This window comes from Pseudomonas sp. SDI (assembly GCF_003105155.1).
GTDB lineage: Bacteria > Pseudomonadota > Gammaproteobacteria > Pseudomonadales > Pseudomonadaceae > Aquipseudomonas.
The window spans coordinates 1-57,671 of sequence record NZ_QETK01000021.1 but is presented as its reverse complement, the minus strand read 5'-3'; the positions used below and the strand labels follow the sequence as shown (position 1 = coordinate 57,671).

Here is a 57,671-nt window from a genome sequence, read left to right as displayed (position 1 = left end):
TACCAGCTGAAATCGAAAAGTCAGGCGACTACCCAGACCAATCAGAAGATTGCCGGTGAAGCGAAGAAAACCGCTTCGCGCCAGACCGAAGTCGAGCAGTTGGAGCAGAAGAAGGTCGAGCAGCAGAAGCAGGAAGCGGTGAAGGCTGCGGAACAAAAGAAAGAAGAGGCGGCTCAAAAGGCCGAAGAGGCCCGTGAGGCGGCCGAGGCGAAGAAAGCCGAGGAAGCGAAGAAGGCTGACGAGTCGAAGAAAGCCGACGCAGCCAAGAAAGCCGAAGAAGCGAAAAAGGCTGAAGAGAAACAGCTGGCCGATATCGCCAAGAAAAAAGCTGAAGACGAAGCCAAGAAAAAGGCCGAGGAAGAGGCCAAGAAGCAGGCCGCGGAAGAGGCGAAGAAAAAAGCAGCCGAGGACGCCAAGAAAAAGGCTGCCGAGGACGCGAAGAAGGTTGCCGCCGAAGAGGCGAAGAAAAAAGCGGCTGAAGAAGCCAAGAAGAAAGCCGCAGCCGATGCGGCCAAGAAGAAGGCAGTGGAAGCAGCGCGTAAGGCGGCGGAAGACAAGAAGGCACAGGCGCTGGCCGAGCTGTTGTCCGACACCACCGAGCGGCAGCAGGCCCTGGCCGACGAGCAAGGTGACCAGGTAGCCGGTAGTTTCGACGACCTGATCCGTGTCCGTGCGGCTGAAGGCTGGGCGCGACCACCTTCTGCGCGCAAGAACATGACGGTGGTCCTGCAGATTGGCATGTTGCCAGACGGCACCATTACCTCGGTGAGCGTAGCCCGCTCCAGTGGTGACGGTCCGTTCGACAGCTCCGCCGTGGCGGCGGTCAAGAACATTGGCCGTCTAACCGAAATGCAGGGCTTGAAACCGAGCGAATTCAATCCCTATCGTTCATTCAAGATGACATTCACACCTGAGGATCTAGCCTTGTGATTAACCTTCTTAGAGGACTGCTTGTCGTTCTCTGCTGCGCAGCAGGGATGGCCGTAGCAGAAGAAAAGAACATTCTGGTCACCAGCGGTAGCGATCGGGCGACCCCGATCGCCGTCGTGCCGTTCGGCCTGCAGGGTGGTAGCGTGTTGCCTGAGGACATGGCCGACATCATCGGCAATGACCTGCGTAACTCCGGCTACTACTCGCCGATCCCGCGTCAGAACATGATCAGCCAGCCGTCCCAGGCCAGCGAAGTCATCTTCCGCGACTGGAAAGCCTTGGGCGCCCAGTACGTTATGGTCGGTAGTATTGTTCCGGCCGGCGGTCGCCTGCAGGTGCAATATGCCCTGTTCAACGTCGCCACCGAGCAGCAAGTGCTGACCGGTAGCGTCTCGGGCGGCGTCGATCAACTGCGTGACATGTCGCACTACATTGCCGATCAGTCGTTCGAGAAGCTCACCGGCATCAAGGGGGCGTTTTCCACGCGCATGCTGTACGTGACTGCCGAGCGCTTCTCGGCCAACAACACGCGTTACACCCTGCAACGTTCGGACTACGACGGTGCCCGGGCCGTGACCCTGTTGCAATCGCGCGAGCCGATCCTGTCGCCGCGCTTTGCGCCGGATGGCAAACGTATTGCCTACGTGTCGTTCGAGCAGAAGCGTCCACGTATCTTTGTGCAGCATATCGATACTGGCCGCCGTGAGCAGATCACCAACTTCGAAGGCCTGAACGGTGCGCCAGCCTGGTCGCCAGATGGTTCGCGCCTGGCGTTCGTGCTGTCCAAGGACGGTAACCCGGACATCTATGTGATGAACATGGGCTCCCGTCAGTTGCAGCGTGTTACCGCTGGCCCTGGCATCAACACCGAGCCGTTCTGGGGTAAAGATGGTTCGACCATCTACTTCACTTCCGACCGCGGTGGCAAGCCACAGATCTACAAAACCAATGTTTCCGGCGGTGGCGCCGAACGCGTAACTTTCGTGGGCAACTACAACGCCAACCCGAAACTGTCGGCGGACGAAAAGACCCTGGTGATGATTCATCGTCAACAAGGCTTCACCAACTTCAAGGTGGCGGCTCAGGATTTGCAGCGAGGTAGTGTAAAGATCCTCTCTGAAACAAGTCTTGATGAGTCTCCTACTGTTGCGCCCAACGGCACCATGCTAATCTACGCCACCCGCCAGCAGGGCCGGGGAGTCTTGATGCTCGTATCCCTTAATGGACGCGTTAGGCTCCCACTTCCTACCGCTCAAGGCGAAGTCAGAGAACCGTCCTGGTCCCCTTACCTGAACTGACGCGGCGCTTTACGTTGTACTTAACACACTGGGGTTCATTAGGAGTTTCACGATGGAAATGCTGAAGTTTGGTAAGTTTGCTGCGCTGGCTCTGGCCATGGCTGTAGCTGTAGGTTGCTCCTCGAAAGGCGGCGACAACGCTGGCGAAGGCGCTGTTGATCCTAACGCTGGTTACGGTGCCAACACTGGCGCTGTTGACGGCAGCCTGAGCGAAGAAGCTGCTCTGCGCGCAATCACCACCTTCTACTTCGAATACGACAGCTCGGACCTGAAGCCAGAAGCCATGCGCGCTCTGGACGTTCATGCCAAGGACCTGAAAGGCAACGGCGCTCGCGTCGTCCTGGAAGGTAACACCGACGAGCGTGGTACTCGCGAATACAACATGGCTCTGGGCGAGCGTCGTGCGAAAGCCGTTCAGCGCTACCTGGTACTGCAAGGCGTTTCCCCAGCCCAACTGGAACTGGTTTCCTACGGCGAAGAGCGTCCAGTTGCTACCGGTAACGACGAGCAATCCTGGGCTCAAAACCGTCGCGTCGAACTGCGTAAGTAATTCGATATGCGAACGTGCCGTCGTGCTGTAACTGTCCTGGCTCTCACCCTGCCCCTCGTGGCTTGGGCTGAGGTTCCTGTTGTTGAAGACAACGCTGGCTATAACGGCGCAAGCAGTTATCCGCCTGCGGGTTACGGTACGAACGGCGCCTATGCCGGGGGAGGGGTTACGGCCCCTGCCTCGGCACAGGGCCAGCTGTTCATGCAACTGCAGCAGATGCAGGAGCAGATAGCTCGCCAACAAGGCGTCATCGAAGAGTTGCAAAACGATGTCGCGCGCATGAAACAGGAAGGCCTGGAGCGTTACCAGGACCTGGATCGGCGCATTGGAACCGGTGGCGCACCTGCCACGGCTCCCGAGAATTCTTCCACGGGTGGCGATACCAACGCCGCCGGTGCTGCTGCCGGTGCGGCCGCAGGCGCAGGTACCGCTGCCGCGCAACAACCCGCAGCCAGTAGCGAACCTGGTGATCCAGCGAAAGAGAAGCTCTACTACGATGCTGCTTTCGACTTGATCAAAGCCAAGGATTTCGACAAGGCCAGTCAGGCGTTCAATGCCTTCCTGCGCAAATACCCGAACAGCCAGTACGCCGGCAACGCGCAGTACTGGTTGGGTGAAGTGAACCTGGCCAAGGGCGATTTGCAAGCTGCCGGTCAGGCGTTTGCCAAGGTCAGCCAGCTGTATCCCAAGCACAACAAGGTGCCTGACTCGCTGTACAAGCTGGCCGACGTCGAGCGTCGCCTGGGGCATGTCGACCGGGTCAAGGGTATACTGCAACAAGTTGTGACCCAGTATCCGGGCACTTCTGCGGCGCAATTGGCCCAGCGTGATCTGCAGCGTCTCTGACCACTGAGTCAATTTTTTCAAGAAACCCGCGCTTGTCGCGGGTTTTTTCGTTAGAATTTGCGCCCTTTATTTGACTACGCTGCTGCGAATGACGCGATGCCGGGTTCGCAGCGGTGCCTAACGGAGGCGGACAGCCTGTTTAGCTGTTACGCCCGTGGCGACTATGCAAGACACATTACGCATTACCGAAGTTTTTTACTCGTTGCAGGGTGAAACGCGTACCGCTGGGCTGCCCACGGTATTTGTACGCCTCACTGGCTGCCCTTTGCGCTGCCAGTACTGTGACAGCGCCTACGCCTTCAGCGGCGGCACCGTTCGCACGCTCGACTCGATCCTCGAACAAGTGGCTGGCTTCAAACCGCGCTACGTGTGTGTGACCGGTGGCGAGCCGTTGGCCCAGCCCAACGCCATCCCATTGCTCAAGCAGCTCTGCGACGCCGGTTACGAGGTGTCACTGGAAACCAGCGGCGCGCTGGATATTGCCCAGGTCGACACGCGGGTTAGCCGGGTGGTCGACTTGAAGACGCCAGGCTCGGCCGAGATGCACCGCAATCGTTACGAAAACATTGAACTGCTGACCCGCAACGACCAGGTCAAGTTCGTCATCTGCTCGCGCGAAGACTATGACTGGGCGGTATCCAAGCTGATCCAGTATGGTCTGGAGCAGCGTGCCGGCGACGTGTTGTTTTCGCCGAGCCATCATCAAGTGAGTGCGACTGCCCTGGCCGATTGGATCGTGGCTGATAATTTGCCGGTACGTTTTCAGATGCAGTTGCACAAGCTGCTGTGGAACGACGAGCCGGGACGCTGACAGGAGAGCAATGCAATGACTGAGAAACGTGCGGTAATTCTGTTGTCCGGTGGCCTGGACTCGGCCACCGTGGTTGCCATGGCCAAGGCTGAAGGCTACAGCTGCTACACCATGAGCTTCGACTATGGGCAGCGCCATCGTGCCGAGCTCGACGCGGCAGCGCGGGTGGCCCGTGACCTGGGCGTGGTCGAGCACAAGGTGATCGGCCTGAACCTGGATGGCATTGGTGGTTCGGCCCTGACCGACAGCAGCATCGATGTGCCGGAAGCGCCGAGCGAAGGAATCCCGGTAACCTACGTGCCGGCGCGCAACACAGTGTTCCTGTCGCTGGCATTGGGTTGGGCCGAGGTGCTGAACGCGCGTGATATTTTCATCGGGGTCAACGCGGTGGACTATTCCGGCTACCCGGATTGCCGTTCGGAGTTCGTCGAGGCCTTCGAGCGCATGGCTAACCTGGCGACCAAGGCTGGGGTCGAAGGGCAGGGCTTCCGTATTCAGGCGCCGCTGCAGAACCTCAGCAAGGCGCAGATCGTCCAGGCCGGTATGGCCCGCGGCGTCGACTACAGCCTCACGGTTTCCTGCTATCAGGCCGACGACCACGGCCGTGCCTGTGGCAAGTGCGACAGCTGTCGGCTGCGCGCCGACGGCTTCAAATCGGCCGGTGTAGCGGACCCAACACGATATTTTTAAATTATTTTGCGATGGGGTGTTGATTTCCTGTTAGAAATCAGTATTATACGCGCCATCCAACGGGTCGTTAGCTCAGTTGGTAGAGCAGTTGGCTTTTAACCAATTGGTCGTAGGTTCGAATCCTACACGACCCACCATATGCAGTAAGAAAAAACCCGCCTCTGAAAAGAGGCGGGTTTTTTCGTTTTCGGCTTCGGTAAATACGCAAACCTCCCCTCGTGTATTTCGCTCGTCTCTGGCTGTTCGTCGGTTGCTCGCGCCAGGCCATGAAAATTTCTTCACAGCCCCGGCCTGACGCTGTCGGAACCCGGTTCTGGGGTGATATGTTCCCCTGCAGAATTGAAGACGAAAAACTGGAATGATCATGTCTAGAGCCTCCCACCAAGATTTGCGCCGTGCCTTTCGTAAACTCCTCGCGTCCCCTGTCTGCTACCACACGGCGTCCGTGTTCGACCCCATGTCGGCGCGTATTGCTGCCGACCTCGGTTTCGAAGTCGGTATTCTCGGTGGTTCGGTCGCGTCGCTACAGGTACTGGCAGCTCCGGACTTTGCCCTGATCACCCTCAGCGAATTCGCTGAACAAGCCACGCGTATCGGCCGGGTGGCGCAGTTGCCGGTCATTGCCGACGCCGACCATGGCTACGGCAACGCGCTGAACGTGATGCGCACGATCACCGAGCTGGAGCGCGCCGGGGTTGCCGCGCTGACCATCGAAGACACTCTGCTGCCCGCCCAGTTCGGGCGTAAGTCCACCGACCTGATCAGCATTGCCGAAGGTGTCGGCAAGGTCCGTGCGGCGCTCGAAGCCCGTGTCGATCCCGAGCTGTGCATCATCGCCCGGACCAACGCCGCGGTGATCCCGACCGCGGAAGTCATTGAGCGTGCCGTGGCCTATCAGAACGCTGGCGCTGACGGTGTGTGCATCGTCGGTATTCGTGATTTCGAGCATCTGGAGCAGATCGCCCGGCATGTCTCCATTCCGTTGATGCTGGTGACCTACGGCAATCCGCAACTGCACGACGACAACCGCCTCGCCGAACTGGGGGTGCGGATCGCGGTGGACGGTCACGGCGCGTACTTCGCTGCGATCAAGGCCACCTATGATTGCCTGCGCGAACAGCGTCGTATCACCAGTCGTGCCTCCGACCTGAGTGCCACCGAGCTGACCCATACCTATACCTTGCCGGGCGATTACATCGACTGGGCAAGCCAGTTCATGGACGTCAACGAATAACCGGCACGTCGCGTGCGCAGCGCCTTACCTCACACAATGGACAGTCAGCGGATCAATTCATGAAGAGAACAGTAGGAGTGCTGTCGGGCTTGGCCCTGGCCGTGGCGGCCTTGTGCACGGCCGGCGCCTGGTACACCGGCAAGCAGTTGCCGGCGGTGCTCGATACGTCTATCGCGCAATCCAATCAGCAGCTGCTGCAAGCGCTGGCCGGTGCCGGTGGCAGTGCGCAGATTGAGCTGCTGGGGCTGGAGCGGCATCTTTACAGCAGCGATGCGCGCTACCGGCTGAAGGTCGAGAACGTGCAGCTTGGCGACGAGCCGGTGAGCTTCGAGCTGACTTTTGCCGATCGCCTTGAGCACGGACCGTTGCCGTGGTCGCGGCTCAAGGCCTTCAAGCTGATGCCGGTGATGGCGGCCAGCAATTATTCGCTGGAAAAGGATGCCGGAACGGCGGACTGGTTCGCCGCGAGCAAAGAGGTTGCCCCGGTGCAGGGCCACCTGAGCCTGGGTTACGACCGTTCGGTGGAAGGCCGGGTGCAACTGATGTCGGCGGCGTTCAGTCAGCCCGAGGGCTCAAGCGTTGCCTTCTCCGGGCTGACGTTGAATGTTTCCGCTAGCCAGGACGGGCAGGCGGTGAAAATGGCCGGCGACATGGGCAGCCTGGCGATGACCCTGGTCAGCGCCGAGCAGCCACCGGTCAAGATCGCGCTGCAAGGCTTGACGCTGGCGGCCAACCTCACGCTCAGCGACTTTGGCTTCTACGTCGGCCAGGTCGACACGGCCCTGGCCGATGGTGCCTTCACCTTTGGCGAGCGTCAGGCCGCATTGGCGCTCAAGGGGCTGGAACAGCGCAACGATTACCAGATCAATAGCCAGCAACTGGCGGTCAAGCAGCTGTATAAGGCGGCCGGTATCAGCTACGACGGCAAACCGGTTGGCAGCGGTCAGGTGGCCTGGAGCATCCAGCGTCTGGATGTGCCGGCCTTGCAGGCGCTCATGGCGTTCTATGCGGCCAACCTGCCGGCTTTTGAGCGTGCGGCGCAGGCGGATGTACGGCCGGCGCAGGCGCTGACGGCCGAGCAGCAGGCAGCGTTCCAGCAGTACCTGCTGGCGGTGCTGGCTGGCAAGCCGCAGGTGGCCCTGGACGACGTGTCGTTCAAGACTGCCAACGGTGAGAGCCGCTTCAAACTGAGCGTCGATCTGGCGCGCCCGGACTCGTTCGAGCAACCGCTGGAGCAGGTCGCTCTGCAACTGATTGAACAGCTGCAGAGCGACCTGTCGCTGTCCAAGGCGATGATCGGCGACCTGGCGGCACTGCAGGCGAGCGTGCAGGGGCTGGATGCCGAGCAGGTCAAGCAAGCGTCGTACTCGGGCGAGATGGCCGGGCAGATGGCGCTGTACAGCCAGTTGGCAACGGTCAAGGACGATGCCATCGTCAGCAACCTGCATTACACCAAGGGACAGGTGGTGCTTAACGGCCAGAGTATGAGCGTTGAGCAGTTCGTCGGCCTGCTGATGGCCAATCTGGGCGGTTTGAGCGGCGCGGCGCACTGATCGGCGTGCCCGGCAGGCGGCGCTCACGGCGCTGCCTGCCTGCCGTTTCAGGCAAAAAAGCCTTTAGAATTCATTCGATTATCTGTAGCCTTCGACACCCTATAGAGCCCGATAAACAGCGGGTCTGGCTACGGCCGCAAAGGCTGAGCCGCTATCCGAATTGCCATAGCCTGGTGATACACTCGACTTTCGCGCTACAGCGCCTGCAGGTCTTGCGAACATGACGCAGATTTCCGAACGCCTTCTGGTTCAAGCCCACCTGGATGCCAAGCAACCCAAGCCCCTGACGCCCGCGCAGGAGGCTGAATACCGTGCCCTGATTGCCGCCGAGCTCAAGGCACAGGATGCAGTGCTTGTCGCTCATTACTACTGCGATCCGGTGATCCAGGCCCTGGCCGAGGAAACCGGCGGCTGCGTGTCCGACTCGCTGGAAATGGCCCGCTTCGGCAACAAGCATCCGGCCAAGACCGTGCTGGTGGCGGGTGTGCGTTTTATGGGCGAGACCGCGAAGATCCTCAACCCGGAAAAGCGCGTGCTGATGCCAACCCTCGAAGCGACCTGCTCGCTTGACTTGGGTTGCCCGGTGGAGGACTTCTCGGCGTTCTGCGACAAGCACCCCGAGCGCACGGTGGTGGTGTATGCCAACACCTCGGCGGCGGTCAAGGCGCGCGCCGACTGGGTAGTGACCTCCAGCTGTGCGCTGGAAATCGTCGAAAGCCTGATGGATAACGGCGAGACCATCATCTGGGGGCCGGACCAGCACCTGGGGCGCTACATTCAGAAGCAAACCGGTGCCGACATGCTGCTGTGGGACGGTGCTTGCATCGTTCACGAAGAGTTCAAGTCGCGCCAGCTGGCAGACATGAAAGCGTTGTACCCGGACGCGGCCATTCTGGTGCACCCGGAGTCGCCCGAGTCGGTGATCGATCTGGCCGATGCGGTGGGTTCTACCAGCCAGCTGATTGCGGCGGCGCAGACCTTGCCGAACAGGACCTTTATCGTCGCCACCGACCGCGGCATCTTCTACAAGATGCAGCAGTTGTGCCCGGACAAGGTCTTTATCGAAGCGCCAACCGCCGGCAACGGGGCCGCGTGCCGAAGCTGTGCACACTGCCCATGGATGGCGATGAACACCCTGGAGCGCACCCTGCAGTGCCTGCGCGAGGGCAGCAACGAGATCTTCGTCGAGCCGGCGTTGATTCCGCAGGCGATCAAGCCGCTGCAGCGCATGCTCGATTTCACCCAGGCGGCACGGATGAAGTTGTCCGGTAACGCTTGAGGGCCTCATTGCCGGTCCAGCCCACTCCCTGCGGTGTGTGAACCCTTTGGGAGAGGGCTGCAACGCAGCCCTCTGACTTAGCGCCCCATCATGTCCTTGACCATCCGCTGTTGCTCAAGAATCTCCCGCTGCCGCGCATCCAGCTTCGACGCCAGCACGAAGTTGTTGCCGGCGCGGCTCTTCGCGTAGTCCAGTTGCTGCAATGCCTGGTTGAAATCGCCGACCAGGGTGAAGTACTCCGCCCGTGCCTGATGCAGGCCGATGGTATTGCCCGCCAGCCCGCGCGCCTCGGCCACTTCGTACCAGACGTCCGGATCGTCCGAACGGTTCTTCAGTAACGCTTCCAGCACCTTTACCGCTTCCGCCGGTCGATTCTGCTTGAGCAGCAGGTCGGCGCTGACCTGTTGCAGCGGATAGTTGCCCGGGTACAGCGTGCGCATCTTCGCTACCCGTTGCTGGGCTGCGTCCAGGCGGTTGTTGGTGATATCCAGATCGATCTGCGCCAGGTTGTAGGTAATGTCGTTCGGCGCCTTGGCCAGCAACGGCTTGAGCATCTCGCGTGCTTCGTTGAGCTGGCCGCCCTTGATCTGTGCCAGGGCCAGGCCATAGCGTGCGGCATCCATGTTCGGGTTCTCGTCCAGCAAGGCCCGGAAGCGCTTGGCACCAAGGCCCGGCGTGCCTTCGTAGGTCAGTTGCAGGCGAGCACGAATCAGCTGATAGCGCAGGCTGTCTTCCACGCCGCCCTTGGGGGCCTGCTCGGCGCGGTTGCGGGTGTCGGCGACCCGCGATTCGGTTACCGGGTGAGTCAGCAGGAATTCGGGCGGCTTGGCGCTGTACTGGTACTGGCGCATCAAGCGCTCGAACATGGTCGGCATGTTACGCGGGTCGTAGCCGGCCTTTTCCAGGTTGAGAATACCGATCCGGTCGGCTTCCTGTTCGTTCTGCCGTGAGAAACGCCGTTGCTCCTGAATCGCCGCCGCCTGGCTGCCGGCAATCGCGGCAATACCGGCATCGCCGGCGCCCGCAGCGGCGGCCACGATCCCCACCAGCAAGGCCGCCATCATCGGCATTTGCATGCGTTGCTGGGCTTCCACGCCGCGGGCGAAGTGGCGTTGCGACAAGTGCGCCAGTTCGTGGGCCAGTACCGAAGCGTATTCACCCTCGGTCTGGGCATTGAGGAACAGGCCGCCGTTGACCCCGACAATCCCGCCGGGGGCGGCAAAGGCGTTGAGCTCCTTGCTGTCGATCAGGATGAACTCCAGGCGTCGGTCCTGGAGTTGGCTGGTTTCGGCGAGGCGGTAGACGCTGGTTTCGACGTAATCCTTGAGCTGGGGGTCGTTCAGTTGATTGACATTGCTGCGCAGCAGGCTCAGCCAGGCACGGCCGAGCTGGAACTCCTGTTGCGGCGAAACAATGGCAGAACTGGCGTCGCCCAGTGACGGCAGGTCGTCCGCCTGGCTTGGAAGCGCCATCAGACAGGCCAGTGTCAGCAGGGTAGGGCGCAGTAAATTCATGCACGAAGCTCTGGTCGACAAAGAACCTTACTGTAGCCGGCTCGCACGTTGGCGACCAGTGGCGGTATTCTACGAGGCCTTTGCAGCCCGCCACGCCACCCTGGCGTGGGCGCCCGTCTGGAGAAACCCGATGTCCGACGTTCCACCCTGCGATGCCGAACTGGATGCCAGTGGCCTGAATTGCCCGTTGCCGCTGCTCAAGGCCAAGCTTGAGCTCAACCGGCTGGCCAGCGGTGCGGTGCTCAAGGTGATTGCCACCGATGGCGGATCGCAGCGGGATTTCCGCACGTTTGCCCAATTGGCAGGTCATACGTTGCTGCTCGAACAGGTTGAGGCCGGGGTGTATAGCTACTGGTTGAAAAAGGCCTGAATTTTTTCGCGGCTTAAGGAACGTTGATGTTCAAAGTGCTTCGCAACTGGCTGCATCGCTACTTCTCCGATGAGGAGGCCGTGGTGCTGGCGGTTCTGCTGTTTCTCGGTTTTACCGCGATCCTTACCCTGGGCGGGATGCTTGCGCCGGTGCTGGCCGGTATGGTGCTGGCGTTCCTGATGCAGGGGCTGGTCAACGCGCTGGAGCGCTGGCGGGTGCCGAGCAAGGTTGCCGTAGGGTTGGTATTTACCCTGTTCCTCGGGGCGCTGGCGGTGTTTCTGCTGGTGCTGGTGCCGCTGCTCTGGCATCAGTTGATCACCTTGTTCAACGAATTGCCGGGCATGCTCGGCAAATGGCAGTCGCTCCTGCTGCTGTTGCCGGAGCGTTATCCGCATCTGGTCTCCGACGAGCAGGTGTTGCAGGCAATCGAGGCGATGCGCGGCGAGATCGGCAAGTTCGGTCAGTGGGCGCTGAGTTTCTCGTTGTCGAGCTTGCCCTTGCTGGTGAATATCATGATCTACCTGGTGCTGGTGCCGATCCTGGTGTTCTTCTTTCTCAAGGATCGCGAACTGATTGCGCACTGGGCCGGAGGCTACCTGCCGCGGGAGCGCGCGTTGATGACGCGGGTTGCGCAAGAGATGAATCGGCAGATCGCCAACTACATCCGCGGCAAGGGTATCGAGATCCTGATCTGCGGCGTGACCACCTACATCGCCTTCGTCTGGCTTGGGCTTAACTATGCGGCCCTGCTGGCGCTGTTGGTGGGCTTGTCGGTAGTGGTGCCGTATGTGGGGGCCGTGGTGGTGACCGTGCCGGTCACCTTGATCGCGCTGTTCCAGTGGGGCTGGGGCGACCAGTTCATCTACCTGATGGCGGTGTACGCGATCATTCAGGCACTGGATGGCAACGTGCTGGTGCCGTTGCTGTTCTCCGAAGCGGTGAGCCTGCACCCTGTGGCGATCATTTGCGCGGTACTGCTGTTTGGTGGGCTCTGGGGGTTCTGGGGGATTTTCTTTGCAATCCCGCTGGCAACGCTGTTCAAGGCGGTGCTGGATGCCTGGCCGCGACGTGAGCCGCTGGTGGCGCCGTTGCTCTAACGGCATTGCGGGACGAGCCCGCTGCCACAGAAAAGCAGCCGGTGTTGCGCTTCTGTGGTAACGGGCTCGTCCCGCGACGGGCTGCAAGGCAGCTCGAAAAACTTAGGCCTTGCTCAGCGCCTGTGCTTCAGCCAGCACTGCATCTACGTGCCCCGGCACCTTCACACCACGCCATTCCTTGCGCAGCACACCGTTGCGGTCGATCAGGAAGGTGCTGCGGTCTACGCCCAGGTATTCCTTGCCGTACAGTTTCTTCAGCTTGATTACATCGAACAGTTGGCACAGCGCCTCGTCCTTGTCGCTGATCAGCTCGAACGGGAAACCCTGCTTGGCCTTGAAGTTTTCATGCGACTTCAAGCCGTCGCGCGACACCCCGAACACCTCGGTGTCGGCCGCTTGAAACGCCGCGTACTGGTCGCGAAAACCCTGGCCTTCGGTGGTGCAGCCGGGGGTGCTGTCCTTCGGATAGAAGTAGATCACCACTTGTTTGCCCTTCAGCGCCGCCAGGCTGACGGTTTGGCCACTGGTGGCCTGGGCCTGGAAGTCGGCGACGGTCTGGTCGAGTTCAACAGCCATGAAAAGCCTCCTTACATCGGGTTTTGTGGGCGCCACGGTTCGATCAGCGCATCAAGGTTCAGCGCGTCGGCAAAGTCGAGGAACTGGTCACGCAGCCAACTGATCTGGGTGCCGGCCGGCAGGGTCACGGTAAAGGTGGCATTGAGCATGGTGCCGCCGGTTTGTGGTGCCTGATAGGTGTCGCAGGTGAGGTTCTCCAGTTCGACATGGTGGTCGATGAAGAACTGGCACAGCTCATTGACGATATCGGCCCGGTACGCAGCGCTGACATAAGCGACGTACGGCAGCGATTGCGGGCGTACTTCCAGCTCGGCACTGCGCACCACGTTGACGGTGAAGGTGTGCTTCTTGGCCAGGCCGGGCAGCGCCGCCTCGAACCGCGCCAGCGCGTCCCAGTTGCCGGCGACCTGCAATACCAGTGCGCTGCATTCGCCGTGGCGGGTCAGGCGCGAGGTCACCACCGAGCAGCGGTTGTCGTTGCTGGCCCGGCACAGGATATTGGTCAGCTCCATGGGATTGGGGCCCAGGGCGCTGATGACAAGGAATTGTTCGCGAACGGTGGGGGTGGACATGCAGCATTCCTAAAGCGATGAGCGGTCGGTACGTGACGGGGCAAATAGGCTTGTCGGCGTGGTCCCGAGGCTCAGGATCGAGGGTTCGGGCACTGTCGGGGCGCGTTGTCGGCGGCCCGGCGGGCCACTGTGTACCGATCAAAGAGAGAAGGGTAGCGAAAATGCTCGCCGAGGGGAATGCTCCGCCCGCCTGCTTCGCTTGTGCAAGCCCGATGGCGCCAGTACCATTACCGCTCTCTTTTTCCGGCAGGAGCAGTTTCATGATTGCGGGCAGTATGGTGGCATTGGTCACACCCATGGATGCACAAGGGCGTCTTGATTGGGACAGCCTCGGCAAACTCGTGGACTTCCACCTGGAAAAAGGCACCCATGCCATCGTCGCCGTCGGTACTACCGGCGAGTCGGCTACCCTCGATGTAAATGAACACATCAAGGTCATCGAATTCGTCGTCAAGCGCGTTGCTGGCCGTATTCCGGTCATCGCCGGCACCGGTGCCAACTCCACCAGCGAAGCCGTGCACCTGACCCAGAATGCCAAAGCGGCTGGCGCCGACGCCTGCCTGCTGGTGGTGCCGTACTACAACAAGCCGACCCAGGAAGGCCTGTACCAGCACTTCAAGCACATTGCCGAAGCCGTCGATATCCCGCAGATCCTCTACAACGTTCCCGGCCGCACCTCCTGCGACATGCAGGCCGAGACCGTGATTCGCCTGTCCAGCGTGCCGAACATCATCGGCATCAAGGAAGCCACTGGCGATCTGAAGCGCGCCAAGGCCATCCTTGATGGTGTGAGCAGCGACTTCATCGTGCTGTCGGGCGACGATCCGACTGCGGTCGAACTGATCCTGCTTGGCGGCAAGGGCAATATTTCCGTGACTGCCAACGTCGCCCCACGGGAGATGGCCGACCTCTGTAATGCCGCACTCGCAGGCGACGCCGAGACAGCCCGCGCCATCAACGAAAAATTGATGCCCCTGCACAAAGACCTGTTCGTCGAAGCCAACCCGATTCCGGTGAAGTGGGCTTTGGTCGAAATGGGCCTGATGCACAAGGGTATCCGCCTGCCGCTGACCTGGCTGAGCGACTCCTGTCACGATACGGTACGCCAGGCAATGCGCCAGTGCGGCCTGAAGTTTTAATTGAGGACGTACACCGCATGAAGCGATTGGCTGGTCTTTCTGCCCTTGCCTTGATCATCTCGAGCACCAGCGGTTGTGGTTGGCTCTGGGGGGAAGAGGGTTACTTCCGCGACCGTGGTAGCGATTATCTGGAGGCGACTCAGACCGCCCCGATGCAGCTGCCGCCAGATGCGAGCAACATCAAGCGACTTGACCCGCTGTTGCCGATTCCACTCAATGTCGCCGACGACAACGTCAAGGGCGAGTACGAAGTGCCGCGTCCACAGCCGCTGTCGGCGAGCGCCGATATCAGCGATTTCAGCTTGCAGAAGAGCGGTGCCTCGCGTTGGGTGCTGGCTCAGCGCGCACCGGCCGAAGTCTGGCCGGTAGCCCGTCAGTTCTTCGAGGATAACGGTTTCCGCATCGCTGAAGAGCGGCCGCAAACCGGCGAATTCAACACCACCTGGCAGCGTTTCGACGAGCTCTCCACGTCCATGGCCAAGCGCCTCGGCAGTGCCGCGAGCAGCAGCGACAGTGAAATCCGTGCGCGCGTGCGGATTGAGCCAGGCGTGCAGCGCAATACCAGTGAAGTGTACGTGGTCACCGTCGAGCGTCCGGCCGGCAGCACCGCCGAACAGGATTTCCCGGCACGTTCGCAGAACACCGGTATCGACGCCTTGCTGGTCGACGAAATGCTTGCCAGCATGACCCGCAGCGCCGAGAAGGGCGGTTCGGTGTCGTTGCTCGCCGCGCGCGATTTCGATGCGCCCAGCCGTGTCACCCTCAGCGAAGACGGCAGCGGCAACCCGGTGCTGAACCTGGGCGCCGACCTCGATCGTGCCTGGTCCAGCGTTGGTCGTGCGCTTGAGCAGGGCGAATGGCGGGTGGAAGACATCAACCGTAGCCTGGGCCTGTACTACATCAACCTCGCCGAAAAGGCCGAGGCCAAGGATCAGGAGCCTGGCTTCTTTGGCAAGCTGTTCGGCAGCGCGCCGAGCAAGGAAGAGCGTGAAGCTCGTGCCGAGCGCTATCAGGTTCGCCTGAGCAAGGTGGGCGACAACGTGCAGGTTACCGTCGAGAAGAACATCAACACCGTAGCGCCGGCCGATGTCGCACGCCGGGTGCTGAGTGTCATTCAGGACAACCTGGGTTAAGTGCGCTTCGCCGTACTCGGGAGTGGTAGCCAGGGAAATGGCACGCTGATCGCCAGTGGTGACAGCTGCGTGCTGGTCGATTGTGGCTTTTCCCTGCGCGAAACCGAGCGGCGCCTGGCGCTGCTCGGGGTCAGCGCAGCCGATTTGAGTGCGGTACTGGTGACCCATGAGCATGCCGACCACGTGCATGGCGTGGGCTTGCTGGCGCGGCGCTACAATGTACCGGTGTACCTGAGCCGGGGTACCTTGCGCGGCATGCGCAAGCCGGTGGAGGCCGCAGGTTTTCTGGCCGACGGCGAGACCCTGCAGGTCGGCAGCCTGAGCGCCAAGGCCGTGCGGGTGACCCACGATGCGCTGGAACCTCTGCAATACGTGTTTAGCGATGGCCGGCGCCGCTTTGGTGTGTTGACCGACCTCGGCTCATACGATGCTGAGCTGCTGGCCAGTTATCAGGGCCTGGATGCCTTGTTGATCGAGGCCAACCACTGCCGCGACCTGCTGGCGCGTGGACACTACCCGATGTTTCTCAAGCAGCGGGTGGGCGGTCACTACGGACATTTGAACAATCACCAGGCCGCAAGCCTGGTGAACGAGCTGGGTTGGCGCAACCTGCAGCATCTGGTGCTGGCCCATCTCAGTAGCAAGAACAACCTGCCACAGCTGGCCCGGCAATGTTTCGTCGACACCCTCGGGTGCGACCCGGACTGGCTACAAGTGGCCAACCAGGATTGCGGGCTCGACTGGCGCGAAATCGCCTAGCCCATCTTAATTAGCAAGCGGAGCCCATCATGGAAAAACGTGAAGAACTCTACCGCGGCAAAGCCAAATCGGTTTACAAGACCGACGACGCCGACCGTTTGATCCTGCTGTTCCGTAACGACACGTCGGCCTTCGACGGCAAGCGTATCGAGCAGCTCGACCGCAAGGGCATGGTGAACAACAAGTTCAATGCCTTCATCATGCAGAAGCTCGAAGAAGCCGGCGTGCCGACCCAGTTCGACAAACTGCTGGGCGACAACGAATGCCTGGTGAAGAAGCTCGACATGATTCCGGTTGAGTGCGTAGTGCGTAACTACGCGGCGGGCAGCCTGGTCAAGCGTTTGGGCGTGGAAGAGGGCATCAAGCTTGAGCCGTCGACCTTCGAACTGTTCCTGAAGAACGACGAGAAGGGCGATCCGTTCATCAACGAGTCCCACGTGGTTGCATTTGGTTGGGGCACCGCCGAGCAGTTGGTGAAGATGAAGGCGCTGTCGCTGAAGGTCAACGAAGTGCTGAACAAGCTGTTCGATGACGCTGGCCTGCTGCTGGTCGACTTCAAGCTGGAATTCGGTGTGTTCCACGGCGAGATCGTGTTGGGCGACGAGTTCAGCCCGGACGGTTGCCGCCTGTGGGATAAGGAAACCCGCAAGAAGATGGACAAGGACCGCTTCCGTCAGGGGCTGGGCGACGTAATCGAAGCCTACGAAGAAGTTGCAAAACGCCTGGGCGTGCCGCTGTAAAGCGGCCTGTTCTCGCAAGCGCTTGATAGCACGAATTTTTTTTGAAATAGGGCTTCGCCTTTTTAAAAAGTGCTGGTATCATGCGCGCCATTGGAGAGATGCCGGAGTGGCCGAACGGGACGGATTCGAAATCCGTTGTACTGGCGACAGTACCTAGGGTTCAAATCCCTATCTCTCCGCCATACATCGAGAACCCCCTGAAACCATTGGTTTCAGGGGGTTTTTGTTTGTGGGGTATATGTAGCGGGTATGAGCCTAACAAGTTAAGCGCCTGGCGCATGCTGGCATCCGTATTCACTGCCTTGTCCTGGCTGGGTGGATTTCGAGCGTGATCGACTGAGTGAGCGGCGTTAAGCCGCCGAGCGCCTTCAAAAATGAAGGCTGCGGGGCATGCAAGCGTACGTTACTTCAGCGCCAGGAATGGGTAGTGCAGCATTGAAGCATGATGGGAGTGCTCGTTAGATCTCCCAGCTCGAGTCATCTCATTCCCCCGGCGCGCACTACTTGCTGTTTGGGGAGGGGCGGCACTGGATTGATTTTCCTCGCCAGTTCAGCCAGGCCTGATCCCAGCCGGTTTCATGCGTGACACCCGGTAGAACGATAGTTTCCAGGCACGCAGAGGGACCTAGTTGGTGCCGGTAAAATGCTTCAACCGCTACCGGAATCACCCGGTCATTACCTCCCAGCAAGTGCCTTTGAGGAATCATGGCCAAGCGCTGGCGGTACTGCAACGGCTCAAGTGAACCGCGTAACGGGGCGAGCTGCTGTATCCGAGCCCACTCTCTCGGGCTGAGGTTGCCGGCCAGTGTCTGTACCTGGGCGATGTCGTCACGGCGAGAGGCCAACAGCAGGGCCACGGCGGCGCCACCGGAGTAGCCGACCAGTTCAAAGTCCTGGTTGTGATAACGCGCTTTAAGCAGATCCAGTGCCTGGTCAAAACTGGCGATGACCTCTTCGGAGAATCGCCGATGGGTCCATAGGTCGGTGGTGCAGGTCGGCACGCTGACGAACTGACAAGGGCGCGCAAGGTAAAGTGATGGGGTTGGATCATTCAACGCCAACCGCGTCACCATCAGTTGCCGAGGGCTGGGGTCGATACTGGGCTGCGTTGCTGTGGCCCAGGCGCGGCCATCGCCTTCCAGATAAATGCGCAGTCGGGGCGGCGGGGCGTGTGTGAACGTCGCGACCATCGCCAAGGGGAAAGGATGGGTCGTCAATATTTCCAGGTGCTGGCCATGGCTGGATGCCAGCGCTTGAAGTGCCTGCTGAGGTGACTGGCAACCGCTCAGCACGGCACTGAACAACAGTGCCGTGCCTTGCAGGCAAATCCCAACCCAGCGTAACGGGCTGAGCTTTGCAGCGGTCATCAGAAGTCGTAACGCACTTTGGCTGTGACCGTATTAGCATCAAAGTCCGACTTGCCTACATAGTCGTAGTTCAAGCCAACCGTGACAGCGCCCAGGTGGTAGTCAGCGCCTACACCTGCTTCATAGCTGTTGCGTACGGCACTCGTACCGCTGGTTACGAAAGGCGTGTTGCCCGAGATGAAGGTCGACGTGCTGCTGACTTCGTCACCGATAAAGTCGTGGTAGGCCATGACTTGGGCTTGCGGTTCAAACGTGCCATTGCCCAGCGGGAAACTTCCGGCAACACGCAGGCCTGCACCCAGTTCCGCTACTTCAAAACGTTGATCTTCGACTTTCAGCGCAGCAGAACTGCCTTTTTCACGGTAACCGTCGATGTTCACCAGGCTGTATCGAGCGGCAATGCGCGGCTCAACCAGGACCGATGGGGAGACGTGGTAGGTGTAGCCACCGACCAGGTTCACACCAAACAGGTTACTGTCGTAATCACCCTTGGCGGTCGTGCTGGCAATGCTGCGCTTACCTTCGTTGTCGTTGAGGCCATAGGTCAGGCTGCCATCGACAAAGTAGTTACCTTGCTCAAAGCCACCGTACAAGGTGAAGGCATGGCCGTCGACCTTGGTTTTGTCACCGCTCTTGCCATTCACATCGGTGTTCAGGTAGCTGTACGCCACACCCAGGGTCACCTGATCATTCAGTTTGCCGTCGGCGCCGACCGCAATACCGCGGCTGTAAGCGTTGTAGCCAGCAACATTGTCACGCAGGTCCTGGCTGGCATCGCTGTACAGGGTTTGTACCCATACACCTACTTCCTTGAAGCCCTCACCCGACGACATGCCGCGTGCCCCGGAGGTACGACCACTGGTGACGTTGCTGATCAACGTCTGGCCGGTGGTTGCAGCCTGAGTTGCACCGCCATTGACCTCTGGCGTCAGTTGCTCAGCCAGCGTGCGCAGCGCTTCAGGGTCCTGGGATGCATTCACATAGGCCTGGAAAACTGCGTCCTGCGGGTTCAGGGTAGCCAACTGAGTGGCGACACTGCTGAATGCCGAAGCGGCGCGCTGGGCGTTGTCCGAGCCACCGATATCCTTGATAACCTCACCGACTTGCGAAGACGACTTCCCGGTGACCGTGGCAACGACCTGATTACCTTCGACGACATAAGTATCAACATTCAACAGCGAGGAGCGGCTGCTAACCAGCTTGCCGGGCTCGGTCTGGTTATCCAGCGAATCAGCCTTGACCAGGGTGTAGGTGCTGCCGTTGGCGGAGAAATCGCTACCCTGAGCGGCCAGGGTAATTTGCGAACCTTTCTCGAAGGTCGCGTTGCCGTCTACACTCAAGACTGCTTTTTGCGCATTCGTCGCGCTGCTCAGGTTCAGGTCCAGCGACGAACCGTTAGCTACTACAAGGTCGCCCTGCAAAGTGGTGTGCGCATTCGCCAGCTGCAGATGGCCCGCGCTGCTCCCGGTACCGATAATCAGTGGCCCGTTGTCGAACATGCGGATGTTGTAGCCATCTGCGTCGGTGTTGGTGCCCTTGAATACCGTGTTGCCGGTGACATAAATGCGATCCAGATCGATCAAGTTGCCGGTGATCGAACCGCCTTGCCAGTCCAGAACGACCGTTTTCGTTGCATCGGAGGCGTCGATGGCCTCGTCTTCGGAAACCAGGGTGCCACGGTTGACGATCGTCAGCGCCCCGTCACTGACGTCGCTGTCGATGTCAAAGCCGCCAATTTCAATCGCCGCGTCGGTAGCCTGAATCAGGCCATTGTTGATGAACTGGGCAGAAGGGCTGGTAAAGCTGACGCCATCCAGCTCAACGCCAACGGCGTCGGTACCTGTCGCGATGATACGGCCATTGTTTTCAATGCCGCCGATGTCTACACGATCGCTGTGGCCAAAGTAGTCGTTGGAAGTGGCATCCAGCGCCGTGGCGTTTTCACCACTGACCTGAATCAAGCCATTGTTGATGAGCTTGCCGTCAATCTCGCCACCTTCGAGCAAGATGCCTTTGGCGTGGTTGCCGTTGGCGAGAATCTGGCCCGTGCTGGCGTTGATCAGATCGCCATGCAGTTCCGAGTCACCAGAGAACTCCAGTGCACGGACACCATCACCTTCGAACTCATTGCCACTGACACGCAAGGTGCCTTCGTTGACCAGGTTGCCGTGGATGATTGCCGGGTCAACCAACATCGCCGAGACACCACCGCCACTTACCGAAATGCTGCCCTTGTTGACCAGGTTACCGAAGATTTCGGTTGCTGGGCCAAAAGACGAGGGGTCTTCGTCTTCACCCGCCATGGACAGGTCCAGGCCATCGGCGTTATCGCCATTGGCATTAACAGTGGCATTGATAACCAAGTCTTTGTTGAAGGTGACACTATTGAACTCGATAGCATCCAGATCGCTATTGTTCGTAGTGAACGAGCCAGTGACTTCAACCTGGTTCGCATAACTGGTTCTTTCGATCTGTACACCTGCGTTGGTCAGGGGCAGGATCTCTGCAAACACAGGCTGTGCGGCGGCGGCGATGGCAAGAGCAATGAGGGTTTTTTGTAGGTTGACGACAGCCACTTTTTATTCCTTGACAAACTATTTGAGAAAGCTTCCCTGCATGGCTTCGCTTCGCTGAGATGGCAAATTGCCACGCTGGACGCGGGCGGAGTATAAGTCCTGTGGTTTATCAAGGGTATACATTTTTGACGCCATTGGAATGACTTGCTCGTCCTGGATGCTTAGGGCGAGAAACGAGCAGGTGCAGGCGTGCCAGCGGTGGCAGCACAATCGCTCTAAGCGGTTCAGCGACTGATAAGGACGTTTCGCCCCTCGCTATGAACCTTCAAGGCATGCGTCTGCGCCAGCATCGCCACAGCCAGTGGCACATCGTTGAGCGGAAAGGTGCCGGACACACGCAGGCTTTGCAGTGTTGCATCGCACTCGATCCGCTCGCGCCCGTAGCGCATCAACTCTTGCGCCCATAACCGCATTGGCAGATCGTCGGCCGACAGCAACCCGCTGCGCCAGGCCAGTGCCGCTGCGGTAGCAGCCTCGATGACGCCAAGCCCTTCGCGGCTGAAACGGACCTGTTGCCCGGCACGGATGACGTTGCTACCTGCGGCCACCTCCTGAGCCGCAGGCCGAACCTGCACGGCCCCGTCATACACGGCCAGCAGTGTCTCGTGCTCCAGCTGACGCACGCTGAACGCGGTGCCCAATGCGAGCATCACGCCCTGTACGGTTTGAACCAGCAACGGCCGTGCAGGTGACTGTCGATCTGTCGCGCTGCGGATGTAGATCTCGCCTCGATGCAGAAGCAACAGGCGCTGCAAGGCGTCATAACGAACATTCAGTGCCGTATCGGTGTTCAGGGTGACCTGGGTGCCGTCATCGTTGACGATTTCGCGCTGCTCGCCCACGGCAGTGATGTAGTCGGCGCCAAACCCGTTGCGCCACACCTGCGCGCGCCACGACCACCAGGCAAGCGGGGCACCAGCAATCAGCAGTAGCACACCGCGAAGGACTGCGCGGCGATCGGATGCGGTTGGCCGGTTCAGGGTGCGTTTGGCCAGTGCCGGCGGTAGGTTGGCGATACGGCAGAGCAGTTGTTCGGCGCGTTTCCAGGCACGCTGATGGTCCGCGCTCTGCGCCTGCCAGCGGTCGAACTCGTTCTGTCGGCAAGGGCTCAGCGGGCCTTCCTGCATCAGCAGCAGCCAGGATGCCGCTTCCTTGAGTACCGTTTGCGCAATGGCTGGATCGTTACTCATCCGGCAGCAGGCTCAAGCAGGTGACATACGCCGCATGGATGTATTTCTTCACCGTCGGCAGGGCGATGTTCAAGGCAGCGGCGATATCTTTCTGTTTCATGCCATCGAGCGTGGCCATCAAGAACGCCTGACGGATACGCGGCTTCAGGGTATCGAGCAGCGCATCGATCTCGTGCAGGCTTTCGAGGATCACACTTTGCTGTTCCGGCGATGGCTGCTGTGGTTCCGGCAGTGTCGCCAGCGCGTCCAGCCAGGCCAGCTCCAACGACTGCCGCCGCCGCCAGCTGACCAGCACGCAATTGGCGATTTTCGTCAGGTACGCGCGAGGCTGGCGGATGGGCTCAGGTTGCCGGGCATCGGGGCTGAGCAGAATGCGCAGAAATACATCGTGTGCCAGGTCGTCGGCAACGCCGCGTCCCCACGACCTCAACCGATAGGCCAACCAGTTACGTAGCCAGGCGTGATTTTCCACATACAGCGTGGCCACGCGGTTGTTGGCGGGGGTGGGGTGAGAAAGGCTGGGCGCAATGGTCATGGGAATCGAATTAGCGGTGAATACGTGCAAATGAAAACTATTATCACTACCCTTCGCCGCATTCACAACACCTGTACTGCTACAGCCGCTGGGCAAAACCTGGAAATATACTTTTTTCGATCTCGTGCGACAGAGGAGGTGGACGCCCGCAATGACTGGCGGGTGCAAACTCACAAGCGAGAACCGCATGTCCCGAGTATCCCGTCTTCACTCCGTTGCGCGCCCGTTGCCCTGTGTGTCGCCGATCACCCGTGCGTTGCGCTGCGCGCTGCTGAGCCTGTCCGCTGTCAGCGTTGGCCTGCTGAGCGGGAGCCTGGCCCAGGCGCAAACACCGGAACAGGTGCCTGTGCCCGCAGCCCATCTGGATCATGCAACGCGTTTCGACTACGCCATTGCCGAGGGCGCCCTGGGTGCCTCACTGGCGGCATTTGCCAGTCAGTCGGGCTTGCTGTTGTCCTTCGATCCCGAGCTGGTCCGTGGCAAAACCGCGTTGGCATTGAACGGGCGCTTTACCGTCCGTGAAGGGCTGCAGCGTTTGCTGGTAAATGCCGACCTGCGTTTGGTGCCGGGCCCGAAAGGCAGTTACAGCCTGATCCCGACGCAACACCTGAAAGCCGTCACCGAGCTGTCGGCAACTACTGTCGCCGCCGATGAACTGCTCGATGCGAAGGCACAGACCTATCGGGCGCCACGCTCTTCGGTGGTGCTCACCAGCGAAGACCTGGATCGCTTCGGACGCATTTCCGCCGGTGATCTGTTGCAGGGTATACCGGGGGTACAGGTCGGCGACACGCGCAATGGCGGAGCGCTGGACGTCAACATTCGCGGGGTCCAGGGGCAGAGCCGCGTCGCGGTCAAGGTCGACGGGGCCGAGCAGGCACTGGACGTCTATCGCGGCTACGCCGGTACGCAACAGCGCAGCTACATCGACCCAGACCTGATCAGCAACGTGACGGTGAACAAGGGCCCGACGTTGAAGTCAGGCGCGATTGGCGGCACCGTGGAAATGCAGACCCTCGGTGTGAAGGATATTCTGGTCGACGGTAACCACGTCGGTGTACGCCTTAAGGGCGAACTGTGGAACAACGGGGTTGCCCCCGCGCACCGTAGCGCCAGTTCCACAACCGAGGACCTGAGCTCGCTACCCCACAACAGTCGTGGTGGCCTGTTTGGCTCGGACGCCCAGTCGGGGAGTGCCGCATTCGCCTTCAGCCGCGAGAGCCTGGACCTCGTTGCGGCGTATGCGCACCGCGAGCAGGGTAACTACTTCTCCGGCAAGAAAGGCCAGGAGCGCTACCGCACCTACGACAAATACGGTGATGAAGAGAGCAGCGTTGCCACCACTTACAACGCCGGTGAGGAGGTACTCAATTCCTCCGCCAAAACCGATTCCTACCTGCTCAAGGCCACTTGGCGAATGGCTGAGGGGCATACCCTGGACCTGGGTTATCGGCAGTACCAGGGCAGTAATGGCGAGATCATGCCGTCGGACATCTTCCGTACTGGTAACGCGGGTATTTATCAATACCCACTGGGCCGCGTAGAGATCGATACCTACACCGCGCGCTACCACTACCTGCCCAGCGACAACCCGTTGATTGACCTCACCGCCAGCCTGTGGATGACCGACAGCCAAAGCAGCAGCTTGAGCTCGGCGTGGACGGCGCCGGTTTCACAGCTGTTCCGCTCTGATCGCAGCTGGACCCGTCAGGACAACCGACGAATCGGTGCCGATCTGAGCAATATCTCCAGGTTCGACACTGCCTACGGCGATTTCACCGTGGACCTTGGCGGCTCCTACCAGCATGAGGACCTGCAGCCACAGAAAGGTGTGCTCATTACCGAACACGACATCAATGCCAATCGTGGTCTGCGCGATGCCTCCCGCGCGGAGTACAGCTTCAACGGCAAGCTCGAATACCAGCCGATCGACGAGTTGACGCTGTGGGGCGGCGGTCGCTACAGCCATTTCCGCACCAAGGACAACGGCGTCACGGCCAAGGCTCGGCGTGAGGTGCGCAACATGCGCTGGATGTGGGTTAACAATGAACGTACTTACGGCAACATGATCTGGTTCCCGGATCCGGATGGCAACTACACCGATGCGAGCGATCCGCGTCTGAACAACGGCATTGTCTTCAAAAACAGCAACGAGCCGTTCAATGGCGTGCGTTACAACGACTTTGGCGCGACCCGTTCGGACGTCTTCGACGAGAGCGTCAGCAGCGTGGTGACCGGATACGACCGTACCCCGCAACGCGGCAGCAGCGGCAGCGGTTTTTCGCCTTCGTTCGGTGTCAACTACGAGTGGATGCCCGACACCTTCGTGTATGTCGCCTACACCCAGGGCCTGCGCTTGCCGTCGCTGTTCGAGACCAGCCTGGGCACCCAGCAGGTCACACCGGGCAGCAGCCTCAAACCTGAGCGTTCGCGAACCTGGGAAGTGGGAGCCAGTGCGCTGCGTAAAAACCTGCTGACTGCCGGGGACTCGGCGGCGATCAAACTGGCGTACTTTGACAACGACATCAAAAACTACGTGACCCGCTACTACGACCCAAGCCCTGGGCGTATGGGCATGATGACCTTCAGCAACACCGACAGCTACAGCACGCGCGGTTTGGAGCTACAAACGCACTATGACGCGGGCCGGGTGTTCGCCGACCTGGCCGCCACCTACTACCTGGAAACCGAGACCTGTGATGCGGCCTTTGCGGCCAAACTGCGCAGCACGGCCAACGGCTACCAGAACACCCAGGACACCCCTGACTGTACCTCGGGCAGTTACATGGGCTCGTACACCAACACGCAGAACCCGCCGCGGTTGGCCGCCAACGTCACCAGTGGCCTGCGCTTCTTCGAGCAGAAACTGACCGTCGGCGCGCGCGCTACCTACACCTCCGGTCCGACCAGCACGGCCGACAAGCCTTGGCAAACCGGTGGAACCACGCCGCAGATCGAATATCGCCCGGTGGCGTTGTTCGATATGTTCCTGAACTACAAGGTGCTTGAAAACACCGAGCTCAACCTTTCGGTGCAGAACCTGACCGACCGTTACTACCTCGACCCACTGGCGCAGAGCCTGATGCCTGCACCTGGACGTACCTGGCGGCTGGGGGTACAGAGCAAATTTTGAGACGAGCCGCCTCATGGCGACATGAGGCGGCCGGCTGGCGCTATCATCTTGCGCCGGTCGGTGTGCTCACGTGGTTACGCGGCAACCGGGGATCGCCAGTCATCGGAACCGGATGTGCCGGAGACTTCGTGGGTCCAGGTGATTTTGCGGTAGGTGAAGTAGACGTCCTCAAGATGAGTGAAGTGCGACATGTTCGGGTCTTGGCAGTTGGCCATGTTGGACGTTACATCGACGATGATCGCGTCCTCCAGCTTGATGGTGTAGTAGTGCTCTTGGGTGCCCGAAGCAGAAGTGCGGAACCACTTCAGGGTGCACGACGTCAGGCGTTCGCCTGTCGTCAGGGCCGCGAAAATCAATGGCGATGACTTGTCGAAGACCTTGGTGATTTTCAGCGGTTTGTGGACGCGCTGGCCGGTTGGTTGGCCGGACTGCGGATCGCGCGGGATGATGACCTGATGATCGAAGGCCTGGACCAGAATCTCGTCTTCGTGACCTTCCTGGAAAATATTGCCGACCGAATCTTCAGTGAAGGTGCCAGCCGTGATCAGGCCTTGTTTGGTGCCTTCGAGGGTCAGGTATGCGGGGGTTGGCATTGCAGCTCTCCGTGCGGGAATTGATGTTGAATCCGGAGCCAGTGAGGCCCGTCGATGAGCGCTGTATCAAGTGTCATGCCAGAAACTGAAATACCAAACTAAATCAAGGATGTAGGGTTGCCCAAGTGGTGTGGGTAATGCGATTTCCAGGAAATAATCAAATAGTCTGCGCAAATAGTTGCACAGCACTGTGCAACTATTTGCGCAGTTGGCTGTGAGGCCTGTGCTGTCGGCGCTGCCAGGGTGTGTGACTGAGATGAGATGTGGCGCTCTGTGCAAAAAGTTGCGCGATTTATCGTTCGCCATTGTTTGTTTTGTTTGCAGTTGAGTCGACTTTTTGTTTTTAAGAAAAATGCCTACACGTTCTTTGGGTTGTTTTGTGGGAGTAGTCTTGTTGGGCTATAGGAATTTTCCTATGGCTATGTGGGAAATGGTCTTGGTTGCGCGGTTTTCAAAAATTTTGTGACCATTAAAACCTTTAGCCTGCCTAGGCTAGATGGGCTTTTCTGGATTTTCAAATGCGCCTGAACAGTCTCGATTTCGCTGTTTTGTGTGTTGCTTAAGCGTATTGGGTGAGGCTTGCGTTGATTTGCTTGGGTACTTTAGGATCCAACTTCTTCAGCCCAGGGAAGGGCCCCCAGTTATAGCGCGAGGGAACACGTTCTAAGTGTTTTCTTTATGTTGTTGTGATTGTTTCGAGATTTCGGAATGGTCATGCACCAGTCGGTGACAAAAGGCCACGGATGACATTTTCAAGCAAACTTTATTCGCACTATCTTGAACTTGCCAGGGCGCCTGTGTCCGCCGAGATGTTCGCGGGCGAGGATATGCGCTTTTCAAGTGAGTTCGACGTGCTGGAAGCCGAGCTTGGCAAAGACAATTCCTTGTACGCGACCGGGCGGACCGACTGGTCGAAAGTTCGCGAGGGCAGTGAGGCTTTACTTCGATGTCACTCCAAGGACCTTCGTGCGGTCGCCTGGTTGACCTGGGCACTTCATCAGTGTGAGTCCTTCGCCGGTTTGCTCGCGGGCCTTGGGCTGATGCGCTACCTCTGTGAGCAGCACTGGGCCGAGTTGCATCCTGCCAAGCCGCGCACGCGCAGCGGGGCGATAGCCTGGCTGCTTCCGCGTCTTGAGCAGGTGCTTGACGATAATGTCCCGGTCAAGGATCAGCTAGCGCTGTTTCGCGCCATGGTCGAGCACCTCGAAGCGCTTGATGAGGTGTTTACCGCACGCCTGGCCGACGATGCGCCGCTGATTCTGCCAATGCGCCGGCGTCTGGCCTCGATGCTACAGCGTGCCGCCGATGGTGGGCTCGAGCCCGGTAGCGTTGGCGCGGTGGTCGCGCAGGTCAAGCAGGCTGCCACTCAACTGCTCACGCCAGGGGCGCCGATCGACAGCGAGAAGGAAGCCGGCAAGGCATTGCGTGCCCAGCAGGAGAGCGCGCGGCCATTGTGCACCTGGTGGTTGCGCCAGAAAGCCACCGACTTGCGTGCATTACGCCTGAACCGGACATTGCTCTGGTTACCCATCGACACGATGCCCGAGCGCAATAACGAGCAGGTCACCGCACTACGCGGGTTGCCTTTGGACAAGCTCAACAGCTACCGCGAGCGTTTCGCCGCTGGTCAATACGCCGATCTGCTGGTGGACCTGGAAGCCAGTCTGGCTCGGTCACCCTTCTGGTTTGACGGCCAGTACCTGGTCTGGGAGTGCCTGCAGGCGCTGAATGCGGAGACGGCCATGCGCGAAGTGGAAGTGCAGTTTGCCCTGTTCCTGCAGCGCCTGCCGGGCATTGTCGGCCTGCGTTTTCACGATGGTCAGCCGTTCGCCGAGACGGCCACCCGCAACTGGATCGGCGCTTCGGTCATGCCTCATCTGCAAACCAGCAGTGCCCCGGTACGCCCCGCCGAGCGCAATGCCAACCGCCCGGCCTGGGAGCAAGCATTGGAGGACGTTGAGCCGGTACTGCGCAAGGACGGCCTGAAGGCCGCCGTGCAGGTGCTCAAGCAAGGCCTGCACGCCGCAGGCGGTGGGCGTGAACGCTTTCTCTGGCAATTCGGCTTGGCGCGCCTGTGCCACCAGGCAAAAAAGTACGAGCTCGCCCGTACCCAACTGGAAACCCTCGACCAGCAACTGCATGCCTCCGGCCTCAACCTTTGGGAGCCCGACCTCGCACTGCGGGTGATCCACCTGTTGCACAACTGCTGTGAGTTGCTGCCGCAGAACCATGCCGTGCGCGAACGCAAGGACGAGATTTACCGCAGGTTGTGCCACCTCGATCTGGAAGTGGTACTCGAATAGGCCTCCAGGCCGTCACCCAAATAGGAGCAGATCCATGGCCAAAGAAGGCTCGGTTGCACCCAAGGAACGCATCAACATCACCTTCAAACCGGCGTTGGGCAACGCTCAGGAGGAAGTCGAACTGCCGCTGAAGTTGCTGGTGTTGGGCGATTTCACCCAGCAGGCCGACGAGCGCAAGGTCGAGGATCGCAAACCGATCAGCGTCGATAAGCACAACTTCGACGATGTCCTGGGCAAACAGAACCTGCAGTTGACTTTGAGCGTGCCCAACCGCTTGCAGGCCCACGACGGCAGCGACGAGCTGGCCGTCAGCATCAAGATTGATGCCATGAAAGACTTCAATCCGGCCAATCTGGTTACGCAAATCCCGGCGTTGCGCAAGCTCATGGAGTTGCGTGAAGCACTGGTCGCCCTCAAGGGGCCGCTGGGTAACGCACCGGCGTTCCGCAAGGCCATTGAACGCGTGCTGGCCGACGACGACGGGCGTGCCCGGGTTCTCGGTGAGTTGGGTTTGCAAGGCACGCCAGCGCAGGACGCCTGAGTTTTCATTTTGATAAGGATGCCAATCCATGAGCAGCAGTGCCGCACCGCAACAGCATGATGACGCCGCCGACTACGGCGTTCTCGACCAGATCATCGCCGAAACCCGGCTCAACCCGCGCGACGAGGCCTATGGCATTGCCAAGCGCGGCGTGTCGGCGTTCATCGAAGAGTTGCTCAAACCGCAGAACCGCGGCGAGCCGGTAAAGAAGGCGCTGGTCGACCGGATGATCGCCGAGATCGACGAGAAGCTCAGCCGGCAGATGGACGAAATTCTGCACAACACCGAGTTCCAGGCACTCGAGTCCGCCTGGCGCGGGCTGCAGTTGCTGGTTGAGCGGACCGATTTTCGCGAGAACATCAAGATCGAGGTACTCAACACCTCCAAACAGGACCTGCTCGACGACTTTGAGGATTCTCCGGAAGTCATGCAGGCCGGTTTGTACAAGCATGTTTATACCGCCGAATATGGCCAGTTCGGCGGCCAACCGGTCGGGGCGATCATTGCCAACTACTTCATGTCGCCGAATGCCCCCGATGTGAAGTTGATGCAGTACGTTTCCAGCGTTGCCTGCATGGCCCATGCACCGTTCATTGCCGCTGCCGGTCCTGCTTTTTTTGGCCTGGAAAGCTTCACGGGCCTGCCGGACCTCAAGGACCTGAAAGATCACTTCGACGGTCCGCAATTCGCCAAGTGGCAAAGTTTCCGCCAGACGGAAGACTCGCGCTATTTCGGCCTGACCGTGCCGCGCTTCCTGTTGCGCAACCCATACGACCCGGAAGACAACCCGGTGAAGAGCTTCGCCTACCGGGAAACCGTAGCCAACAGCCACGAGCATTACCTGTGGGGCAATACCGCGTATGCCTTCGCCACCCGCCTGAGCGACAGTTTCGCCAAGTTCCGCTGGTGCCCGAACATCATCGGCCCGCAAAGCGGTGGCGCGGTGGAAGACCTGCCGTTGCACCACTTCCAGAGCATGGGCGAGATCGAAACCAAGATTCCGACCGAAGTGCTGGTTTCGGATAGGCGCGAGTATGAACTGGCCGAGGAGGGCTTCATCTCCCTGACCATGCGCAAGGGCAGCGACAACGCAGCGTTCTTCTCGGCCAATTCGGTGCAGCGGGCGAAGCGCTTCGGTATCAGCGAGGAAGGCAAGGCGGCGGAGTTGAACTACAAGCTGGGTACTCAGCTGCCATACATGATGATCATCAACCGCCTGGCACATTACCTGAAGGTACTGCAGCGCGAGCAACTGGGTTCGTGGAAGGAGCGGACCGATCTGGAAACCGAGCTTAACAAGTGGGTTCGCCAGTACGTTGCCGACCAGGAAAACCCCAGTGCCGAAGTGCGCGGGCGACGGCCGCTGCGCGCGGCGCAGATTGCGCTCAGTGATGTCGAGGGTGAGCCTGGCTGGTACCGCGTGAGCCTCAAGGTCCGCCCGCACTTCAAGTACATGGGCGCGGACTTCACCTTGTCCCTCGTCGGCAAGCTCGACAAAGAGTAACCAGGAGTTTCGCCATGATCGGTTACGGCAGTTTGTTCGAGCGGCTCAACGGCGACGCCGCGAAGCGTGCGGGTCAGCAGCGTGAGGACAGTGTTATGGAGTCGCTTGCCGCCCATCTGGCAAAGATGCTCAGCACTCGCGCGGGCAGCGTGCAAACGTTGCCCGACTACGGCTTGCCCGATCTCAACGACATGCGCCTGAGCCTTCACGACTCGCTGAACCAGGCGCGTGATTCGATCTGTCGTTTCATCGAGGCTTATGAGCCGCGTCTCAGCAGCGTGCAGGTTGTTTCCCGGTCAGAGCCCAACGATCCGCTGAAACTGGCGTTTGCCATCGCCGGGGTGCTGGAGGTGGCGGGTAGCAGGCGTCAGGTGAGCTTCAGTGCTCGCCTGGATGGCAGCGGCAATGTGCAGGTTCGCCCGGCGCGGCCATGAAGCGTCCCGCGCTCGCCAGCCGCATCATTTTTTCAGAACCCCGGCCTGTTCAAAGGTAACCATCCGTGTCCTTTAACCACTACTACCAAAGCGAGCTCACCGCACTGCGCCAACTGGGCCAACGTTTCGCCGAGCGTAGTCCTGCTCTGGCGCCCTTTCTTGGGCAGAGCGGGCGGGACCCGGATGTCGAGCGCTTGCTGGAAGGCTTTGCCTTTCTCACCGGCCGCTTGCGGCAGAAGCTCGACGATGAATTACCCGAGCTCACGCACTCGCTGATGCACCTGCTGTGGCCCAACTATATGCGGCCACTGCCTTCCTTCAGCATCCTGCAATTCGACCCGTTGAAGGAGGTTGGCCCGGCGCGGCTCGTTCCGCGGGAGACGGCGGTCGAAAGCACGCCGGTCGACGGTGTGCGTTGTCGCTTTCGTACCTGCTACGACACCGAGGTGCTACCGCTGAAACTGACTGCACTGAACTACGCCGTCAAAGGTGACGGTGCAGTGCTGGCGTTGCGCAGCGAGGTAAGCAGCCAGGGCTTTCTCGGCGAGCTGCAGCTCGAACGTTTGCGGCTGCACCTGTGTGGCGAGCGTTACATCAGCCAGATCCTCTACCTGTGCCTGCTGCGCAATCTGGAAGGTATCGAGGTAGTGCCGCTGGACGCGCAAGGCCAGCCGTTCGCCGATGCCCCGGGCCAGCACCTGGCCTACAGGCTGCGGGCAGACCAGGTCACCCCGGTGGGCTTTGCCGAAGAGGAGGCATTGATTCCCTATCCGCTCAACACCTTCCGCGGCTACCGCTACCTACAGGAATACTTCGCCTTTCAGGACAAGTTCCTGTTTGTCGACGTGCATGGGCTGGAGGTGCTCAAGGGCATCCCCGCTACCTTGCAAAAGCAGGTACGCGGCGTGGAGTTGCGCTTCACCATCCGCAACAGCGGTATCCAGCGCCTGCGGCCGAGCCTGGACAACCTCAAGCTGCACTGCACACCCATCGTCAACCTGTTCAAGCATGACGGGTTACCCATTCGCCTGGACGGCAAGCAAGACGACTACCTGTTGTTGCCCTCCGGCTACGCGCTGAAGGACTGCGGAGTCTTCTCCATTAGTTCGGTGACCGGCTGGATCGACAATGTCGGCTACCGCGGCTATGTGCCCTTCGAGTCGTTCGAGCACGACGCCAGTTTCGACGTGCCCGATGCCAGCCCGCATTACAGCGTTCGTCAGCGCAGCTCGTTGCTCCACGAAGGTATGGATACCTACCTGAGCTTTGGCGCCCGCGAGGTGGAAGTGCCGGAGACCCTTTCCACCGAGCTGATCTGCACCAACCAGAACCTGCCGCTACGGCTGGGCACAGGCGACATCTGCTTGGGGGCTGACGGTACGCCCAGCGAAATGGCTTTTCGCAACATCATCCCCGCTACTCCCAGCTACGCGCCGCCGGTCAACCGCAACTTCCTCTGGAAGCTGATCAGCAACATGTCGCTGAACTACCTCTCGCTGGCCAACGTCGACGCGCTGAAGGTGATCCTCGAAACCTACGACTTGCCGCGCTACTACGACCAGCATGCCGAGAGGGTCAGCAAGCGCCTGCTGGGAGGGCTCCAGTCGATTCGCCACGAGCATATCGACCGCCTGCACAAGGGCCTGCCGCTGCGCGGGGTGCGCACTGAACTGACGATCAACCCGCAAGGCTATATCGGCGAGGGTGACCTGTTCGTGTTCGCCTCGGTACTCAACGAGTTCTTCGCGCTTTACGCCAGCCTCAATTCGTTCCACGAACTGAAAGTCAAAAGCACACAGGGAGAGGTGTACCAATGGACACCACGCATGGGCCTGCAGCCGCTGCTTTGAATGGGCTGACCCGGGTAATCCGTGAGTATTCGCTGTTCCAGGCCGTGCTGCTGGTGATGGACCGGTTGCGCGCGGCCTACCCGTGCCTGAGCCCGGAAGCGCTCTATGAGCAGGTGGAGTTCGAGGCCAACCCGAGCCTGGGTTTTCCCGGCAGCGATGTGGACCGCGTGCAGTTCTTTCACGAGCGTGGCGAGTTGCGTGCGCGGCTGCGCTTCAACGTGATTGGCCTGGTCGGGTCGAGTTCGCCGCTGCCGGCGTTCTATGGCGAACAGGCCCTGGGCGACAGTCAAGACGGCAACCCGACCCGGCAATTTCTCGACCTGTTTCACCATCGTCTGCAGCGACTGATGCTGCCGATCTGGCGCAAGTATCGCTACAACGCGCGCTTCGAAACCGGGGCCGCCGACCCGTTCTCGGCGCAGCTGTTTGCGCTGGTGGGCCTGGGAGGCGAAGAGATTCGCCGGGCCACCGACCTGAACTGGAAACGCTTGCTGCCGTACTTGGGGCTGCTCAGTTTGCGCGCGCATTCGGCGGCGTTGATCGAGTCGGTGCTGCGTTACTACTTCAAGCACGAAGAACTGACCATCGAACAATGCACCGAGCGCCGCGTCGAGATTCTTCAGGAGGAACGTAACCGCCTCGGGCTCGCCAACTGCCAACTGGGCGAGAACACGGTGCTCGGCGAGCGCGTGCGTGATCGTGGCGCCACGTTCCGCATTCATATCCGCCAACTGACCTGGGAGCGTTTTCACGAGTTCCTGCCCATCGGCGCGGGCTATCAACCGCTCTGTGCGCTGGTGCGCTTCACCCTGCGCGACCCGCTCGACTACGACCTGCGCCTGGTCTTGCAACACACCGATATCCGCGCGCTGTGCATTGGCCAGCACAACGTCTGTCGCCTGGGCTGGACCAGCTGGCTGGGCCACGAGCGCGCCGATGGTGTGGTGACCCTTGGCAGCCGAATTCATTGAGGACCCCTGAATATGATCAACGTAGACCTGCAGCAACTGATCAAGGCGCTGGACGCCGATACACGACGCGATCTGGAGGGTTCGGCCCAGCGTTGTGTGGCCCGTGGTGGCAGTCGAGTCCTGGTCGAGGACCTGCTGCTGGCCTTGCTGGAGCGGCCCGACGGGGTGCTCGCCAAAGCGTTGCAGGAGGCGGGGGTCGAGTTCGCCGAACTGGCCACGGCGCTGCAAGCGCGACCCGAGCACAGTGCTTCGCGTAACCCGGTGTTCGCACCTGAGCTGGTGCAGTGGCTGCAGGATGCGCTGCTGCTGGCGAACCTGGAACTGGGCCAGCCTCATGTCGAGCAGGCGGCGTTGATTCTGGCCCTGTTGCGAAACCCGCTGCGCTATGCCGGCAGCCACTACCAGGCGCTGCTGAGCCGGCTCGACGGTGATCGTCTGCGCGAGTTTGCCCTGGCCCGGCAGGCGGTGCCGGGCAGCCCGTTCGAGACCCGGCAGGGCGAATCGTTGCTGGCGACGTTCTGCCATAACCTGACCGGCCAGGCCCGCGCTGGCAGCCTTGATCCGGTGTTATGCCGCGATGGGGCCATTCGACAAATGATCGATATCCTGGCCCGGCGGCGCAAAAACAACCCGATTGTGGTGGGCGAGGCGGGCGTGGGCAAAACCGCCATCGTTGAAGGACTGGCCCTGCGCATCGCCACCGGTGAAGTGCCGCAGGTGCTTCAGGGCGTCGAGTTGCTGACCCTGGACATGGGCCTGTTGCAGGCCGGTGCCAGCGTCAAGGGTGAGTTCGAACGACGGCTCAAGGGGCTGATCGAAGAGGTCAACGCCTCGCCCAAGCCGATCATCCTGTTCATCGATGAGGCACATACCCTGATCGGCGCTGGTGGCCAGGCCGGTGGCGGCGATGCGGCCAACCTGCTCAAGCCGGCCCTGGCCCGCGGCGAACTGCGAACCATCGCCGCGACCACCTGGGCCGAATACAAGAAATACTTCGAGAAGGATCCGGCGCTGGCCCGGCGCTTCCAGCCGGTGCAGTTGCATGAGCCGACAGTGAGTGAGGCGGTGACCATCCTGCGCGGGCTGGCGCCAGTCTACGAGCGCAGCCATGGTGTCTACCTGCGTGACGACGCGGTAGTGGCGGCTGCCGAGCTGTCGGCGCGCTACCTGGCCGGGCGGCAATTGCCGGACAAGGCGGTGGATGTGCTCGATACGGCCTGTGCCCGTGTGCATATCAGCCTGGCGGCCGTCCCCGAGCAGTTGCAGCGGCTGCGTGGCGAGTGGGTCGAGGGTGAGCGGCAACGGCAGGCGTTGCGCCGGGATACCGAGGCGGGGCTGCCGATCGATCAAGACGCCCTGCAGGCGCTGGAGCGGCGGCTTGGGCAGGCCGTATTGGCGCAGTCCGAGCTGGAAGCCCGTTGGGCCGTGCAGAAGACCCTGGCTGAGCGCGTGCTCGATCTGCGCCAGCGATTGGCTGTGGCGCCGATGGAGGGCGACCGCCTCGGTGGGCAGTTACATGAAACCTGCGAGGCACTCAAGCGCGCCCAGGCCGAACAACGGTTGGTCAGCTTCGAGGTCTGCCCGCGCTTGGTCGCCGAGGTGATCAGCGCCTGGACCGGGGTACCGTTGAGTCAGTTGGCCCGCGAGCACAACGCTAAAGTCGCCAGCTTTGCCAGCGACCTGCGCCAGCGCATTCGTGGCCAGGAGCAAGCCGTTCAGGCGCTGGATCGGGCTATGCGGGCCGCCGCTGCCGGCTTGAACATGCCGGATGCTCCGGTCGGAGTGTTCCTGCTGGTTGGTCCTACTGGCGTCGGCAAAACCGAGACCGCGCTGGCCCTGGCCGATCTGTTGTACGGCGGCGAACGCTTCGTCACCACCCTCAACATGTCCGAGTTCCAGGAGAAGCACAGTGTCTCGCGCCTGATCGGTGCGCCGCCGGGCTACGTTGGCTATGGCGAAGGCGGCATGCTGACCGAGGCGGTGCGGCAGAAACCGTACTCGGTGGTACTCCTCGACGAAGTGGAGAAAGCCGACCCCGACGTGCTCAACCTGTTCTACCAGATCTTCGACAAGGGCGTGGCCAACGACGGCGAGGGGCGCGAAATCGACTTTCGCAACACGCTGATCCTGATGACCTCCAACCTGGCCAGCGAACAGATCGTTGCACTGTGCAAGGGCGACCCGTCGCCGAGTGCCGCCGCGCTTGAGGACGCCATCCGGCCAGCGCTCAGCCGCCACTTCAAGCCGGCGCTGCTGGCGCGAATGAAGGTGCTGCCGTACTACCCGGTCAGTGGCCCGGTGTTGCGTGAACTGGTGCAGATCAAGCTGGAGCGGCTGGGCCAGCGGCTGAAGGCCCGGCAACTGGCGTTCAGTTACAGCGATGCGCTGGTGCAACAGCTGGCCGAGCGCTGCAACCAAGGCGACAGCGGTGCGCGATTGATCGAGCAGTTGCTCGACCGCCACCTGTTGCCGCTGATCGCCGACCGCCTGCTCGACGCGATGGCAGCGGGCAAGGTGCTCAAACAGGTGCATGCCACGCTCGACGGTGCTCAAGAGGTGATCTGTGAGTTCGCCTGACGGAGGGCGGATGTTTGCTCACCTGGCGCAGCCGTTGGCCTATGCCGAGCAGTTGCTGCAGGCTATCGCCGGGCTGGCGCAGTTCGCTACGCCAAGCCGGTTGCTCGGCGAGTTTGCGCTGCTGGCGGCGCGGCTCAGCGACAGCGAAGTGGCCCAGGTGTACCTGCTGGATGCCGGCCACAGTCAATTGGCACTGAGTGCCGAATGCCTGCACGGTACCCTGCAGGTGCCGCAGCGTGCTGGACTGGCGGCTGATTATCACGGCGAGCAGATCCTTCAGTTCAGCCTCTGCCAGAACCAGGTGATGTGCCTCGATACGCTGGATGAGGGCGTTTACCAGAGCGGGTTTCTGCCCCAATGTGCGGCGGCGTGGCGTGCCTTGCTGTGTATTCCGTTGACGGCAGAGGCGGGCGTGGTCGAAGGGCTGCTGGTGTGTGCGAGCCCGCGGCGGGTTGAGTTGCACGGCTACGCCGAGTCACTGCGTTTGCTCGGGGCATCGGTCATGGCGCAGGCGGCGCTGTTGCGCAAGGTTCAGCCCGGCCGACCGGCCCCGGCAGCCGCGTTGCCCGTGGCGAATGGTTACGGCCTGATCGGTACCAGTACGCCGATGCGCAGCATGTACCAGTTGATTGGCAAGGTGCTGCACAGCCCCTACACCATTCTGTTAACCGGCGAGACCGGCACCGGCAAGGAGGTCGTGGCGCGGGCGTTGCACGAATATGGCCCACGGCGTTCGAAGAAGTTCATCGTGCAGAACTGCGCGGCATTCCCCGAGGACCTGCTCGAAAGTGAGCTGTTCGGCTACCGCAAAGGTGCCTTTACCGGCGCCGACCGCGATCGCCAGGGGCTGTTCGATGCTGCCCAGGGCGGCACGCTATTGCTCGACGAAATTGGTGACATGCCGTTGTCGCTGCAAGCCAAATTGTTGCGCGTGTTGCAGGAGGGTGAGATTCGCCCGTTGGGCAGCACCGACACCCACAGCATCGACGTGCGCATCATTGCCGCCACTCACCGCGATTTGGCCGCCATGGTTGCCCAGGGCACGTTCCGCGAAGACCTCTATTACCGCCTGGCGCAATTTCCCATCGAGCTACCGGCGCTGCGCCAGCGCGGCGCCGATGTGCTGGCGCTGGCCCGGCATTTCTCCGACAAGGCCTGCGCGTTCCTTGGCCGTGAGCCGCTGGGCTGGTCGCCGGCGGCCCTCGGCCGGCTGGCTGGGCATGCCTTCCCCGGCAACGTGCGCGAGCTCAAGGGCATGGTCGAGCGGGCGGTGCTGCTGTGTGAAGGTTCCGAACTGCTGGCTGGGCACTTCCATTACGGCGACGAACGCGCCAGCGATGCCGAGGACGGCAGCGCGTACCTGCGTGATTACCTGGGGCGGGTCGAACGCGCCTACCTGCTCAGTTGCCTGCGCCGCAACGGCGGCAATCAGACCCTCTCGGCCCGCGAACTGGGCCTGCCACGGCGCACCTTGCTGTACCGCCTGGGGCGGCTGAACGTCGACCTGAGTGAGTTGCAGGAATGAATGCCTTCCGTTTTTCAACGTTCCTCATGGAGACCCCTCCGATGCCTGTTCGACCCTGGGCTCGCGCCTTGCTGTTACTCACCTTGCTGGCTGGCTTGAGCGCGTGCTCGGGCAACTACCGGTTCAGCGACCACGAATACCGGCCGTTGGGTGATCCGCAGTCGCTCAACCGCGGCCAGTCACTGTCAGGAGTACCGTCGTCATGGAATTAGTCCTCGAGATCCAGAGCACCTGTCAGACGGTCCCGCTGCATGCCAGCACGCATGTCTTCGACGTGCGCGGTGGGGTGATCGGCCGCGCCGCCGACTGCGACTGGAGTATCCCGGATGCCAGCAAGCACCTGTCCAACCGTCACGCCAGCATCAGCTTCAGGCAGGGGGCGTTCTACCTGACCGATACCAGCCGCAACGGCACCTTCACGGCGACCGGTGCGCAATTACCCGAGCAACAGGCGTTTCGTATCGAGTCGGGGGCACGGTTTCGCATGAGCAGTTTCGAGATTCTCGCGCGGCTGCGTGAGCCGCACGCCGCCGCTGACGCGCGTAGCGGCCTGCCACTGTCGAAGGGCACGGTCATTCCCGACGATATCTATCTGCTCAATCCGCTGCTCGCGCCCGATCCGCACGTTCAGGCGTCTACTGTGGACGACGGTCTGGCGGCATTGCATCAGCCTGCGCTGGAGGCCCACCGATGCGCCGACTATGCGCGTATCGACGTCGAGCACCTGCCGCTGCCCGAGCTGGTGGCGCCTGCCTCATCGGTGCCGGCGCTAGCGGTCGAGTCAATGCCGGACGAGAGCGCGCGATCGGCGGTGTTCTGGACGCAATTCGGTGCGGCGCTGGGGGTCGACCTGAGTGCGCTGGCGAGCGACGAGCGCGAAGCCCTGGCGATCAAGGCCGCGCAGTTGCTGGCGCAAAGCATCGGCGATTTGCAGCAATGCTTGCGCACCCGCAGCGACCTGAAAGACGAACTGCAGCTGGTGCGTACCGGTACACGACTCGACAGTCGCGATCCGCTGCGGTCGAGTGCCGGCAGTAGCAAGGCGCTGGCGTTGCTGTTGCGGCCCGATGTTGCCGGTCAGGTCAACGGCCAGCAGTACATCGCCCGCGCCTTTCACGATGTCCAGGCCCACCAGGTGGCCTTGCTCTCGGCCTGCCGCACGACGTTGCGCGCCACCCTCGAACAGTTCTCGCCGCAGCAACTGGTACTGCGCTTCGAGCGGGCCGGTGACCGGCCGCTGCTCGCAACGGCCGGCAAACGCTGGCGCGCCTATGGCCGGTATCACCGGGCCTTGCTGCAGGACGATGAGTTCAGCGCGCGGTTGTTGGCGCGCGATTTTGCTCAGGCCTACGACGAACAGGTCCGCCTGATCGCCACGTTGCACACCGCTCATCAAGGATGACCCACATGACCCGCTTCAAGATCGTCGCCAGCCTGTTGACCCTGCTATGGCTGGCCGGCTGTTCGGCACTCTCGCCGTACTCCTCGCTGACCAAGCTGAACCTCACGCTCGACGCCAGCGACCAACTCAACCCGGACCTCAATGACCGACCTTCGCCCATCGTGTTGCAGTTGATGGCGCTCAAGCACCCGGTGGCGTTCGAGAACAGTGATTTCTTCAGCCTGTATGAGCGCGCCCAGGACAGCCTTGGCGACGACCTGGTGGCCCGTGAGGAACTTGAACTGCGCCCGGGGGAGACCCGCCAACTGAAGCTCAGCCTGACCCGTGGCAGCCGTTATGTGGCGGTGCTCGCGGCCTACCGGGATCTACCCGAAACCCAGTGGCGCTATGTGATTCCAGTGCGTGAACAGGCGCTGAACCGGGCCACGCTGAAACTCGAACGGGACGGTATTCGCAGCGTCGTCGAGACACTTGCCCGGCAAGGTAACGGACGATGAAGTCGCACAAGGTCATCTGGCAGGAAGGCATGCTGCTGCGCCCGCAGCACTTTCAGCACAACGACCGCTATTACGACGATCAACTCAAGGCCCGCACGCAACTACTGGGGCGTTACCAGTGGGGCTTCCTCAACCTGGAAATCGACCTGCACTTCCTTAGCATGGGCAAGCTGGTGGTCAGCCGCGCCTCGGGGGTGCTGCCCGACGGCAGCCTGTTCAGCCTCGATGGCAGCAGCGAGCCGCTGGCGCTGGATGTGCCTCCCAATACCGCCAACACACCGGTGTTTCTCGCGCTACCGCTGGTCACCGGCAACCATGTCGAGGCGCGACGCAGCAGCCAGCCCGATGTGCTGACGCGCTACACAGTATTCGACACCGAGGTGAGTGATTCCAATGCCGGCGACGATTCCACTAGCCAGATCAGCTGTGCGCGCCTGGACTTCCGGCTGTTGCTGGGCGAGCAGCAGAACGATCAGGCCTACGTGAAACTCAAGCTCTGCGACATCCTCGATACCTCGCCGGACGCTGCCGTCAGCTTGGATGCGAATTTCGTCCCAAGCTTCATTCATGTGCATGCCTCGCCCTATCTGCAGGCCTGCCTGAAGGAGGTGATCACCTTGCTCGACAATCGCGGCGAGGCGTTGGCCGAGCGTATCCAGTCGAACGGCAAGGTCGGCGGGGCCGAAGTCGGCGACTTCCTCATGCTGCAGTTGATCAACCGTACCAGCGTGGTATTGCGGCATTTCATGGACTTGCCGCAGGTCCACCCCGAGGAGCTCTATCGCGCTTTGCTGGGCATGCTTGGCGAGCTGTCGACCTTCGGCAGCGAGAGCAAACGCCCGCGAAGCGACAGCCAATACCAGCACAACAACCAGGGGGCGAGCTTTCGCCAGCTGATGGGCGCTATTCGCCACGTGTTGTCGCTGGTGCTGGAACAGCATGCCATCGAGCTGCCGTTGGAGGGACGCAACTTTGGCGTCCAGGTGGCCAAGCTGAACGATCGCAGCCTGTTGACGGAGGCCACGTTCGTGCTCGCTGCCAGCGCCGCGTGCAGCCCCGAAGACCTGCGCAAGCGCCTGCCGGTGCACCTCAAGGTAGGTTCGGCCGAGCAGATTCGCGACCTGGTCAACCTGCACCTGCCGGGTATCAAGCTGCGACCGTTGCCGGTGGCGCCACGGCAGATACCGTTCCATTCGGACAAAACCTACTTCGCCCTCGATTTCAGCGCCGATGACCTTGCCCAGATGGAGCGCACGGCCGGTTTCGCCTTCCACGTTTCTGGTGAACTTGTGGAACTCGAATTGAAATTCTGGGCCATCAGGAAGGCATGAGATGAGCAAGGACATGCACTTGGCGATGGACGAAAAGACCATCCTGGTCAATGCGCACGGCGAGCGTCCGCGCCAGGAAACGTTGACCGATGCTGCCCACGCGCCGCGTTATGAGGAGTTGGAACAACGCATGGTCTATGCGGCCAACTGCGCGCCGCTGGAGCGCTTCAACATTGGCATAAACCCGTTGCTGAGTGCGGCGGCACCGCTGTTTTCGCTGCTGGTGCGGGTCAAGACCGAGGTTGAGCTACCGAAGATCGACACCTTGCGGGATACGTTGAAGGCGCATCTCCAGTACTTTGTCGACCAGACCCGCTACGCCGGGCTGAGCGAGCTGGAGATCCGCACTGCGCGTTATCTGCTCTGTACGGTCACCGATGAAACGGTGGTCACCACCCCCTGGGGCAATGACAGTCGCTGGTCGGACCACGGCCTGCTGAATGAGCTGCATGAAGAATCCTCCGGGGGCGAAAAATTCTTCGAACTGGTCGACCTGGCCGGGCGTGACCCGATCAGGAACCTGGCCACCATGGAACTGATGTTCATCTGCCTGTGCCTTGGCTTCGAGGGCAAATACCGCTTGCAGGCGCGCGGAATGATCGAGCTGAACAACGTTCGCGACAGCCTCTATCGGCAGATCCGCCATGTCCGCGGCGATATTCCACGGGAACTCTCGCCCCAGTGGGAAGGCTTGCGCGCGCCACGCCAAGGGGTGGTGCGCATCGTGCCTGGCTGGTTGCTGGCGGCCATCTCGGCAACCTGCCTGGTGGTGATGTTTTCCGGTTTTGCCTTCGTGCTGGGCGAGAAGCGCGAAACGGTGTTGCAGCTGTATCAACCGCTCGCGTCCAGCGTGCTTCAGCCCCATCCGTAATCTCAGGGACGTGTGATGAAAAACTTCTTTATTAAGTGTTGGGGGGTGTTGCGCCAGAGCTGGTTGTGGAGCTTGCTGCTGGTACTGCTCGGCGCGCTGCTGGTGTGGTGTTTTGGGCCGCTGCTGGCGGTGGACGATCAGCGCTTCTGGGCAAGTGTCAGCGCCCGTCTGGTGAGTATCGGCGTGCTGTTTCTGCTGTGGGGCCTGAGCCGGGTGTTTGCCCGCTGGCGCCGTAACCGGCGCCGCCAGGATGCCGCGAATAGCGGCGAAAGCCCGTTGCTACGGGCCCGACAGGTGGACATCAGCGAAGCGCAAGCCAGCCTGCGCAAGCGCTTCAAGGAAGCGCTGGGTATTCTCAGAACCAGCAGCCTTTATGGCGGCCACAGCGAGCGCTGGCGCAGCGACTTGCCCTGGTATCTGCTGATCGGTCCGCAGGGCGCCGGCAAAACCAGCCTGCTTGAGCACTCCGGCCTGGATTTTCCACTGAACAAGCTTGAGCGCAAGCTCGGGCGCGACGACAGCGGCAGCGCGGAGTGCGACTGGTACTTCGGGGAGTATGGGGTGCTGATCGACACGGCTGGCCGCTTCCTGGAGCAGGGTAATGCGCCGGTTGATGGCAGCGCCTGGGCAACGTTACTCACGCTGTTGCGCTCGCGTCGACGCGCCCGGCCGCTCAATGGTGTGCTGGTGGCTGTGCCGGTTTCGCACCTGCAGCGCACTGACCTCAAGGGTATGGAAACCTTGGGTCAGTTGATCCGCGAGCGCTTGCAGGAGGTGCACCGGCACCTGCACATGGATGTGCCGGTGTATCTGCTGTTGACCAAGGCCGACTGTGTGCCGGGCTTCGATACCTACTTCGACTCGCTGTCGCGGGAGGAGTGCGAGCAAGTGCTCGGCACCAGCTTTACCCGCGCGCAATGCGGCTCGGATATCGACGTGCTGAATCAGCAGTTCGACGAACTGGTTGCGCGCCTGAACGCGCAGGTGATCACTCGCCTGCAACAGGATCGCGACACCCAGCGGCGTGGCCTGATCCTCGATTTCCCGATCCAGTTTGCGCGCCTTGGCGGCAATCTTGCGCAGTTGGTGGACAGTGCCTTTACCGGCAACCGCTATCAGCGCGCCAGCCAGTTGCGTGGTTTCTATTTCACCAGTACCGCGCAGCGTGACGCGCCGGTCGACAACGGCACCCCGCTGAGCCCGTCGACGTTCACCGCCGGGCGGCGTTCGCGCTTTATCTACAACCTGTTCGCCCGGGTGATTTTTCCCGAAGCTGAGTTGGCCGGCCTGGACACGCGTGAGACCCGGCGTATCAACTGGCGGCAGCGTGGGCTGTTCGCCGCTGCGCTGGCCTGCCTCGGTCTGTTCGGCGTGGCGTGGGCCAACAGCTTTCTGGCCAATGAACGCAGCCTGGAAACACTGCGTGAGCTGGCCGAGCAGTCAAGCCGGCAGCAGGCCGCGCTGACGACTCACGACGATGCCGCCTTGTTGCCGCTGCTCGCCAGCCGCTATGCGGCGACCCAAGTGTTCCCGGCCACGGGCGATGCTGCGCTGATCGAGCGCGCCGGTCTGTATCAAGGCGCGTCGAGCAATCCGCGGTTGCTGCAGGCCTACCAGCGTACGCTGGCACAGGCGCTGTTACCCAGGGTTGCGCAGGGGCTGGAGGCCCAGATTCGCGTGAGCCTCGGCAGCCGCGAACAGCTACTCGGCGCCCTGCGCGCGTACCTGATGCTTGGCCTGCCGGATCGACGCGACCCTGCTGTGCTCAGGGAGTGGATGGCGGCCGACTGGTCGCGGCGACATGCGGGCAACACGGCCGTGCAAAGCGGCCTCAACGAGCACTTCGGACGGCTTCTGCAGCAGCCGTTCAGCTATCCGTTGAACGACGTATTAGTGGCTCAGGCGCGCAAGGTGCTGCGCCGCGAGTCGCTGGCGACCGTGGTCTATCGGGTACTGCGCGAGCAGGCCCGCGGGTTGCCTGACTATCGCCTCAGTCAGCAGTTGGGCGCCCGTGGTGCGCTGTTCGAAGGCAGCGATTACCTGATCCCAGGTTTCTACACCCAGAAAGGCTACCAGCACTACTTCATTACCCAGGGCCTGAGCCTGGTGCGCGACATCCTCCAGGACAACTGGGTGCTGGGTGAAGGCAGCAGCCTGAGCGGCCTGGACATGCGCCGGTTGTTGGTCGAGCTGGAGCAGCTGTACTTCGCCGATTACGCCAACCACTGGAGCGAGGCGCTCAATCGGCTCGGCTTGCCAGCATTTGCCGATGCACAGGATGGCGCCGACAGGATCCTCGGCCTGACCGCGGCCAACTCGCCGCTGCTGCAATTGCTGGTAGAGGTTCGCGAGAACACCCGCTTCCCGTTGAACGCCGATAGCGCGGCGCTGCCAGCGGTCGCCGAACAGGTTGCTGCGACGCTGGCCAACGCCGGCAAAGCGGCGGCGACGGCGGGCAAGGCACTGTCGAGCAAGCTCCCGGACACCGCGCGTAAATCCCTGGAGCGGCGCTTCGAACCGTTGCATCGACTGCTTGACGATAACAATGGCCCGGCGGCCGATCTTGTTCCGGCCTTGCAGGCGCTCAACGACGTACAGTTGCAGTTGGCTGCCCTGAGCCGCGCGAGCCAACCGGAACAGGCGGCCTATGAACTGGCGAAGCAGCGCATGGCTGGCCAGCGCGATGCGCTGAGTAGCTTGCGCGTGGCGGCCGGGCGTCTGCCGCGGCCAGTCAGCGCCTGGCTTAGCGGCTTGGCCGAGGACGCCTGGATGCTGGTGTTGTTCGACGGCTATCGGTTCCTCAATCAGCAGTACCAGACCGAGCTGTACAGTTTCTACGACAAGGCGTTGAAACAGCGCTATCCGTTCTTCGCACACAGCGGCAGCGATGTCGCGCTCAACGATTTTCGCGAGTTCTTCAAGGCGCAGGGCCTGGCCGAGCGCTTCTTCGACAGCTACCTCAAGCCATTTGTCAGCGGCGAGGCCGGGCATTACCGCTTGCGCAGCGTGGACGGGCGCAGCCTGCCGCTGTCCCGCAGCTTCCTCGAACAGATGAGCAACGCCCAGACCATCCGCCGCAGCTTCTTTGCCGAAAATCCCAACGAGCCGCAGGTGCAGTTCAAGCTTGAACCCTACACCCTCGACCCTGGCGTCAGCCGCGCCGAGTTCCGTTTGGGTAACCAGCAGATGGTCTATCGTCATGGGCCGATCACGCCGATGGCCTTCACCTGGCCGACCAGTGCAGAGGACGGCCGCACCAGCCTGGTACTGCAAGAGCAGGGCGGCAAGGCCCTGGGGATCGAGAAGAACAGCGGCGCCTGGTCGCTGTTCCGCCTGTTCGACCTGATGCAGACCGAGTACCAGACGGGGCGCGATGTGCTGATGATCAAGGCCCGGGTGGGCGGTATGCAGGCTAATTACCTGGTGTTCAGCCAGCGCTCGCCGAACCCGTTCGACCTGAGCGCGGTGCGTGGCTTCCGCCTGCCGGCGACGCTTTGATGGCCGCCGTGCGCAGTGCCGGGCGTACCGATCGGGGCAAGGTGCGAACACGCAACGAAGACGCCTTCCTCGACTGTCCAGAGCGTGGTCTGTGGGTGGTTGCCGATGGCATGGGTGGGCATCAGGCCGGCGACCTGGCTAGCCAGATGGTGGTGGCCGGGCTGGACGCCCTGACCCTGGCTGGGTCGTTCGACGATCAACTGCGCCAGGTGCGCCAGTGCCTGCACTGGTTGAACCGGCGGCTGACGCAAGAGCTGACGGTGGTTGCCGAGCGCGCCGACAATATCATGGGTAGCACGGTGGTGGCCTTGCTCCTGGAGGACAAGCGGGCTGCGTGCATCTGGGCCGGCGACAGCCGGTGCTACCTGTGGCGGCAGGGGCGCTTGTTCCTGCTGTCGCGCGATCACTCGTTGCGCCAGCAACTGATCGACGAACAGCAGTTGAGTGGCGAGCAGGCGCGTCAGCATCCCTCGGCTCATGCCTTGACCCGCGCGTTGGGTGCCAGCGCGACGCTCAAGCTGGAAATCCTTGAGCTGGAGGTGGCGCGCGGCGATGTCTTTCTGTTGTGCAGCGATGGTTTATACCAGCCGCTCAGCGAGCCGGTACTGGGGGCGGCGCTGGACCAGCATGCCCCCGCCCGGGCCCTTGAGCATCTGTTCGACAAGGCGCTGCACGGCCGCGCCGCCGACAACCTGACCGCGGTGGTAATCCGCACATGAACGAGTGGATGGCGGCCGACCTGGCGATTCGTTCGGCGGGGGGGATTCCCGATGTGCTCAGTGGCCGCTATCGCCTGGAGGGGCTGTTGGGCGCTGGTGGTATGGGGATGGTCTACCGCGCCCGTGACCTGTTGTTGGAACAGTTCGGCGACCCGGCACCTTACGTCGCGCTCAAGCTGTTGCGCGAAGATGTTGCCGACTGTCCGGATGCCGCCGCCTTGCTCTACGGTGAGTTTGCCCTGACCCGGCACTTGCAGCACCGCAATATTGTTCGCGCGTTCAGTTTTGAAGTGGATACGCGCTTTCGCCAGGCCTATTTCACCATGGAACTGCTGCGTGGCATGCCGCTGGATCGCCTGCTCTGCGAACACCCGCAAGGACTGGCCTGGACACGTGGGCGCGGTATCGCGCTGGCTTTGCTGGATGCCGTGGGACATGCGCATCGGCAAGGGGTGGTGCATGGCGACCTCAAACCCGGCAACCTGCTCCTCGGGGAACAGTACGTGCACCTGTTCGATTTCGGCCTGAGCCAGCCCTGCGCCGGTGAGTTTGCCGATCTTCCGCGCCTGAGCCGTAGCCGCTTCAATGCCTGGACGCCAGGCTATGCTGCGCCGGAGTTGTTCGAGGGGGCGGGATTATCGCAGGCCACCGATCTCTATGCCGCGGCCTGCGTGATCTACGAGTTGGCAGGCGGTAAGCATCCACTTCGCTACCTAAATGCCACGCAGATTCGCGAGCAGCCAGCAGCCCCTCATCTACTGCGTCCTGTGCAGTTGCCGGCCAGCTGCTGGCCAGCGCTGCGCTCGGCACTGGCGCTAAACCCGGAGGCACGCCGCATCGAGATTGATGGCTTGCGCGAAACCTTGGCCAACAGCACTTCAAGCTGGCTGCCGGGTTGTTTTCGCCGGTACGGCAGTCGGTGCGCGGCACGGTGAGCCGTGATGGCAATGTGCTTGACGGTCGTTGGTGCTACCGTAGACTGGCGCGATCTTGTCGGTCATCACGGAGGTTGCGGGTATGGAGTCATCAGGTATCGAGCCGACGGGTTACAGTAGCCGACCCCTGTGCGCCCGGCTGAATGCTCAGGTCGACCTGCCGCCACTGCTGGCGGCCCTGGCTGCGATCGAGCCGGCGCAGTGGCAGCCGCACTTCAATCAGCACTATTTCAACGGTGACTGGAGCGGGGTGGCACTGATCGCTCCGGCCGATGCGAGTAGCGAGCTCGCGCCCGGTACTGGGCCGGCCGTCCAGCGCCCGGCATGGTTGAACGACAGCCGCTGGCAGCAGGGGCTGGGCCATCTGCCACTGGCGATCCGCAGTGCCCGGCTGCTGCGTCTGGGGCCTGGGGCACAGATTCATGAACACCGCGACTACGATCTCGGCGGGCCGGATGCCGATCTGCGCTTGCACATTCCCTTGCTCAGCCCTGAGCAGGTCGACTTCATGCTCGAGGGGCAACGCATCCCGATGCGGGCCGGCGAATGCTGGTTTCTTGACCTGGAGAGGCCGCACAGCGTCGACAACCATGATCAACTGCCACGTATCCATCTGGTGCTCGACTGTCGGCCGACGCCCTGGTTGCTGGACGCCGTAGCCGCTGGCCTGGCGACGACCCCGGCGACCGGCGAGGGCCGCAGAGCACGGGCGCTGGCCGAGTTTCGGCGCTGGCTGAGCGCTTCGCCGCTGGCCTGCTGGGAGCTTCAGGCATTGACCGATGTGGAACAGTTTATCGATCGCACCCTGGCCCTGGCTGCCGCCCAGGAGCTGCTATTAGACCGTCAACAGGTGCTCGCGGCCATGCGCCAGGGCCGGCAGCGCTGGAGTGATCAATGGAAGGTCTGAATTTGCACGGCTGGTTGCCGATCAGCGTTTTTCAGCGAGACGGCCGGTGGTGGGTGGACTGGTGCTGGTTCGGCACGCAACGCCTGTCGCAGCCGTTCTTTCGCGATGCGGTGGACGACGCCTTGCGCCTGCCGTTCAACCAGGCTTTTCGCCGTGAGACGCCGCTCGCGGCGTTGAGCGAGTGGCAACGGCAGAGCCCCGGTGTGGCGCCAGCGGCGTTCGTCTATCACGCCTCGCGCTGTGGCTCGACGCTGATCAGCCAGATGCTGGCGCGGCTCGACAGTCATGTGGTGATTTCCGAGCCGCCGGCGCTCGACACACTGCTGCGCTGCGATTTGCCGGATGCCGAGCGGCGGGCGGCCATCGCCGGGCTGCTCTCGGCCTACGGTCAGGTTCGCAGCGGCTCGGAGCGGGCCCTGGTGATCAAGCTGGATGCCTGGAATATCTTCGAGCGGCCCTTGCTGCGCAGCTATTTCCCGCAGGTACCGTGGCTGTACTTGTACCGCGAGCCGCTGGAGATTGCCGTGTCGCATTTGCGTCGTGCAGGCCTGCAGATGATTCCGGGCCAGCTCGGAGTCGCGCGACTGGAGGGATCGCAGCCGTTCAGCGGACGTGAGGACGATGTGGCGCGGCGTATTGGCGAGCTGTTGACCGGAGGGCTGGAGCAGTGCGCGGTCGAGCCAGTGCTGCTGGTCAACTACAGCGAGTTGCCAGGGGCGATGAGCGGGCGTCTGGCGACGTTTTTCAGACTGGCAGCGGAGGAGGTCGAGCTGGCGCTGGGCGCTGTCGGCCAGCATGCCAAGTCACCGGAGCAGGCCTTTGTGCCGGACAGTCAGGATAAGCGTCGGGAAGCGTCGGCGCTGTTGCGCGAACGGATTGGCTATTGGGCGCTGGAGGCTTATGCCGGGCTGGAGCGGGAGCGGTTGCGTCAGGTCTGAACGCTGACAGGAACACTGCGAGCCACTGCGGTGGCAAACTGGCGTTGCCAGCGATCAGGGCCACCTTGGCCCCATCGCCGGCAACGCCGGCTCCCACAGGAATGCGCGCTTATTCCTCGTGCGGTTCCCAGTCACGGGTACGATCCACCGCTTTCAGCCAGCCGGCATACAGCTTCTCTTTCTGCGCTTCTTCCAGCTGCGGGGTGAACTCGCGCTCGATGATCGCCTTACCGCGCAGCTCGTCCAGCCCACTCCAGAAACCGCAGGCCAGGCCAGCGAGGTAGGCCGCGCCCAATGCAGTGGTTTCGCGCATCTGTGGACGCTCGACACAGGTACCGAGAATGTCGGCCTGGAACTGCATCAGGAAGTTGTTGGCCACCGCACCACCATCGACGCGCAGCGCGCTCAGGCGCTCGCCGCAATCCTGCTGCATGGCGTCCAGCACGTCGCGGGTCTGGAAGGCAATCGACTCCAGCGCGGCACGGATGATGTGATCGACCTTGACCCCACGGGTCAGGCCGAACAACGCACCGCGGGCATACGGGTCCCAGTACGGTGCGCCGAGGCCAGTGAATGCCGGTACCAGGTACACGCCGTTGCTGTCCTTGACCTTGCTGGCAAAGTATTCGGTGTCGTGGGCGTCGTTGATGATCTTCAGTTCGTCACGCAGCCATTGCACGGTAGAACCACCGTTGAACACCGCACCTTCCAGCGCGTAAGCCACTTCGCCACGCGGGCCGCAGGCGATGGTGGTGAGCAGGCCATGGGAGGATTTCACCGCTTTGTCGCCGGTGTTCATCAGCAGGAAGCAACCGGTGCCATAGGTGTTTTTCGCTTCGCCTGGCTCCACGCACATCTGGCCGAACAGGGCGGCCTGCTGGTCGCCGGCAATACCGGCAATGGCGATGCCGCTCTTGGTATGGCCATACACTTCGGACGATGAACGCACCTGCGGCAGCATCTGCTTCGGAATGTTCAGCACATCGAGCATCTTCTCGTCCCACGCCAGCGTGTGGATGTTGAAGAGCATGGTGCGCGAGGCGTTGGTGTAGTCGGTGACATGCACCTTGCCGCCGGAGAACTTCCAGATCAGCCAGGTATCGACGGTCCCGAACAGCAGCTCACCGCGTTCGGCGCGCTCGCGGGCGCCTTCGACGTTGTCGAGGATCCATTTGAGTTTGGTGCCGGAGAAGTACGGGTCGGTCACCAGGCCGGTGGTGTCGCGGATGTAGTCCTGCAGGCCGTCACGCTTGAGCTGTTCGCAGATCTCGGTGCTGCGGCGGCACTGCCAGACGATGGCGTTGTACACCGGGCGACCGGTTTCCTTGTCCCACACCACCGTGGTTTCACGCTGGTTGGTGATGCCGATGGCGGCCACCTGGTTGTGGCTCAGACCAGCCTGGGCCAGGGCTTCGACCATGGTCGCGCTCTGGGTGGCGAAGATCTCCATCGGGTCGTGCTCGACCCAGCCGGCTTGCGGATAGTGTTGTGCGAATTCGCGCTGGGAAGTACCCACCACGTTGGCGTCACGGTCGAAAATGATGGCCCGCGAACTGGTCGTGCCCTGGTCCAGGGCAATGATGTAGTTCTTGTTCTGGGTGTCTGTCATGTCGTTGGCCTTGCACGTAATAAGTGGAGGTCAGGGCTGGGCGAGCGCGGCTCGCCGTAGCGGCCTCAGGATGCCTGGGTTTTGCCCTGAGCTGTGTCGTCGGTTGCGGTGACTGCAGCAGCCGCCTGAGGCAGGCTGCGGGCAAACACGCCGCGATAAAGCGCAGCGCCGAGGGATGCCCCTATGATCGGCGCAAAGATCGGAATCAGGAAATAGGGAATATCTCGGCCACCGGTAAAGGCAATATCGCCCCAGCCGGCGAGGAAGGTCATGATCTTCGGCCCCAGGTCACGCGCCGGGTTCATCGCGAAGCCGGTCAGCGGGCCCATGGCGCTGCCGATGACGGCGATCAGCAGACCGATCAACAGGGGCGCCATGGCGCCGCGTGGCAGGCCGTTGTTGTCGTCGGTGATGGCCATGATCACGGCCATCAGGATAGCGGTGATGATCACCTCGACCAGGAACGCTTGGCCGGTGGACAGGGCCGGGTGCGGATAGGTGGAGAATACCGAAGCCAGCTCCAGGCTGGCCTGGCTGCCGCGGACCATGGCATGCGCCTGTTCGTAATCGAAGAACAGGGTGCTATAGAGCGCGTAGACCAACGCTGCGCCGCAGAAGGCGCCAGCGATCTGGGCAACGATATAGAACGGCAGTTTGTGCTTTTCGAAACCGGCGAACAGGCTCAGGGCAATGCTCACGGCCGGGTTCAGGTGTGCGCCGGAAATGCCCGCGGTGAGGTAGATTGCCATGCTCACGCCGACGCCCCAGATGATGCTGATTTCCCACAAGCCAAAGCTGGCGCCCGCGACCTTGAGGGCAGCAACGCAGCCGGTACCAAAAAAGATCAGCAGCGCGGTGCCGAAAAACTCGGCCAGACATTGGCTGGATAGCGTCGGTTGTTGCACAGCGGTCGTCATTCGTTACCTCGGTTTTTGTTGTTGTGAGGCGCTGTGAGCGCTCGACAAAAACCCGGCCGAAATCCCCATTTCGGTCGGGCAGTGGTAGAAATGCACCGTATCGGTGCACTTCCTGTATTCAGAATCGAAAAAATATAGACAAGAAACGCTTATGTCAAAGGTCGAAAGTGAACCATCATTCACATTCTGACTATTGGTTTGGCTGATGACGCCTACAGAGGCGCGGCCGTGAGCGTTTGCGACGCGGGTGGACGAGTGGTTGCCTGCGCTAATTTGCCCTACAGTAACCAGCGAAAACCTGTAGAGCCCCTTGCCTGGAGTCCCGCATGACCCCCGCCCTGGATTTGTTGAAAAAGGTTCGCGCCGAACATCGCATCCACAGTTACGAACATGACCCCAAGGCCGCTTCGTATGGCCTGGAAGCTGCCGAAAAACTTGGTCTGGCACCGAATCGGGTGTTCAAGACCCTGCTCGCAGCCAGCGAGAAGGGCGAGTTGCTGGTGGCGGTGGTCCCGGTGGTGGGCAGTCTGGACCTGAAGGCGCTGGCTCAGGCGGCAGGGGTAAAGAAGTGCGAGATGGCCGACCCGGCGGCGGCGCAGCGCTCCACTGGGTATTTGCTCGGCGGCATCAGCCCGCTGGGGCAGAAAAAGCGCTTGCGCACATTTGTCGACGAGACGGCGCAGCCCTTCGAGACTATTTATGTCAGCGCCGGGCGGCGAGGTCTGGAGGTGGAGCTGTCGGCGGCAGTCTTGGCCGAGCACACCCAGGCCAAATTTGCCATGATCGGGCGCGAGTAACGGCAATCAACCCTGTAGGAACCGGCCGGCGCCTACAGGGGGCAACGGCAGGCTCAGAGCGTCGAGCTGTAGCGTCGTACGCCGTTGTCTAGCGGGTGCAATTGCGCCGCCACCGTACCGGGTACCGCGAACAGCACCAGGTGATCGGCGGCCACTTCGATGCCCACTTCGCTACCGACCTGATGGTCGACATGGCTCGGGAAAATCGCTTCCAGCTGGCTGCTGGTTGGCAGTTGCAGGCGATACAGGGTCGAGGCACCGAGGAAGCTCTTGCCGACGATTGTGGCCTTCAGCGCGCTGTGTGGCGCATGGATGATATCGTCCGGACGCAGCAGTACGTCCACTGCGCTGCCTGCTGGCAGCGTGTAAGCTCGGTTACCGCGCAGCTCGCCAAGCTCGGTCTGCACCGATTCCGGGCTGAGCATCTGCCCGCGAATGAAGTAGCCCTGGCCGATGAAGCTCGCCACGAACGGCGTGAATGGCTCGTGGTAGAGGTTGTATGGGGTATCCCACTGCTCCAGTCGGCCTTCCTTGAATACACCGACATGGTCGCTGACGGCAAACGCTTCCTCCTGGTCATGGGTGACCAGAATCGCGCTGGTGCCGCGGCTTTTCAGAATGTCGCGGACTTCATGGCTGAGGCGCCGACGCAGTTCGACGTCGAGGTTCGAGAACGGCTCGTCGAGCAGCAGCAGTTGTGGTTCCGGCGCCAGCGCGCGGGCGAGGGCCACACGCTGTTGCTGACCACCGGACAATTCGTGCGGATAGCGCCCGCCCAGGCCACCGAGCTTGACCAGTTCGAGCATTTCCTCGACCACCTGGCGCTGCTGCGGGTGCTTGCCGATGCCGAATGCGATGTTTTCGGCGACGGTCAGGTGTGGGAACAGGGCGTAGTCCTGAAACACCATGCCGATCCGACGTTTCTCCGGCGCCAGGGTGAAGCCGGCCTTGGAGATGACCTCGCCCGCGAGGGAAATTTCCCCTTCATGCACCGGCTCGAAGCCGGCAATGGCGCGCAGGGTGGTGGTTTTGCCACACCCCGAGGAGCCCAGTAGACAACCGATGTCGCCGGCATTGAGGTGCAGGTTGAGGTTCTGGACGATACGCGCCTCGCCATAGCCGCAGGCGAGGTTGCGCAGGTTGAGCAGTAGAGGTTGACTCATGCGTGGTGATAGGCCGGTTCAACAAGAAATTCGAGAAGCGCCTTCTGTGCATGCAAGCGGTTTTCGGCCTGGTCCCAGGCGACCGAGCGGGGGTCGTCGAGCAGGTCCAGGCTGATTTCCTCGCCACGGTGGGCGGGCAGGCAGTGCATGAACAGGGCATCGGGTGCCGCCAGGTCGAGCAGTTCGCGAGTGACCTGGTACGGCGCAAACTGCGCCAGACGCCGGGCAGTTTCCTCCTCCTGACCCATGGAAGTCCAGACATCGGTGCTCACCAGGTGGGCATCGCGCACGGCTTCTTTCGGGTCACGCACTACGTGCACACGGTCGCCAGCCTTGGCCAGGAACGTGGCGTTCGGTTCGTAGCCCTCGGGGCAGGCGATGCGCAGCTGGAAATCGAACTGGCTGGCAGCTTCTATATAGCTGTTGCACATGTTGTTGCCGTCGCCGACCCAGGCCACGGTCTTGCCCTGGATGTTGCCACGGTGTTCGAGGAAGGTCTGCATGTCGGCCAGCAGCTGGCACGGGTGCAGGTCGTCGGACAGGCCGTTGATTACCGGTACCCGCGAATTGGCGGCAAATTCGGTCAGGGTGCTGTGGGCAAAGGTACGGATCATCACCGCATCGAGCATGCGCGACATGACGATGGCGCAGTCGCCGATCGGCTCGCCACGGCCCAGTTGGGTGTCGCGCGGCGAGAGGAAGATGGCCTGGCCGCCTAGCTGGATCATGCCGGCTTCGAACGACAGTCGGGTGCGGGTCGAGGATTTTTCGAAGATCATCCCCAGCACGCGGTTTTTCAGCGGCTCGAAGAGTACGCCGCGGTTACGCAGGTCTTTCAGCTCGATCCCTCGGCGGATCACACTGACCAGCTCTTCGGCGGTGAAATCCATCAGGGAGAGAAAGTGCCTAGCGCTCATCATTGACTACCTTTTTGCAACAGACCGCAGGTTCAAAAGCCGGTTTTCAGAAAAAACGGGAGTGACCTGCGGCGTAAGCCGCACGGGGCGACGAAATAGGGGAAGGCGCAATACTATAATTAAATGTCGCGTCTTACCAAGAGGGGCGTGCAAATCGGACGCTGCCGAATGTGTTGCAAACCATTGGTTGGCTTATTTTTTATGGGCAACCACGGATCTTTTTACACTGCCGGTTGTTCGCTTGGCAATGAAAGGCAGCGTTCTGGAACCATCGTCCGAGTGATGCCGGGCGATTCACGCGGCGAACGTTTCTGGTGATGTGCGCAGGCCAGGGCCATAGTCGAGGCTGGCTTACCCACCGCGACCCAGAACAAGAGGCGGCCATGAACAAGACCGTGCACCACCGCGCCTGTCACCTGTGCGAGGCCATTTGCGGCCTGACCCTCGAAGTCACCAGCGAGGAGGAGGGCGGCCCGCGCATCAGCTCGATCAAGGGCGATGCCCAGGACCGTTTCAGCCGCGGGCATATCTGCCCCAAGGCGGTGGCGCTGCAGGACATCCAGAATGACCCCAATCGCCTGCGCAGCCCCATGCAGCGGATCGGCGAGCAGTGGCAGCCGATCAGTTGGGAGCAGGCTTTCACCCTGGCCGGGGAAAAGCTCTGGGCCATCCAGCAGCGCCATGGACAGAACGCAGTGGCGGTGTATCAGGGCAATCCGAGCGTGCACAACTACGGGCTGATGACCCACAGCAACTACTTCCTGGGCCTGCTGAAAACCCGCAACCGCTTCTCGGCGACCTCGGTCGACCAACTGCCGCAGCACCTGACCAGTTACCTGATGTATGGCCATGGCCTGCTGCTGCCGATCCCGGACATCGACAACACCGATTTCATGCTGATTCTCGGCGGCAACCCGCTGGCCTCCAACGGCAGCATCATGACCGTACCGGATGTGGAGAAACGTCTGAAGGCCATTCAGGCGCGTGGCGGCACGCTGGTGGTGGTCGACCCCCGGCGCAGCGAAACCGCAGCCATGGCCGATCAGCACCTGTTCGTGCGCCCCGGTGGCGATGCGGCCTTGCTGTGTGGCGTGCTCAATACCCTGTTTGAAGAGGGCCTGACCCGCGGCAGCCATTTGCCGGTGCGCGGGCTGGACGAGGTGCGCGAGGCGCTGCAGCCGTTCACTGCCGAAGTGATGAGCCTGCTCTGCGGGATCGACGCTGGATTGATCCGGCAGTTGGCGCGGGATTTCGCCGCGGCCGACAAGGCCGTGTGTTACGGCCGGATGGGGCTGTCCACCCAGACCTTCGGTACGCTTTGCCACTGGCTGGTGCAACTGATCAACCTGGTCAGCGGCAACCTGGATCGGGTCGGTGGCGTCCTGTGTACCGAGCCTGCCATCGACCTGGTGGCCAGCACCGGCGGCGGTCACTTCAATGCCTGGCAAAGTCGTGTGTCCGGCTTGCCGGAGTATGGTGGCGAACTGCCGGTGGCGGCGCTGGCGGAAGAAATGCTCACCGCTGGCGAAGGTCAGGTGCGGGCGCTGGTGACGGTGGCCGGCAATCCGGTGTTGTCCACGCCCAACGGCCGTCAGTTGGAACAGGCGCTGGAAGGGCTGGAGTTCATGCTCTGCATTGACCTGTATATCAACGAGACCACGCGCTACGCCGACCTGATCCTGCCATCGACTTCGTCGCTGGAGAACGATCACTACGACACCACCTTCAATCTGTTCGCCGTGCGCAATGTCAGCCGTTTCAACCGGGCGATCCTGCCCAAGCCGGATGGCGCATTGCACGACTGGGAGATTTTCGTCGGGCTGGCCAAGGCCTTTGCAGCCATCTCGGGTAAGCCGCTCAAGCCGACCCTGCCGCCGGCGCAGATGATCGACATGGGGCTACGCGCCGGGCGCTATGGCCAAGGTTCGGCGTTCGACTTGTCGCTCAGCACCCTGGATCGCTATCCACATGGCATCGACCTGGGGCCGTTGCAGCCGAATCTGGCCGCGCGCCTGAAAACCCCCGGTCAGGCGGTCGAGGCGGCGCCGCCGGAGATTCTTGCCGATCTGCAGCGCTTCGCCGCGCAGCAACCGCCGAGCGCCGCTCAACTGCTGCTGATCGGCCGGCGGCATGTGCGCAGCAACAATTCCTGGATGCACAACTTCCATCGTCTAGTGAAGGGCAAGCCGCGCCATCAGTTGTTGATGCACCCGGACGATATGGCTGGGCGCCACCTGCAGGACGGTCAGCGGGTGCGGGTGCAGTCGCGGGTCGGCAGCATCGAGGTGGAAGTTCAGGCCAGCACCGAGATGATGCCGGGGGTGGTCAGCCTGCCGCACGGCTTTGGCCATGCACGTCCTGGCGTGCAGCTGGACATCGCACAGGCGCAGCCGGGGGCGAGCGCCAACGATCTGACCGACGAGCGCCAACTGGATGCGCTGTCGGGCAATGCGGCGCTCAATGGGGTGCCGGTGGACGTGGTTGCGGCCTGATATCGGCAAGGCCGAGCGTCGTGCTCGGCTTTCCGATACAATGCGTCACCGTGCCGACAACCAGGTCGGAAAGTTCAGCCGCGAGGTGCTTCATGGATATTATCGAAACAATCAAAGAGCAGATTGCCAACAACACCATTCTGCTTTACATGAAAGGCTCGCCGAATGCCCCGCAGTGCGGTTTTTCGGCCAAGGCAGCACAAGCTGTAATGGGTTGCGGCGAGAAATTCGCTTACGTGGACATCCTGCAAAACCCGGAAATCCGCGCCAACCTGCCAAAGTACGCCAACTGGCCAACCTTCCCACAACTGTGGGTTGGCGGTGAGCTGGTCGGCGGTAGCGACATCATGATCGAGATGTTCGAAAACGGTGAGCTGCAGACCCTGATCAAGGATGCTGCTGCCAAGGCAGAAGCTGCCAAAGCCTAAAAGCATCGCGGGATGAGCCCGCTCCTACAGAAAAAGCACTGTGGGAGCGGGCTCGTCCCG

49 protein-coding genes and 2 tRNA genes (1 of these 51 running past the window's edge) are annotated in these 57,671 nt (G+C 61.6%); 39 read left to right on the top strand and 12 right to left on the bottom strand.

From position 1 onward, the window contains the following. From tolA to nadA, 10 genes are all read left to right on the top strand, one after another. Positions 1 to 930, top strand: partial view of a cell envelope integrity protein TolA gene (gene tolA / locus DCO48_RS15150; RefSeq protein WP_116551428.1) — the 3' portion only. 153 nt of this gene lie to the left of the window's left edge; the window shows 930 of its 1,083 coding nt (coding positions 154-1,083); its start codon lies beyond the left edge, outside the window; it ends in the stop codon at positions 928 to 930. Between the two features lie 47 nt (positions 931 to 977). After that, positions 978 to 2,228 (top strand): Tol-Pal system beta propeller repeat protein TolB, encoded by a 1,251-nt coding sequence (tolB, locus tag DCO48_RS15145; protein ID WP_256584077.1) that lies wholly within the window; start codon positions 978 to 980, stop codon positions 2,226 to 2,228. Positions 2,229 to 2,280: 52 nt separating this feature from the next. Further along, complete coding sequence (pal, locus tag DCO48_RS15140) at positions 2,281 to 2,778, top strand: peptidoglycan-associated lipoprotein Pal (RefSeq protein ID WP_042121796.1); 498 nt, start codon at positions 2,281 to 2,283, stop codon at positions 2,776 to 2,778. A gap of 6 nt (positions 2,779 to 2,784) precedes the next feature. Next, on the top strand, positions 2,785 to 3,624 hold the full coding sequence (gene ybgF, locus DCO48_RS15135) for a tol-pal system protein YbgF (protein WP_116551426.1): 840 nt from the start codon (positions 2,785 to 2,787) through the stop codon (positions 3,622 to 3,624). Between the two features lie 163 nt (positions 3,625 to 3,787). Beyond that, on the top strand, positions 3,788 to 4,435 hold the full coding sequence (gene queE, locus DCO48_RS15130; protein ID WP_116551425.1) for a 7-carboxy-7-deazaguanine synthase QueE: 648 nt from the start codon (positions 3,788 to 3,790) through the stop codon (positions 4,433 to 4,435). 15 nt (positions 4,436 to 4,450) lie between these two features. Beyond that, on the top strand, positions 4,451 to 5,125 hold the full coding sequence (gene queC / locus DCO48_RS15125) for a 7-cyano-7-deazaguanine synthase QueC (RefSeq protein WP_116551424.1): 675 nt from the start codon (positions 4,451 to 4,453) through the stop codon (positions 5,123 to 5,125). A gap of 61 nt (positions 5,126 to 5,186) precedes the next feature. Next, positions 5,187 to 5,262, top strand: a tRNA-Lys gene (locus DCO48_RS15120). 227 nt (positions 5,263 to 5,489) lie between these two features. Beyond that, the gene (locus tag DCO48_RS15115) at positions 5,490 to 6,359 is read left to right on the top strand and encodes an oxaloacetate decarboxylase (protein ID WP_116551423.1); all 870 of its coding nucleotides are present in this window, start codon (positions 5,490 to 5,492) and stop codon (positions 6,357 to 6,359) included. A gap of 59 nt (positions 6,360 to 6,418) precedes the next feature. Then, a complete protein-coding gene (locus tag DCO48_RS15110) occupies positions 6,419 to 7,912 on the top strand; it encodes a YdgA family protein (RefSeq protein ID WP_116551422.1) in 1,494 nt (497 codons plus the stop codon). A gap of 220 nt (positions 7,913 to 8,132) precedes the next feature. Next, entirely contained in the window at positions 8,133 to 9,191 is a 1,059-nt protein-coding gene (gene nadA / locus DCO48_RS15105) for a quinolinate synthase NadA (protein WP_116551421.1), read from the top strand. A gap of 77 nt (positions 9,192 to 9,268) precedes the next feature. Here the strand turns inward: nadA and DCO48_RS15100 are convergent, their stop codons facing one another. Continuing rightward, positions 9,269 to 10,705, bottom strand: a complete 1,437-nt coding sequence (locus DCO48_RS15100; protein ID WP_116551420.1) for a M48 family metalloprotease — start codon at positions 10,703 to 10,705, stop codon at positions 9,269 to 9,271. Between the two features lie 130 nt (positions 10,706 to 10,835). Between DCO48_RS15100 and DCO48_RS15095 the strand changes: the two genes are divergently transcribed. Together DCO48_RS15095 and DCO48_RS15090 are read left to right on the top strand one after the other, a co-directional pair. Next, positions 10,836 to 11,075 (top strand): sulfurtransferase TusA family protein, encoded by a 240-nt coding sequence (locus DCO48_RS15095; RefSeq protein WP_116551419.1) that lies wholly within the window; start codon positions 10,836 to 10,838, stop codon positions 11,073 to 11,075. A gap of 26 nt (positions 11,076 to 11,101) precedes the next feature. Further along, the gene (locus DCO48_RS15090) at positions 11,102 to 12,172 is read left to right on the top strand and encodes an AI-2E family transporter (protein WP_116551418.1); all 1,071 of its coding nucleotides are present in this window, start codon (positions 11,102 to 11,104) and stop codon (positions 12,170 to 12,172) included. Between the two features lie 102 nt (positions 12,173 to 12,274). Here DCO48_RS15090 and DCO48_RS15085 read toward each other — a convergent pair whose 3' ends face one another. Together DCO48_RS15085 and DCO48_RS15080 are read right to left on the bottom strand one after the other, a co-directional pair. After that, complete coding sequence (locus DCO48_RS15085; protein ID WP_116551417.1) at positions 12,275 to 12,748, bottom strand: peroxiredoxin; 474 nt, start codon at positions 12,746 to 12,748, stop codon at positions 12,275 to 12,277. Positions 12,749 to 12,759: 11 nt separating this feature from the next. Next, a complete protein-coding gene (locus DCO48_RS15080) occupies positions 12,760 to 13,320 on the bottom strand; it encodes a glycine cleavage system protein R (RefSeq protein ID WP_116551416.1) in 561 nt (186 codons plus the stop codon). Between the two features lie 260 nt (positions 13,321 to 13,580). Between DCO48_RS15080 and dapA the strand changes: the two genes are divergently transcribed. The 5 genes from dapA (at position 13,581) to DCO48_RS15055 (ending at position 17,273) form a co-directional block, all read left to right on the top strand. After that, positions 13,581 to 14,459: a 4-hydroxy-tetrahydrodipicolinate synthase gene (dapA, locus tag DCO48_RS15075; protein ID WP_116551415.1), complete on the top strand. Its 879-nt coding sequence runs from the start codon at positions 13,581 to 13,583 to the stop codon at positions 14,457 to 14,459. 17 nt (positions 14,460 to 14,476) lie between these two features. Then, complete coding sequence (gene bamC / locus DCO48_RS15070; RefSeq protein ID WP_116551414.1) at positions 14,477 to 15,592, top strand: outer membrane protein assembly factor BamC; 1,116 nt, start codon at positions 14,477 to 14,479, stop codon at positions 15,590 to 15,592. Beyond that, complete coding sequence (locus tag DCO48_RS15065) at positions 15,593 to 16,351, top strand: MBL fold metallo-hydrolase (protein ID WP_116551413.1); 759 nt, start codon at positions 15,593 to 15,595, stop codon at positions 16,349 to 16,351. 29 nt (positions 16,352 to 16,380) lie between these two features. Further along, positions 16,381 to 17,091 carry a phosphoribosylaminoimidazolesuccinocarboxamide synthase gene (gene purC, locus DCO48_RS15060; RefSeq protein WP_116551412.1) on the top strand — a complete coding sequence of 237 codons (711 nt, stop codon included), beginning with the start codon at positions 16,381 to 16,383 and terminating at the stop codon, positions 17,089 to 17,091. A 92-nt stretch (positions 17,092 to 17,183) separates the two neighbouring features. Next, positions 17,184 to 17,273, top strand: a tRNA-Ser gene (locus tag DCO48_RS15055). 318 nt (positions 17,274 to 17,591) lie between these two features. Here DCO48_RS15055 and DCO48_RS15050 read toward each other — a convergent pair. From DCO48_RS15050 to DCO48_RS15035, 4 genes are all read right to left on the bottom strand, one after another. Next, a complete protein-coding gene (locus tag DCO48_RS15050) occupies positions 17,592 to 18,458 on the bottom strand; it encodes an alpha/beta hydrolase (protein ID WP_116551411.1) in 867 nt (288 codons plus the stop codon). Continuing rightward, positions 18,458 to 21,034 carry an autotransporter outer membrane beta-barrel domain-containing protein gene (locus DCO48_RS15045; protein ID WP_116551410.1) on the bottom strand — a complete coding sequence of 859 codons (2,577 nt, stop codon included), beginning with the start codon at positions 21,032 to 21,034 and terminating at the stop codon, positions 18,458 to 18,460. Before DCO48_RS15045 ends, DCO48_RS15050 begins: the two co-directional genes overlap by 1 nt. A gap of 224 nt (positions 21,035 to 21,258) precedes the next feature. Continuing rightward, positions 21,259 to 22,224 carry a FecR domain-containing protein gene (locus tag DCO48_RS15040; protein WP_116551409.1) on the bottom strand — a complete coding sequence of 322 codons (966 nt, stop codon included), beginning with the start codon at positions 22,222 to 22,224 and terminating at the stop codon, positions 21,259 to 21,261. Continuing rightward, entirely contained in the window at positions 22,217 to 22,759 is a 543-nt protein-coding gene (locus DCO48_RS15035; protein ID WP_116551408.1) for a sigma-70 family RNA polymerase sigma factor, read from the bottom strand. Before DCO48_RS15035 ends, DCO48_RS15040 begins: the two co-directional genes overlap by 8 nt. A 187-nt stretch (positions 22,760 to 22,946) precedes the next feature. Here DCO48_RS15035 and DCO48_RS15030 point away from each other — a divergent pair, with 187 nt between their 5' ends. Next, positions 22,947 to 25,892: a TonB-dependent receptor gene (locus tag DCO48_RS15030; RefSeq protein WP_116551407.1), complete on the top strand. Its 2,946-nt coding sequence runs from the start codon at positions 22,947 to 22,949 to the stop codon at positions 25,890 to 25,892. Positions 25,893 to 25,966: 74 nt separating this feature from the next. Here DCO48_RS15030 and DCO48_RS15025 read toward each other — a convergent pair whose 3' ends face one another. Then, a complete protein-coding gene (locus tag DCO48_RS15025) occupies positions 25,967 to 26,485 on the bottom strand; it encodes an Hcp family type VI secretion system effector (protein ID WP_116551406.1) in 519 nt (172 codons plus the stop codon). A gap of 743 nt (positions 26,486 to 27,228) precedes the next feature. Here DCO48_RS15025 and tssA point away from each other — a divergent pair. The 18 genes from tssA (at position 27,229) to DCO48_RS14935 (ending at position 49,288) form a co-directional block, all read left to right on the top strand. Then, complete coding sequence (gene tssA / locus DCO48_RS15020) at positions 27,229 to 28,788, top strand: type VI secretion system protein TssA (RefSeq protein WP_116551405.1); 1,560 nt, start codon at positions 27,229 to 27,231, stop codon at positions 28,786 to 28,788. Between the two features lie 34 nt (positions 28,789 to 28,822). After that, positions 28,823 to 29,329, top strand: coding sequence for a type VI secretion system contractile sheath small subunit (gene tssB, locus DCO48_RS15015; protein ID WP_116551404.1), 507 nt, complete (start codon positions 28,823 to 28,825; stop codon positions 29,327 to 29,329). Positions 29,330 to 29,357: 28 nt separating this feature from the next. Beyond that, positions 29,358 to 30,833, top strand: a complete 1,476-nt coding sequence (tssC, locus tag DCO48_RS15010; RefSeq protein ID WP_116551403.1) for a type VI secretion system contractile sheath large subunit — start codon at positions 29,358 to 29,360, stop codon at positions 30,831 to 30,833. Between the two features lie 14 nt (positions 30,834 to 30,847). Beyond that, a complete protein-coding gene (tssE, locus tag DCO48_RS15005; RefSeq protein ID WP_116551402.1) occupies positions 30,848 to 31,267 on the top strand; it encodes a type VI secretion system baseplate subunit TssE in 420 nt (139 codons plus the stop codon). A gap of 65 nt (positions 31,268 to 31,332) precedes the next feature. Next, complete coding sequence (gene tssF, locus DCO48_RS15000; RefSeq protein ID WP_116551401.1) at positions 31,333 to 33,117, top strand: type VI secretion system baseplate subunit TssF; 1,785 nt, start codon at positions 31,333 to 31,335, stop codon at positions 33,115 to 33,117. Further along, positions 33,081 to 34,088 (top strand): type VI secretion system baseplate subunit TssG, encoded by a 1,008-nt coding sequence (gene tssG, locus DCO48_RS14995; protein WP_116551400.1) that lies wholly within the window; start codon positions 33,081 to 33,083, stop codon positions 34,086 to 34,088. Before tssF ends, tssG begins: the two co-directional genes overlap by 37 nt. A gap of 6 nt (positions 34,089 to 34,094) precedes the next feature. Beyond that, the gene (tssH, locus tag DCO48_RS14990) at positions 34,095 to 36,665 is read left to right on the top strand and encodes a type VI secretion system ATPase TssH (RefSeq protein WP_165840779.1); all 2,571 of its coding nucleotides are present in this window, start codon (positions 34,095 to 34,097) and stop codon (positions 36,663 to 36,665) included. Positions 36,666 to 36,675: 10 nt separating this feature from the next. After that, the gene (locus tag DCO48_RS14985; RefSeq protein ID WP_116551398.1) at positions 36,676 to 38,190 is read left to right on the top strand and encodes a sigma-54-dependent Fis family transcriptional regulator; all 1,515 of its coding nucleotides are present in this window, start codon (positions 36,676 to 36,678) and stop codon (positions 38,188 to 38,190) included. Positions 38,191 to 38,231: 41 nt separating this feature from the next. Further along, positions 38,232 to 38,402 carry a type VI secretion protein gene (locus DCO48_RS14980; RefSeq protein ID WP_116551462.1) on the top strand — a complete coding sequence of 57 codons (171 nt, stop codon included), beginning with the start codon at positions 38,232 to 38,234 and terminating at the stop codon, positions 38,400 to 38,402. Beyond that, complete coding sequence (tagH, locus tag DCO48_RS14975) at positions 38,393 to 39,592, top strand: type VI secretion system-associated FHA domain protein TagH (RefSeq protein WP_116551397.1); 1,200 nt, start codon at positions 38,393 to 38,395, stop codon at positions 39,590 to 39,592. Before DCO48_RS14980 ends, tagH begins: the two co-directional genes overlap by 10 nt. Positions 39,593 to 39,597: 5 nt before the next feature. Beyond that, a complete protein-coding gene (tssJ, locus tag DCO48_RS14970) occupies positions 39,598 to 40,089 on the top strand; it encodes a type VI secretion system lipoprotein TssJ (RefSeq protein ID WP_116551396.1) in 492 nt (163 codons plus the stop codon). Further along, on the top strand, positions 40,086 to 41,420 hold the full coding sequence (gene tssK / locus DCO48_RS14965) for a type VI secretion system baseplate subunit TssK (protein ID WP_116551395.1): 1,335 nt from the start codon (positions 40,086 to 40,088) through the stop codon (positions 41,418 to 41,420). The genes tssJ and tssK overlap by 4 nt, the downstream gene beginning before the upstream one ends. 1 nt (position 41,421) lies before the next feature. Next, positions 41,422 to 42,291 carry a type IVB secretion system protein IcmH/DotU gene (gene icmH, locus DCO48_RS14960; protein WP_116551394.1) on the top strand — a complete coding sequence of 290 codons (870 nt, stop codon included), beginning with the start codon at positions 41,422 to 41,424 and terminating at the stop codon, positions 42,289 to 42,291. Positions 42,292 to 42,306: 15 nt separating this feature from the next. Then, positions 42,307 to 45,789: a type VI secretion system membrane subunit TssM gene (tssM, locus tag DCO48_RS14955; RefSeq protein WP_116551393.1), complete on the top strand. Its 3,483-nt coding sequence runs from the start codon at positions 42,307 to 42,309 to the stop codon at positions 45,787 to 45,789. Then, complete coding sequence (locus DCO48_RS14950; RefSeq protein ID WP_116551392.1) at positions 45,789 to 46,508, top strand: PP2C family serine/threonine-protein phosphatase; 720 nt, start codon at positions 45,789 to 45,791, stop codon at positions 46,506 to 46,508. The genes tssM and DCO48_RS14950 overlap by 1 nt, the downstream gene beginning before the upstream one ends. Beyond that, positions 46,505 to 47,443 carry a serine/threonine-protein kinase gene (locus DCO48_RS14945; RefSeq protein ID WP_116551391.1) on the top strand — a complete coding sequence of 313 codons (939 nt, stop codon included), beginning with the start codon at positions 46,505 to 46,507 and terminating at the stop codon, positions 47,441 to 47,443. Before DCO48_RS14950 ends, DCO48_RS14945 begins: the two co-directional genes overlap by 4 nt. An 82-nt stretch (positions 47,444 to 47,525) precedes the next feature. Next, positions 47,526 to 48,350, top strand: coding sequence for an aspartyl/asparaginyl beta-hydroxylase domain-containing protein (locus tag DCO48_RS14940; RefSeq protein WP_116551390.1), 825 nt, complete (start codon positions 47,526 to 47,528; stop codon positions 48,348 to 48,350). Continuing rightward, entirely contained in the window at positions 48,338 to 49,288 is a 951-nt protein-coding gene (locus DCO48_RS14935; protein ID WP_116551389.1) for a sulfotransferase family protein, read from the top strand. Before DCO48_RS14940 ends, DCO48_RS14935 begins: the two co-directional genes overlap by 13 nt. Positions 49,289 to 49,397: 109 nt before the next feature. Here DCO48_RS14935 and glpK read toward each other — a convergent pair whose 3' ends face one another. Continuing rightward, complete coding sequence (glpK, locus tag DCO48_RS14930; protein ID WP_116551388.1) at positions 49,398 to 50,897, bottom strand: glycerol kinase GlpK; 1,500 nt, start codon at positions 50,895 to 50,897, stop codon at positions 49,398 to 49,400. Between the two features lie 65 nt (positions 50,898 to 50,962). Further along, positions 50,963 to 51,814, bottom strand: coding sequence for an MIP/aquaporin family protein (locus DCO48_RS14925; protein ID WP_116551387.1), 852 nt, complete (start codon positions 51,812 to 51,814; stop codon positions 50,963 to 50,965). Positions 51,815 to 52,140: 326 nt separating this feature from the next. On the opposite strand from DCO48_RS14925, the gene ybaK reads away from it, so the two are divergent. Next, positions 52,141 to 52,611: a Cys-tRNA(Pro) deacylase gene (gene ybaK, locus DCO48_RS14920; RefSeq protein ID WP_116551386.1), complete on the top strand. Its 471-nt coding sequence runs from the start codon at positions 52,141 to 52,143 to the stop codon at positions 52,609 to 52,611. A 53-nt stretch (positions 52,612 to 52,664) separates the two neighbouring features. On the opposite strand, the gene DCO48_RS14915 is transcribed toward ybaK, so the two are convergent. Continuing rightward, positions 52,665 to 53,774, bottom strand: a complete 1,110-nt coding sequence (locus DCO48_RS14915; RefSeq protein ID WP_116551385.1) for an ABC transporter ATP-binding protein — start codon at positions 53,772 to 53,774, stop codon at positions 52,665 to 52,667. After that, positions 53,771 to 54,691, bottom strand: a complete 921-nt coding sequence (argF, locus tag DCO48_RS14910) for an ornithine carbamoyltransferase (protein WP_116551384.1) — start codon at positions 54,689 to 54,691, stop codon at positions 53,771 to 53,773. Before argF ends, DCO48_RS14915 begins: the two co-directional genes overlap by 4 nt. 383 nt (positions 54,692 to 55,074) lie before the next feature. Between argF and DCO48_RS14905 the strand changes: the two genes are divergently transcribed. After that, entirely contained in the window at positions 55,075 to 57,183 is a 2,109-nt protein-coding gene (locus DCO48_RS14905) for a molybdopterin oxidoreductase family protein (RefSeq protein WP_116551383.1), read from the top strand. 92 nt (positions 57,184 to 57,275) lie between these two features. After that, entirely contained in the window at positions 57,276 to 57,611 is a 336-nt protein-coding gene (gene grxD / locus DCO48_RS14900) for a Grx4 family monothiol glutaredoxin (RefSeq protein ID WP_116551382.1), read from the top strand. Positions 57,612 to 57,671 lie beyond the last annotated feature (60 nt).

Bases quoted from the DNA above. Each gene is read 5' to 3' on its own strand.
- DCO48_RS15110 (WP_116551422.1), top strand. From the start codon at position 6,419: ATGAAGAGAACAGTAGGAGTGCTGTCGGGCTTGGCCCTGGCCGTGGCG.
- tssJ (WP_116551396.1), top strand. From the start codon at position 39,598: ATGACCCGCTTCAAGATCGTCGCCAGCCTGTTGACCCTGCTATGGCTG.
- tssG (WP_116551400.1), top strand. From the start codon at position 33,081: ATGGACACCACGCATGGGCCTGCAGCCGCTGCTTTGAATGGGCTGACC.
- DCO48_RS15035 (WP_116551408.1), bottom strand. From the start codon at position 22,759: ATGACCATTGCGCCCAGCCTTTCTCACCCCACCCCCGCCAACAACCGC.
- DCO48_RS14940 (WP_116551390.1), top strand. From the start codon at position 47,526: ATGGAGTCATCAGGTATCGAGCCGACGGGTTACAGTAGCCGACCCCTG.
- queE (WP_116551425.1), top strand. From the start codon at position 3,788: ATGCAAGACACATTACGCATTACCGAAGTTTTTTACTCGTTGCAGGGT.
- tolB (WP_256584077.1), top strand. From the start codon at position 978: ATGGCCGTAGCAGAAGAAAAGAACATTCTGGTCACCAGCGGTAGCGAT.
- tssC (WP_116551403.1), top strand. From the start codon at position 29,358: ATGAGCAGCAGTGCCGCACCGCAACAGCATGATGACGCCGCCGACTAC.
- tssE (WP_116551402.1), top strand. From the start codon at position 30,848: ATGATCGGTTACGGCAGTTTGTTCGAGCGGCTCAACGGCGACGCCGCG.
- DCO48_RS14980 (WP_116551462.1), top strand. From the start codon at position 38,232: ATGCCTGTTCGACCCTGGGCTCGCGCCTTGCTGTTACTCACCTTGCTG.
- DCO48_RS15040 (WP_116551409.1), bottom strand. From the start codon at position 22,224: ATGAGTAACGATCCAGCCATTGCGCAAACGGTACTCAAGGAAGCGGCA.
- pal (WP_042121796.1), top strand. From the start codon at position 2,281: ATGGAAATGCTGAAGTTTGGTAAGTTTGCTGCGCTGGCTCTGGCCATG.
- nadA (WP_116551421.1), top strand. From the start codon at position 8,133: ATGACGCAGATTTCCGAACGCCTTCTGGTTCAAGCCCACCTGGATGCC.
- tssB (WP_116551404.1), top strand. From the start codon at position 28,823: ATGGCCAAAGAAGGCTCGGTTGCACCCAAGGAACGCATCAACATCACC.
- DCO48_RS14925 (WP_116551387.1), bottom strand. From the start codon at position 51,814: ATGACGACCGCTGTGCAACAACCGACGCTATCCAGCCAATGTCTGGCC.
- DCO48_RS14915 (WP_116551385.1), bottom strand. From the start codon at position 53,774: ATGAGTCAACCTCTACTGCTCAACCTGCGCAACCTCGCCTGCGGCTAT.
- glpK (WP_116551388.1), bottom strand. From the start codon at position 50,897: ATGACAGACACCCAGAACAAGAACTACATCATTGCCCTGGACCAGGGC.
- dapA (WP_116551415.1), top strand. From the start codon at position 13,581: ATGATTGCGGGCAGTATGGTGGCATTGGTCACACCCATGGATGCACAA.
- DCO48_RS14945 (WP_116551391.1), top strand. From the start codon at position 46,505: ATGAACGAGTGGATGGCGGCCGACCTGGCGATTCGTTCGGCGGGGGGG.
- DCO48_RS15030 (WP_116551407.1), top strand. From the start codon at position 22,947: ATGTCCCGAGTATCCCGTCTTCACTCCGTTGCGCGCCCGTTGCCCTGT.
- grxD (WP_116551382.1), top strand. From the start codon at position 57,276: ATGGATATTATCGAAACAATCAAAGAGCAGATTGCCAACAACACCATT.
- tssM (WP_116551393.1), top strand. From the start codon at position 42,307: ATGAAAAACTTCTTTATTAAGTGTTGGGGGGTGTTGCGCCAGAGCTGG.
- bamC (WP_116551414.1), top strand. From the start codon at position 14,477: ATGAAGCGATTGGCTGGTCTTTCTGCCCTTGCCTTGATCATCTCGAGC.
- tssA (WP_116551405.1), top strand. From the start codon at position 27,229: ATGACATTTTCAAGCAAACTTTATTCGCACTATCTTGAACTTGCCAGG.
- ybaK (WP_116551386.1), top strand. From the start codon at position 52,141: ATGACCCCCGCCCTGGATTTGTTGAAAAAGGTTCGCGCCGAACATCGC.
- DCO48_RS15090 (WP_116551418.1), top strand. From the start codon at position 11,102: ATGTTCAAAGTGCTTCGCAACTGGCTGCATCGCTACTTCTCCGATGAG.
- icmH (WP_116551394.1), top strand. From the start codon at position 41,422: ATGAGCAAGGACATGCACTTGGCGATGGACGAAAAGACCATCCTGGTC.
- DCO48_RS14985 (WP_116551398.1), top strand. From the start codon at position 36,676: ATGTTTGCTCACCTGGCGCAGCCGTTGGCCTATGCCGAGCAGTTGCTG.
- tssK (WP_116551395.1), top strand. From the start codon at position 40,086: ATGAAGTCGCACAAGGTCATCTGGCAGGAAGGCATGCTGCTGCGCCCG.
- DCO48_RS14935 (WP_116551389.1), top strand. From the start codon at position 48,338: ATGGAAGGTCTGAATTTGCACGGCTGGTTGCCGATCAGCGTTTTTCAG.
- argF (WP_116551384.1), bottom strand. From the start codon at position 54,691: ATGAGCGCTAGGCACTTTCTCTCCCTGATGGATTTCACCGCCGAAGAG.
- DCO48_RS15115 (WP_116551423.1), top strand. From the start codon at position 5,490: ATGTCTAGAGCCTCCCACCAAGATTTGCGCCGTGCCTTTCGTAAACTC.
- DCO48_RS15025 (WP_116551406.1), bottom strand. From the start codon at position 26,485: ATGCCAACCCCCGCATACCTGACCCTCGAAGGCACCAAACAAGGCCTG.
- DCO48_RS15095 (WP_116551419.1), top strand. From the start codon at position 10,836: ATGTCCGACGTTCCACCCTGCGATGCCGAACTGGATGCCAGTGGCCTG.
- DCO48_RS15085 (WP_116551417.1), bottom strand. From the start codon at position 12,748: ATGGCTGTTGAACTCGACCAGACCGTCGCCGACTTCCAGGCCCAGGCC.
- purC (WP_116551412.1), top strand. From the start codon at position 16,381: ATGGAAAAACGTGAAGAACTCTACCGCGGCAAAGCCAAATCGGTTTAC.
- ybgF (WP_116551426.1), top strand. From the start codon at position 2,785: ATGCGAACGTGCCGTCGTGCTGTAACTGTCCTGGCTCTCACCCTGCCC.
- tagH (WP_116551397.1), top strand. From the start codon at position 38,393: ATGGAATTAGTCCTCGAGATCCAGAGCACCTGTCAGACGGTCCCGCTG.
- DCO48_RS15080 (WP_116551416.1), bottom strand. From the start codon at position 13,320: ATGTCCACCCCCACCGTTCGCGAACAATTCCTTGTCATCAGCGCCCTG.
- DCO48_RS14905 (WP_116551383.1), top strand. From the start codon at position 55,075: ATGAACAAGACCGTGCACCACCGCGCCTGTCACCTGTGCGAGGCCATT.
- queC (WP_116551424.1), top strand. From the start codon at position 4,451: ATGACTGAGAAACGTGCGGTAATTCTGTTGTCCGGTGGCCTGGACTCG.
- DCO48_RS15100 (WP_116551420.1), bottom strand. From the start codon at position 10,705: ATGAATTTACTGCGCCCTACCCTGCTGACACTGGCCTGTCTGATGGCG.
- DCO48_RS14950 (WP_116551392.1), top strand. From the start codon at position 45,789: ATGGCCGCCGTGCGCAGTGCCGGGCGTACCGATCGGGGCAAGGTGCGA.
- DCO48_RS15050 (WP_116551411.1), bottom strand. From the start codon at position 18,458: ATGACCGCTGCAAAGCTCAGCCCGTTACGCTGGGTTGGGATTTGCCTG.